The organism is bacterium (assembly GCA_019695305.1).
Taxonomy (GTDB): Bacteria; UBA10199; UBA10199; order UBA10199; family JAIBAG01; genus JAIBAG01.
Window position 1 is genome coordinate 1 of sequence record JAIBAG010000016.1, and the last position, 57,671, is coordinate 57,671.

The 57,671-nt window shown below is 42.5% G+C and carries 57 protein-coding genes (1 of these 57 running past the window's edge); 38 read left to right on the top strand and 19 right to left on the bottom strand.

What is annotated here, in order from left to right:
• The first annotated feature begins 36 nt into the window (after window positions 1-36).
• Window positions 37-7,839 carry a hypothetical protein gene (locus K1X76_08245; protein ID MBX7149063.1) on the top strand — a complete coding sequence of 2,601 codons (7,803 nt, stop codon included), beginning with the start codon at window positions 37-39 and terminating at the stop codon, window positions 7,837-7,839.
• Between the two features lie 41 nt (window positions 7,840-7,880).
• Here the strand turns inward: K1X76_08245 and K1X76_08250 are convergent, their stop codons facing one another.
• Together K1X76_08250 and K1X76_08255 are read right to left on the bottom strand one after the other, a co-directional pair.
• A complete protein-coding gene (locus tag K1X76_08250; GenBank protein ID MBX7149064.1) occupies window positions 7,881-8,144 on the bottom strand; it encodes a type II toxin-antitoxin system RelE/ParE family toxin in 264 nt (87 codons plus the stop codon).
• Window positions 8,131-8,367, bottom strand: a complete 237-nt coding sequence (locus K1X76_08255; protein ID MBX7149065.1) for a CopG family transcriptional regulator — start codon at window positions 8,365-8,367, stop codon at window positions 8,131-8,133. The genes K1X76_08250 and K1X76_08255 overlap by 14 nt, the downstream gene beginning before the upstream one ends.
• 359 nt (window positions 8,368-8,726) lie before the next feature.
• Between K1X76_08255 and K1X76_08260 the strand changes: the two genes are divergently transcribed.
• The 8 genes from K1X76_08260 (at window position 8,727) to K1X76_08295 (ending at window position 15,853) form a co-directional block, all read left to right on the top strand.
• Window positions 8,727-9,701: a transposase gene (locus tag K1X76_08260; protein ID MBX7149066.1), complete on the top strand. Its 975-nt coding sequence runs from the start codon at window positions 8,727-8,729 to the stop codon at window positions 9,699-9,701.
• A 121-nt stretch (window positions 9,702-9,822) separates the two neighbouring features.
• Window positions 9,823-10,311, top strand: coding sequence for a hypothetical protein (locus K1X76_08265; GenBank protein ID MBX7149067.1), 489 nt, complete (start codon window positions 9,823-9,825; stop codon window positions 10,309-10,311).
• Window positions 10,312-10,386: 75 nt separating this feature from the next.
• Window positions 10,387-11,049, top strand: coding sequence for an HAD family phosphatase (locus tag K1X76_08270; GenBank protein MBX7149068.1), 663 nt, complete (start codon window positions 10,387-10,389; stop codon window positions 11,047-11,049).
• A 58-nt stretch (window positions 11,050-11,107) separates the two neighbouring features.
• Window positions 11,108-11,554: a transcriptional repressor gene (locus K1X76_08275; protein ID MBX7149069.1), complete on the top strand. Its 447-nt coding sequence runs from the start codon at window positions 11,108-11,110 to the stop codon at window positions 11,552-11,554.
• A 308-nt stretch (window positions 11,555-11,862) separates the two neighbouring features.
• A complete protein-coding gene (locus K1X76_08280) occupies window positions 11,863-12,858 on the top strand; it encodes a sulfate ABC transporter substrate-binding protein (protein MBX7149070.1) in 996 nt (331 codons plus the stop codon).
• Between the two features lie 76 nt (window positions 12,859-12,934).
• Window positions 12,935-13,750 carry a sulfate ABC transporter permease subunit CysT gene (cysT, locus tag K1X76_08285; GenBank protein MBX7149071.1) on the top strand — a complete coding sequence of 272 codons (816 nt, stop codon included), beginning with the start codon at window positions 12,935-12,937 and terminating at the stop codon, window positions 13,748-13,750.
• Between the two features lie 4 nt (window positions 13,751-13,754).
• Window positions 13,755-14,570 (top strand): sulfate ABC transporter permease subunit CysW, encoded by an 816-nt coding sequence (gene cysW / locus K1X76_08290; GenBank protein MBX7149072.1) that lies wholly within the window; start codon window positions 13,755-13,757, stop codon window positions 14,568-14,570.
• 242 nt (window positions 14,571-14,812) lie between these two features.
• Window positions 14,813-15,853 carry an ABC transporter ATP-binding protein gene (locus K1X76_08295; protein MBX7149073.1) on the top strand — a complete coding sequence of 347 codons (1,041 nt, stop codon included), beginning with the start codon at window positions 14,813-14,815 and terminating at the stop codon, window positions 15,851-15,853.
• Between the two features lie 5 nt (window positions 15,854-15,858).
• Here K1X76_08295 and K1X76_08300 read toward each other — a convergent pair whose 3' ends face one another.
• On the bottom strand, window positions 15,859-16,938 hold the full coding sequence (locus K1X76_08300; protein ID MBX7149074.1) for a hypothetical protein: 1,080 nt from the start codon (window positions 16,936-16,938) through the stop codon (window positions 15,859-15,861).
• Window positions 16,939-17,009: 71 nt separating this feature from the next.
• Between K1X76_08300 and K1X76_08305 the strand changes: the two genes are divergently transcribed.
• The 15 genes from K1X76_08305 (at window position 17,010) to K1X76_08375 (ending at window position 30,708) form a co-directional block, all read left to right on the top strand.
• On the top strand, window positions 17,010-19,334 hold the full coding sequence (locus tag K1X76_08305) for a PEGA domain-containing protein (protein ID MBX7149075.1): 2,325 nt from the start codon (window positions 17,010-17,012) through the stop codon (window positions 19,332-19,334).
• 46 nt (window positions 19,335-19,380) lie between these two features.
• The gene (pyk, locus tag K1X76_08310; protein ID MBX7149076.1) at window positions 19,381-20,787 is read left to right on the top strand and encodes a pyruvate kinase; all 1,407 of its coding nucleotides are present in this window, start codon (window positions 19,381-19,383) and stop codon (window positions 20,785-20,787) included.
• A gap of 7 nt (window positions 20,788-20,794) precedes the next feature.
• Entirely contained in the window at window positions 20,795-21,094 is a 300-nt protein-coding gene (locus K1X76_08315; GenBank protein ID MBX7149077.1) for a hypothetical protein, read from the top strand.
• A 160-nt stretch (window positions 21,095-21,254) separates the two neighbouring features.
• On the top strand, window positions 21,255-21,791 hold the full coding sequence (locus K1X76_08320) for a hypothetical protein (protein MBX7149078.1): 537 nt from the start codon (window positions 21,255-21,257) through the stop codon (window positions 21,789-21,791).
• Between the two features lie 126 nt (window positions 21,792-21,917).
• Window positions 21,918-22,352 carry a tetratricopeptide repeat protein gene (locus K1X76_08325; GenBank protein MBX7149079.1) on the top strand — a complete coding sequence of 145 codons (435 nt, stop codon included), beginning with the start codon at window positions 21,918-21,920 and terminating at the stop codon, window positions 22,350-22,352.
• Window positions 22,349-23,239, top strand: a complete 891-nt coding sequence (locus tag K1X76_08330; protein ID MBX7149080.1) for a hypothetical protein — start codon at window positions 22,349-22,351, stop codon at window positions 23,237-23,239. The genes K1X76_08325 and K1X76_08330 overlap by 4 nt, the downstream gene beginning before the upstream one ends.
• A gap of 99 nt (window positions 23,240-23,338) precedes the next feature.
• Entirely contained in the window at window positions 23,339-23,791 is a 453-nt protein-coding gene (locus K1X76_08335) for a hypothetical protein (GenBank protein MBX7149081.1), read from the top strand.
• Between the two features lie 368 nt (window positions 23,792-24,159).
• Window positions 24,160-24,990, top strand: a complete 831-nt coding sequence (locus K1X76_08340) for a sigma-70 family RNA polymerase sigma factor (protein MBX7149082.1) — start codon at window positions 24,160-24,162, stop codon at window positions 24,988-24,990.
• A gap of 6 nt (window positions 24,991-24,996) precedes the next feature.
• Window positions 24,997-25,467: a hypothetical protein gene (locus K1X76_08345; protein MBX7149083.1), complete on the top strand. Its 471-nt coding sequence runs from the start codon at window positions 24,997-24,999 to the stop codon at window positions 25,465-25,467.
• A gap of 59 nt (window positions 25,468-25,526) precedes the next feature.
• A complete protein-coding gene (locus K1X76_08350) occupies window positions 25,527-26,459 on the top strand; it encodes a hypothetical protein (protein MBX7149084.1) in 933 nt (310 codons plus the stop codon).
• 37 nt (window positions 26,460-26,496) lie between these two features.
• Window positions 26,497-27,186 (top strand): hypothetical protein, encoded by a 690-nt coding sequence (locus K1X76_08355; protein ID MBX7149085.1) that lies wholly within the window; start codon window positions 26,497-26,499, stop codon window positions 27,184-27,186.
• Window positions 27,183-28,517, top strand: coding sequence for a flagellar protein export ATPase FliI (gene fliI, locus K1X76_08360; GenBank protein ID MBX7149086.1), 1,335 nt, complete (start codon window positions 27,183-27,185; stop codon window positions 28,515-28,517). Before K1X76_08355 ends, fliI begins: the two co-directional genes overlap by 4 nt.
• Before the next feature lie 113 nt (window positions 28,518-28,630).
• Window positions 28,631-29,143 carry a hypothetical protein gene (locus K1X76_08365; GenBank protein MBX7149087.1) on the top strand — a complete coding sequence of 171 codons (513 nt, stop codon included), beginning with the start codon at window positions 28,631-28,633 and terminating at the stop codon, window positions 29,141-29,143.
• A 16-nt stretch (window positions 29,144-29,159) separates the two neighbouring features.
• Window positions 29,160-30,038, top strand: coding sequence for a hypothetical protein (locus tag K1X76_08370; GenBank protein ID MBX7149088.1), 879 nt, complete (start codon window positions 29,160-29,162; stop codon window positions 30,036-30,038).
• A gap of 1 nt (window position 30,039) precedes the next feature.
• Window positions 30,040-30,708, top strand: a complete 669-nt coding sequence (locus tag K1X76_08375) for a phosphatase PAP2 family protein (protein MBX7149089.1) — start codon at window positions 30,040-30,042, stop codon at window positions 30,706-30,708.
• On the opposite strand, the gene K1X76_08380 is transcribed toward K1X76_08375, so the two are convergent.
• Together K1X76_08380 and K1X76_08385 are read right to left on the bottom strand one after the other, a co-directional pair.
• Window positions 30,703-31,191 carry a hypothetical protein gene (locus K1X76_08380; GenBank protein MBX7149090.1) on the bottom strand — a complete coding sequence of 163 codons (489 nt, stop codon included), beginning with the start codon at window positions 31,189-31,191 and terminating at the stop codon, window positions 30,703-30,705. The genes K1X76_08375 and K1X76_08380 overlap by 6 nt on opposite strands.
• Window positions 31,188-32,411: an MFS transporter gene (locus K1X76_08385; GenBank protein MBX7149091.1), complete on the bottom strand. Its 1,224-nt coding sequence runs from the start codon at window positions 32,409-32,411 to the stop codon at window positions 31,188-31,190. The genes K1X76_08380 and K1X76_08385 overlap by 4 nt, the downstream gene beginning before the upstream one ends.
• Before the next feature lie 88 nt (window positions 32,412-32,499).
• On the opposite strand from K1X76_08385, the gene K1X76_08390 reads away from it, so the two are divergent.
• The 10 genes from K1X76_08390 (at window position 32,500) to K1X76_08435 (ending at window position 39,297) form a co-directional block, all read left to right on the top strand.
• Complete coding sequence (locus tag K1X76_08390) at window positions 32,500-33,438, top strand: hypothetical protein (GenBank protein MBX7149092.1); 939 nt, start codon at window positions 32,500-32,502, stop codon at window positions 33,436-33,438.
• A 2-nt stretch (window positions 33,439-33,440) separates the two neighbouring features.
• Window positions 33,441-33,902, top strand: a complete 462-nt coding sequence (locus K1X76_08395) for a FliM/FliN family flagellar motor switch protein (GenBank protein ID MBX7149093.1) — start codon at window positions 33,441-33,443, stop codon at window positions 33,900-33,902.
• A 23-nt stretch (window positions 33,903-33,925) separates the two neighbouring features.
• Window positions 33,926-34,243: a flagellar biosynthetic protein FliO gene (locus tag K1X76_08400; GenBank protein MBX7149094.1), complete on the top strand. Its 318-nt coding sequence runs from the start codon at window positions 33,926-33,928 to the stop codon at window positions 34,241-34,243.
• Window positions 34,244-34,275: 32 nt separating this feature from the next.
• Window positions 34,276-34,986 carry a type III secretion system export apparatus subunit SctR gene (sctR, locus tag K1X76_08405; GenBank protein MBX7149095.1) on the top strand — a complete coding sequence of 237 codons (711 nt, stop codon included), beginning with the start codon at window positions 34,276-34,278 and terminating at the stop codon, window positions 34,984-34,986.
• A 1-nt stretch (window position 34,987) separates the two neighbouring features.
• On the top strand, window positions 34,988-35,254 hold the full coding sequence (gene sctS / locus K1X76_08410) for a type III secretion system export apparatus subunit SctS (protein MBX7149096.1): 267 nt from the start codon (window positions 34,988-34,990) through the stop codon (window positions 35,252-35,254).
• 19 nt (window positions 35,255-35,273) lie between these two features.
• The gene (locus K1X76_08415; protein MBX7149097.1) at window positions 35,274-36,098 is read left to right on the top strand and encodes a flagellar biosynthetic protein FliR; all 825 of its coding nucleotides are present in this window, start codon (window positions 35,274-35,276) and stop codon (window positions 36,096-36,098) included.
• A gap of 208 nt (window positions 36,099-36,306) precedes the next feature.
• Window positions 36,307-37,146, top strand: coding sequence for a hypothetical protein (locus tag K1X76_08420; protein MBX7149098.1), 840 nt, complete (start codon window positions 36,307-36,309; stop codon window positions 37,144-37,146).
• Window positions 37,147-37,255: 109 nt separating this feature from the next.
• The gene (locus tag K1X76_08425) at window positions 37,256-37,801 is read left to right on the top strand and encodes a hypothetical protein (GenBank protein MBX7149099.1); all 546 of its coding nucleotides are present in this window, start codon (window positions 37,256-37,258) and stop codon (window positions 37,799-37,801) included.
• Window positions 37,802-37,813: 12 nt separating this feature from the next.
• A complete protein-coding gene (locus tag K1X76_08430; protein ID MBX7149100.1) occupies window positions 37,814-38,638 on the top strand; it encodes a hypothetical protein in 825 nt (274 codons plus the stop codon).
• A gap of 20 nt (window positions 38,639-38,658) precedes the next feature.
• On the top strand, window positions 38,659-39,297 hold the full coding sequence (locus tag K1X76_08435; GenBank protein MBX7149101.1) for a hypothetical protein: 639 nt from the start codon (window positions 38,659-38,661) through the stop codon (window positions 39,295-39,297).
• A gap of 80 nt (window positions 39,298-39,377) precedes the next feature.
• On the opposite strand, the gene K1X76_08440 is transcribed toward K1X76_08435, so the two are convergent.
• The 5 genes from K1X76_08440 to proC form a co-directional block, all read right to left on the bottom strand.
• Window positions 39,378-40,799, bottom strand: coding sequence for a sigma 54-interacting transcriptional regulator (locus tag K1X76_08440; protein MBX7149102.1), 1,422 nt, complete (start codon window positions 40,797-40,799; stop codon window positions 39,378-39,380).
• 1 nt (window position 40,800) lies between these two features.
• Window positions 40,801-42,906, bottom strand: coding sequence for a protein kinase (locus tag K1X76_08445; protein MBX7149103.1), 2,106 nt, complete (start codon window positions 42,904-42,906; stop codon window positions 40,801-40,803).
• Window positions 42,907-43,011: 105 nt separating this feature from the next.
• On the bottom strand, window positions 43,012-43,668 hold the full coding sequence (locus K1X76_08450) for a hypothetical protein (GenBank protein MBX7149104.1): 657 nt from the start codon (window positions 43,666-43,668) through the stop codon (window positions 43,012-43,014).
• Between the two features lie 128 nt (window positions 43,669-43,796).
• Window positions 43,797-44,117 (bottom strand): YggT family protein, encoded by a 321-nt coding sequence (locus K1X76_08455; GenBank protein MBX7149105.1) that lies wholly within the window; start codon window positions 44,115-44,117, stop codon window positions 43,797-43,799.
• Complete coding sequence (gene proC, locus K1X76_08460; protein ID MBX7149106.1) at window positions 44,117-44,932, bottom strand: pyrroline-5-carboxylate reductase; 816 nt, start codon at window positions 44,930-44,932, stop codon at window positions 44,117-44,119. The genes K1X76_08455 and proC overlap by 1 nt, the downstream gene beginning before the upstream one ends.
• Window positions 44,933-45,011: 79 nt before the next feature.
• Here proC and K1X76_08465 point away from each other — a divergent pair, with 79 nt between their 5' ends.
• Window positions 45,012-45,569 (top strand): lysophospholipid acyltransferase family protein, encoded by a 558-nt coding sequence (locus K1X76_08465; protein ID MBX7149107.1) that lies wholly within the window; start codon window positions 45,012-45,014, stop codon window positions 45,567-45,569.
• On the opposite strand, the gene K1X76_08470 is transcribed toward K1X76_08465, so the two are convergent.
• From K1X76_08470 to K1X76_08480, 3 genes are all read right to left on the bottom strand, one after another.
• Window positions 45,566-46,216 (bottom strand): YggS family pyridoxal phosphate-dependent enzyme, encoded by a 651-nt coding sequence (locus tag K1X76_08470; GenBank protein ID MBX7149108.1) that lies wholly within the window; start codon window positions 46,214-46,216, stop codon window positions 45,566-45,568. The genes K1X76_08465 and K1X76_08470 overlap by 4 nt on opposite strands.
• Window positions 46,216-46,593, bottom strand: coding sequence for a hypothetical protein (locus K1X76_08475; protein ID MBX7149109.1), 378 nt, complete (start codon window positions 46,591-46,593; stop codon window positions 46,216-46,218). Before K1X76_08475 ends, K1X76_08470 begins: the two co-directional genes overlap by 1 nt.
• A 112-nt stretch (window positions 46,594-46,705) precedes the next feature.
• The gene (locus K1X76_08480) at window positions 46,706-48,817 is read right to left on the bottom strand and encodes an LTA synthase family protein (protein MBX7149110.1); all 2,112 of its coding nucleotides are present in this window, start codon (window positions 48,815-48,817) and stop codon (window positions 46,706-46,708) included.
• A gap of 191 nt (window positions 48,818-49,008) precedes the next feature.
• On the opposite strand from K1X76_08480, the gene K1X76_08485 reads away from it, so the two are divergent.
• Window positions 49,009-50,607, top strand: a complete 1,599-nt coding sequence (locus tag K1X76_08485; GenBank protein MBX7149111.1) for a phosphoenolpyruvate carboxykinase — start codon at window positions 49,009-49,011, stop codon at window positions 50,605-50,607.
• 229 nt (window positions 50,608-50,836) lie between these two features.
• Here K1X76_08485 and hisC read toward each other — a convergent pair whose 3' ends face one another.
• The 5 genes from hisC to K1X76_08510 all read right to left on the bottom strand — a co-directional run bounded on the left by hisC (window position 50,837) and on the right by K1X76_08510 (window position 55,619).
• Window positions 50,837-51,955, bottom strand: a complete 1,119-nt coding sequence (gene hisC / locus K1X76_08490) for a histidinol-phosphate transaminase (GenBank protein MBX7149112.1) — start codon at window positions 51,953-51,955, stop codon at window positions 50,837-50,839.
• A gap of 293 nt (window positions 51,956-52,248) precedes the next feature.
• Window positions 52,249-53,658 carry a glutamate--tRNA ligase gene (gene gltX / locus K1X76_08495; GenBank protein MBX7149113.1) on the bottom strand — a complete coding sequence of 470 codons (1,410 nt, stop codon included), beginning with the start codon at window positions 53,656-53,658 and terminating at the stop codon, window positions 52,249-52,251.
• A 2-nt stretch (window positions 53,659-53,660) separates the two neighbouring features.
• On the bottom strand, window positions 53,661-53,825 hold the full coding sequence (locus K1X76_08500; protein ID MBX7149114.1) for a hypothetical protein: 165 nt from the start codon (window positions 53,823-53,825) through the stop codon (window positions 53,661-53,663).
• Window positions 53,826-53,830: 5 nt separating this feature from the next.
• Window positions 53,831-54,886, bottom strand: coding sequence for a ketol-acid reductoisomerase (ilvC, locus tag K1X76_08505; protein ID MBX7149115.1), 1,056 nt, complete (start codon window positions 54,884-54,886; stop codon window positions 53,831-53,833).
• Between the two features lie 73 nt (window positions 54,887-54,959).
• On the bottom strand, window positions 54,960-55,619 hold the full coding sequence (locus K1X76_08510) for a hemolysin III family protein (protein ID MBX7149116.1): 660 nt from the start codon (window positions 55,617-55,619) through the stop codon (window positions 54,960-54,962).
• 75 nt (window positions 55,620-55,694) lie between these two features.
• On the opposite strand from K1X76_08510, the gene K1X76_08515 reads away from it, so the two are divergent.
• Both K1X76_08515 and K1X76_08520 read left to right on the top strand, forming a co-directional pair.
• On the top strand, window positions 55,695-56,537 hold the full coding sequence (locus K1X76_08515) for a hypothetical protein (GenBank protein ID MBX7149117.1): 843 nt from the start codon (window positions 55,695-55,697) through the stop codon (window positions 56,535-56,537).
• Between the two features lie 12 nt (window positions 56,538-56,549).
• The gene (locus K1X76_08520) at window positions 56,550-57,209 is read left to right on the top strand and encodes a hypothetical protein (protein MBX7149118.1); all 660 of its coding nucleotides are present in this window, start codon (window positions 56,550-56,552) and stop codon (window positions 57,207-57,209) included.
• 68 nt (window positions 57,210-57,277) lie between these two features.
• Here K1X76_08520 and acs read toward each other — a convergent pair whose 3' ends face one another.
• Window positions 57,278-57,671, bottom strand: the end of a protein-coding gene (acs, locus tag K1X76_08525; GenBank protein MBX7149119.1) for an acetate--CoA ligase. 1,580 nt of this gene lie beyond the right edge of the window; only the last 394 of its 1,974 coding nucleotides appear in the window; its start codon lies beyond the right edge, outside the window; it ends in the stop codon at window positions 57,278-57,280.

The following is a 57,671-nucleotide window of genomic DNA, read 5'->3' on the forward strand; positions in this document are numbered from 1 at the left end:
TCCCCCACCGCCTACGCTGAAGTTCAAGGCACTATTGTGTCGCTAATTCTTGCCAACGAGTTAAACGTGCATCGCCAATACGGCAGTTTAACGAGTGAAGGGTTTAAAGAACGTTACACCGCTAATCCCAATGGCATCCGCCAAACCATTCATAACGAGGTGCATACGTATGCGCGGCTGGATAATACGGATGGGACGCTCAATGTGGCGAGTGAATTATTAACAGCAGCAGAAATAGCGGTGTCATTAAGAACCGATAGCCCCTATCGATACAGGCGTGATGCTGCTGCAATACCGGATAATATTCAGGCCGCTGAAAGGGAATGGAGAGAAACTTTAGGAAAAGACCAATTAGCGCGTTATACCGCTTGGGTGCGTGGATTGTCTCAAGAAGCAAAAAAACAACACGCTTTGGCTCGACTTGGTGTACCGGGTGATACCACTATAGAATCAGATTTTGCCATGGTTGCTGTTCTCAGGTTTTTGCAGGGACTACCTGCGGATGTGAATACTAGACCTTTTCAAACACTCATTGTGGGAGGTGGGCTGGTTAATACAGCGAACATAACAGATAAGCAAAGGCACTGCGTAAACCTTACAATATTAAACCTATTAACTAACCATGGTACTCTTGAAGCGTCATCAATGTGTCCTATGGCATTTGATGTATGGGCTTTGGCTGCAGGGAATGCTAGTTCGGGTGTGCATGTGAGCGATTTTGATGACCGAGTGATTGCTGCTGTTCATAACCCTGGAATAATCCCTTTGTGTAATGTGAACAGAGCCGGTGATTATTTGGGAGATACAAGATATGAAGCGCTTGGGATTAATGCGTATGCAGTTAGAAGAGCTGCTGCCGTATCTAATAGGGCTACCCCTGTAGGGACAATAGTCCGCGATGTAAACATAGGTGATCGAAGAAATGTAAGCGTAACAGTTAATACCTATAATCTTAAATCTGATGAAAGACAAAAAATAAAAGGTTACTTGCAAGACGTTGCAGCCGAATTATTGGATAGTGCCATTCCTCAATGTGATCGTGTGATATACGCTGGTACAGCTTATATGCTCGATCCCATTTTGGCGAGAGCTGCATTTATAAAAATTGTGCATCGTACGGCAAAAGATGGGCAGATAGTTTCGGATTATTTGTTGACCGACGCCGAAGCAAAAATACTTGGTTTAACAATAATAGAAAAACACTATATTGGCAAAGATCGTAACAGTAAGGATTTATACTGCTACACATACCAACGTATCAATATCAATGCCCCCTTTGTTGCCGAAATGATGGCAATCATCACCGAAGTGCAAGGACGTGGAGAAAAACTGCTTGCTGCTGCCTCTCCTTCATCTAAACCCCCGGCCCCGCCAGCCGCTCCAAAAACTTCAGTTACTCAGTTACAGGCTGCTTTAACTGAAGCCGCCATCCGCACCGCAACAGAAGAAGCACGGGCTACACCCGTTACCGGCCGTGTTGTTGGTTTGGATTATGTGGAGGCATGGCTTAAGAGTAATGATTCACCTGACGCACGAGGAAGAACTAAACCTGTAGCCGTAGCTGTTTATGGCGATGGCGCCGATGTGAATACCGTTGCTCAAGTACAAGCCGCTCACACAAAAAAATATGGTGACAATGCAAAGTTTGAACAACATCCCCAAGCCGCCACCACACCTTTGCCTGCTGCCGTACAAGCACCCGTTCATTTAAGTGTTGTAGGCACAAGAGGCAATGACACTTTGGATGCCGTGATGTTGGTGAAGGCGCTATCGGTTGCGGGTGGTAACACGCAAGTGGCGGTGGGTAGGGCAATATCAAGGGAAGATCAGAGCAAACTTGGTTTAGATGACGAGGTAAGAAGAGGTGACTATTATGTTTATACGTATGAGGGGGATAATGGTTTTGTACGTGAGCTAATGGCAGTTATTAATAGGGTGCAGGGAGAACCACCCTCAACCCCTCCGGCAAATAACGATAGCCCCCGCAATGCGAGAGCCATGCAGCATCCGGTACTTGCTTATCGTGCGCAGTTACAGCAACTTGGTTATGAGGTACCTGATGATATTACCGCAGCCGATGACTTAACTTTAATAGCGGCGGAATTGTTGTTGAAAAATATTACCCCACCCACCCGGCAGCAATTTGAAGCTATACAAACAGAAAACCCCCATGCCGATTGGGATGACTTGATGCAATTGGCGCAAGCAGCTCCATCCCCCGCAGGCCGGGTAACGGTTCTCATGCCCGGGCAAGCTCCAAAACATTTTGATGCAGATCAAGAGCCATTTTCTGAGGTCTTGACTTTTCCCGACACCGCCGTAGTAGACGACACCGTAGGTCCTCCTATTATTAACGCTGACCATACAAAAGCTGCTGCCACTCCTCATCCACAATTTCCCTCCCACAAGCGGGTGAGCCTCAATAACGTTGCGTTTGATACTTGTCTGACAGAACTCAATCCCACTGCACCACAAGCCGTTAATTTGACAAAAATATATGAAGTAGCCGCCGAGTGGCTTAAAGACCCCTCTACTTATTGTTTGCAGGTGCACCAGGGAGAAAACTTGTTGGGTTATGGTTTGGTGCTGGCTGGCGATGATTTTGACGCGCTTATCCGTGAAGAGACAGTAGCCATTTTTGGCGACGATGTGCTGGTTTTTGTGACCCATGCAGGAGAGCCTCCACGCCCCGTACGTTTTGTGGCCATTAAAGAGGGCAGTATTCTTGATAGAGACATCACAAGAGTTGGTGCCGTGGATGTGAATGGTGTTTTAATTTTTGATCCTTTGCAAAATTATGTCCCTCCCGGTGGTGGAGGGGGTGATATGGAAGGGGAAGGAGAGGGATTTCAAGATGTTGCTCCCAGTGTAAGTGTGCCGGAGGAGAATAATGGGGGCGTTAGTATGGGTGGAGTAAGTGTTTTAATTCTTACCGATCCCACCATCTGTTCACTTTTTAACCCCTTTGCCGCTGTGCTGCAGGGAGCCTGGGCGTATGTAACTGGCCTGGCGCACAAGATGATGCTGCTGATGGCCTTGGCTGGTGGGATGGAGGGTGGGGAAGAAGCTAGAGAAGAAGTGGATAGTGGGTGGATGATGGATGGGGAAGATGCCGGAATGCCTGAAGAATCTCCTGTGGCTTTGGCCCCTGCACAAGCTCGTTCTTTTGGGCCCCGTGGTTCACGCAGATTAACTGAGACAAACCAAATGTTTGAGGGCTATCAAAAAAATTTAGGTAGGACCCCCATTCGTATTGATGACCAGAAAATAAGCGGCACACAATATCGGCCCTTAGATACAAACACAACCAGCCCGTTTAAAAATATTTTTGTGCCTCACGATGCGTCAATAGCTGATGGCCCCGTGTATGTGTATTTGGCCGAAGGTTATAAAATACCGCCGCAAACCGGGTATAAAGTGGTTAAGGATAATAGATCAGGAAATTGGGATGTTTTTATAATTAATTTAGAAGGCAGAGGGCATAAGGCTGTTGTGGAAACGGTTTCTTGTGGAAGTATAGCAGCAGATGGTAATTTGGTAACAGAGCTTGAAAACTTTGCCCGGGCGCCGGGTAGAAATGATGAACTTTGTAACGGCTTGCTGGTTTTGAATTTTAAAAAATTTCAATATGTTGTGGAAACACAGGGGAGAACAGCTGCTAAACAACAAGTCGTTAAAAACAGAGTGGAAGGTTTATTTGATGAAGAACAAAAACTTTTGGCCATTTACAATGCCGAAATAAGAAAAGAGAAGCCCAATTGGCAAAATGTTTACGATGCCCTGTGTTTGCTTGAGCAGTGTTACACAAAATTAAAAGCTGAAAGAGATAATGAAAATAAAAAAGGACGCTTGGTTGACAGGCTGGCCAGAGTCAACCAGCAGCGTGTTAGAATTAACGGTTGGGAAAAAATGAGCCTAACGAGAGGGGTTAGTGTTGAAGGGCTTGAAGGGGGACTCTCCTTAGCTTTGCGCGCCAGAATGGATCAACCTGCACGCTCTGATAGTCGTGGTGGAGGAAACACTCATTTGAGTTCCCCTTCCACGTACGGGCCAAAGGCTACCGCCATCGACCCCTTCAGCTTCTCTTTTCTTGTTTCCTCTTTAGCAGGCATTGCAGCACAAATTTTTGATACTGTTCAGGAAGTAGGGCGCGAGGTCATATTAGCCGCACAATTACTGGGTGGCGCGATGATGACGGGAGAGGAAGGGGATGGAGACTTGGGACCAGCAGCTGAGCTGCAGGAAGCTAGAGAAGAAGTGGATAGTAGCTTGTTGATGGTGGATGGTAAAGAGGATGCCCCCCAGCCCCCAGCGCCCAATGTATCTCCTGATGAGGTAGCCGTATTTTACGAAGAACGCCACCGTAGCAAGAAGGGACGTGCGGCATTTCAATCGAAACATCAAATTGTTAATGAGGTGTATACCCAACTTGGACAAAGCACTAATTTACCGCCAACCCGCCGCCGCGCGGTGGCTAAGGCATTGGCGGCGGAGAATGTAAATTCGGAGAATGTAAATATTAATACATGGAACGAGGCTTACAGTAGGGCTAAAAATGCGATTAGGAACTTTCGCTGGCTGCAATATTTAAAAGATCATTTTGCCACACACATAGCCAATTTGGTGGTTACACAAAAACTAACGAGCGATAACCAAGCCTATACAGATAAATGCAGCCGTCTTTATGGGCAGGTTTTATCTTATGTGGATGATGGTTGTTCTGGTTTAACTAATGTTGCACCTGGCACCAGAGTTTATCTGGTGGGTCTGGTGATGGAGAAGTTGTTAGATTCAGTGAATAATGACACTGAAAGTGATCTTTTTAGTAAGGCTACCACGCTAGTAAATCAATGGAAAACGATGGACCAAAAGGCAAAGGATTTGGGAAGGCGATGGGATAGGTGTGCAGTGAAAGGTAATCTACGTGATTTTGTGCAATCGACAGCGGTGGAGAGGGCTTTTAAGAAAGATGCAGATGCTGAGGTGGAGCGCTACATGAACGCCTGGAAAGGGGCGTATGATGAGGTTGTTGGCGCAATCCTTGAGAATGTTAGTTATATAACTAATCAAGAAAAACAATTTTTGGCCTCAATAATAGCCGATGTTGTGGCGGCCGATGCTACGGGCCAGACTAGGGCAGCGAATAAAATAAGGGTATTTACCAATTGCGTGGGGAAATACACAAACGTTTTAAACAAGGCCAGAAATGGTGTTTTTATCATCCGTTTGGCCACCAATTTATTGCGGGATGGATTTGAAGCAGAGTTTGACGATGCCGCCATAGAGCAAGCGGCCCACAATGATGGAGTGATTATAAAAGCGGTGTTAGACCAGGCCATACCTGTAGCCAATAGAGAATTTGTAACAAATCCCGAAGAATTATTGTTAGCAATAGCCTGCGAGGCCTTTGATGGCACTACAGATGTGCAAGCTTTTGCCAATCAATTTTCTAACACATTTAAGGAACATGTAGCCGCAGCCACAAAACTTTTGGCTGAGGACACGGCACAGGTACATGAAAAAGCCCGCCGTCCCATTGCCTTAACCCTGGCGCGTGTTTTTATGGGGGGGTATAGGGTTGATGGCCGTACCATAGAGGAGATGACGCGGGAATGGATAAGACGCGCCAACACTGCTGCGCAAATTATTCAAGGGGCTAATATTCCTGATGCCCGTTTTTTGGCAGGGCGTTTGGCCAGTGCGCGTTATCAATGGCAAGCCCATTGGAAGGGAATAGATGCGGAGGCAAAGAAATTGCAGTGTCAGTGGCTGACTTTGAAAAGGAAAGTTGAAGAAGGGTTAAGAAGACGGGGTGGCGATACAGCGGAGGCTACTCAAATAACACAAGATGCTTTTAAACAAGCGCGTGGAAACCCGTATGATGCAGACATAAATGCGCGGAGGATGGTGAGTGGGGCTGATTACTCTGCTTACGCCAACCCCTTTATTGTAGCGGCGTTGGCATTGGTGGGTAGTTATACGCTACCTTCGCCGAGCGCACTTTTAATGGGTGCTGCTGCGGGTGTTGTGTTGAGTGCTGTGTTGGGTGTTGCTGCCCTTTTTGCTTGGAACGCACGGAGAACCAGCGTTGACGAAAGTATGGAGGACGATACTGATCCTGCTACTGATCCTGCTGCTCCGCTTGTATATAAAGGGATAGGTAAACAACCCGGTGTGCATATCATTGAAAGGAACGCACATGGTTGCGCAGGTACTGTGCTGGATGGCAACACCGGCACGGCAACACTTGAAAGTGACGTTGTTACCATTACTGCCGTTACCGATATTGGCGTGTCTAAAACACCGGATAATCCAAAAGCACATAACGAAGACGGTTGTGCTGTTTTTGAATTTGAACAGGACGGCAAAACAATAAGCGGCCAAATATCGGTGGATGCCATTGGTAGTAGCAATAACGCTCATTTAGCCATGCAATTTGCTTTGGCCCATTTACCGAAACTGATTGTAGAAAAAGCTGGTGACGTAAACCAGGCGTTGACAGAGTTGCAACAGATGATGGCGGGAAATGGTGGCGTGGAGGGTAAAATATGTATAGGCGTTGATTTATTTGAGCCGCAAGGTGACGGCAAAGTAAAACTAAAAACCTGGACAGTGGGCGATGTGCGCGGCGTGGCGTATCGAAATGGGCAGGAGTTTTTTAGAACGGTTGATATAACAATAGTAAGATTAATAAGAGATGCCAATGATAATGGGCATACAAGTAAGAGTGCCATAATAAATTATGTTACACTTTGGGTTGATGTTGTTTTTGGGAGTATGTTCGAAGAAGCAAGAGCAACACTTACATCGGATTTAAAGGCGGCATTAACAGCAGCAGCTTTGCCAGATAATGACTTCACAATAGCCAACGATTGGGATCAGGGGCATCATCCTTTAGCCAATGTAGTGCTTACAAGCTTGGGTAAAAGGGAAGAGGGGACAATTTGGCATTATCAAGAAAAAACACTTGAACCGGGCGATGTGTATGTGCGCGCCAGCGATGGCTTGTGGAATAATGTTAAGGGAGATGAAGCGAATAATAAAACAGCCGATCAATTAGTAACAGATGCCAAAAGCAGGATGCGTGATCGTGATAACGGCCGCCCCGATAATATTAACGTGCTGGTGGCGAAGATAAACGTGCCATCTACAGATGGCACAGTTGTTGCGGGGGGGGGTAGGCAGGTAGACGCAAAAGAAAAATTTTATTCTCATCCTGTAGTCGCTCATTTGAAACAGAGACCTCCTTTTCACACTGTTTATGCTCAGGTCAGGGGACTTGATTCTTATGCCGGACAAATGGGTACCGAAGTATCCCAAGCAATTCGTGCCCATCAAAATAAAACACTGATTCGGATTAATTTAGATAATCCTCTGGAAAGTCTTGAAGGATTGGCGGAAAATTTTCCAAAAAATCAAGAAGGCATTGCTGTTGTTTACTTTGGGGATATTCCAGTGGGATATAGACTTTTTAAATTTTCTTCTGCTTATACTCTTGTTCTTGTAGATGTTTTTGTTGATGCTCATTATCGTGGACAAGGTCTTAGGGATTTGATGGATCTGGTTTTGGTGTCTTCCTTTTTTAGAGAAGCTGCTCAAACGGGAGACGATTTAACGGTTATCTACCAACAGGTTAAAAATCCTAATAATAGGCAACGGTATAGAGAAGCCGGGATGCAACTTGTAGTTGATGATGAAAATGTTGATGATGAAAATAATGACGACGAGTGGGATGAAAATGGGTCTTGGTATTCTCCCGTACGTGAAATAGATATTGTGGCTCTTCAATCTTACCCCAGTTATGGAATTACTTATCGGGTGACTGATTATCGCCCGTAGGGTAGGGACGCTCTCGACTAATAAGACAAACTTCTCTAAATTCAATGTCGGTACACATCCTTGCGGTGCGATATTTTAATAACAAGTACGGTGAGAATATCATCCTGTATAGAATATACGATGCGGTAATTGCCTTGACGAACTCTGTATTTACCGTCTCCGCCTGCCAATTTTTCACATCCCATGCCCCGCGGATTGGTTGCTAAATTTTCAATTTGTTTGAGTATCTTTTTGATATCGGTCGTAGGAAGAGTGCCCAATTCCTTTTTGGCGGAACGAGTGAATTCTATCTTATATTTTTCCATTTTTTTTAAGCTCTTTTAACACCGATTCGTAACTATAGCGAGGTTCGTTGGCTCGTTCTTTAAAAGCTCTTAAATCTTCTTCGTCTTCAGCTAGGCTGTTTTGAACGGCTAGAGCGATAAGTTCTGAAATGGTTTTGGAGGTTTCAGTTGCCTTTAGCTTCAAGGTTTTATGAAGATGAGGATCTAAGTAAATGGTAGTTCGTTTGGCTTGGGAATTGAGCATGCAAACATCATAACATTTTAATGTTTTAATTCAACGGCTTTTTTAAGGACGAACGAACGAAGAGGGGACGTTCTTGACTAACCGGACTAACTTTTTTCATTTTAAACATTCTCAAAATTACCATCTTAAAAATATTAAAAAATAAGTTGAGAGTCCCAATATGAGTCTCACTTGAGACTCATTAGTTTGATTTTTGAGACTGTATTGAGAGTTCGTCAAAAAAAATCTTTTATTTTCAATATTTAATTAAAGTCAATTTTTGGCATCGCATTTGCTTGGTTTTCTTCTGATTGGCCGGCGTAGGATGAGGGACGTTTTTGACTAACCGGACTAACCTTTAAGTTTTTTAAGGAGAAAATATGCCACGTAAAGCACGTTTAGATATTCCCGGTACCTTGCATCACGTTATGGTGCGAGGGATAGAAAAAAGAAAAGTTTTTGATGACGAAAGTGATTGTTTGAATTTTGTAAAACGAATGGGCGACAATGCGTTAAAAACAAAAACGATATTGTATGCTTGGGCTTTAATGCCTAATCATATTCACATCCTGTTGCGAAGTGGTCCAGAGGGCTTGCCGGCCTATATGCGTCGAGTACTGACTGGCTATGCTGTAACTTATAACAAGCGTCACAACAGGCACGGACATTTATTTCAGAATCGGTACAAATCAATTGTGTGTGATGAAGATGCATATTTTATGGAATTGGTACGCTATATTCATTTAAATCCTTTAAGGGCTGGTTTGGTAAAAGATTTGTTGGCGCTTCAATTTTATCCTTGGTGTGGGCATGGTGTATTATTGGGTCGTGCTAAAAAAGAGTGGCAAGATTGCGAAGAAGTATTGTTGTGGTTTGGAAAAAAGAAAAAAGAGGCTCAAAAAAATTACGTTAGATATGTTCACGAGGGCATAGAACAAGGATATAGGCCAGATTTGGTAGGTGGTGGCCTGGTAAGATCGCATGGGAGATGGTCGCAAGTTGTTTCTATGAATAAACGAGGTAGTCGTGAACTTGCAGATGATAGAATTTTGGGAAAAGGAATATTTGTAGAAAATATTTTAAAAGAAGCGAGCAATTGCATACAAAAACAGTTTTTTAAACCCTTAAATAGAGAAATGATAAAAAAACTTTTGGCAGAAGAATGTAACAAACATGGAATTGGAATGTCTACGTTGCAATGTGGAAATCGTAGTGTAGATACAGCTAAATTACGTTCTAAATTAGTTTTCAAATTAACCCGCGATTATGGCGTTTCGTTATCAGAAGCTGCAAGACAGCTGGGAATAACCACATCGGGTGTTGCTAAAGCATTGAAGAGAGGTGTAAAAAGTTAGTCCGGTTAGTCAAGAACGTCCCCTGTGCTGCGATGAAAATTCAACAGAGTCACCTCTTGTGAACAAATCACTTCACTTTTAAGATAGTTTGTCTGCATGATAGGCCATAGGAAGGATTATTATGAGACAAACTTTATTGGGGTTGATTTTTTTAGTTGTCAGTAGTTCCGTTTGGGCAGAAGGCCCTGTTGAAAAAGTGGCATGTGATCCTGCTAAAGATGACTCAGGTTATCATCTCGAATTTAAACTCTCCAAAGATTACGAATACGGTAGTCTCACTATTAAACGTACCGGTGATGGGAAAAAAGAGGCTAATTATATGAAAGATTTAAGCGCTTTTAAGGGCGGTATGTATGTACTGGATGTTGCGGCTAAGGGAAATGTAAGCGGATATGCGCTGGAAAATAAAGAAAATGGTTCTAGTTTTTTAAAGCGTACCGAGGCTACAATTACTTGCGGCAAGTTACCGGTAGCAAAAACGCCGGCTTCGTCTAAACCCAACAGTAAAAGTAAAGCCGAAGTAACGCCACCGGCCAATGCCAAGCCAGCACCGACTCAAGCTAAAAATTCTCCCCCTCATGACGATAACTTTGAGATAAAAGATTTTTAGCGTTTTTTCCTGTTGGAATGTACACGCTTTATTTTTTAAATTGTTTTTTCCCTAATTCCTTGTTACCCACATCCCATGCCTTTTAATGCCATCATATTCGATTTTAACGGCCTCATTGTGGACGACGAGGGCGTGCATTGCTCTTTGTTTATCAAAGTTTTGGCGGATGAAGAAATTACGCTTACTGAAGAACAATACTGGAATGATTATTTAGGCTTTGACGATAAAGGCCTCATTGAAGCTGTTTATAAGAGGGATGGTAAAAAGATTACGCCTAAAAAAGAAAAAGATTTAATCGCTAAAAAGAACGATTTGTATTTTCCGGAATTAAAAAAGAGTCTTAAATTTTTTCCCGGTGTGTTGGATTTTATTAAAATCGTTCACCAAAAATATCCCATTGCCATTGTATCGGGCGCGCTTAAATCGGAAATTGAATTTGTATTAACGGAAGGCGGTGTACGCAATTTATTCGAGATTATCATCGCCGCCGATGACACCAAACACGGCAAGCCTGATCCTGAAGGTTTTGTGATGGGACTGGCCCAACTTAAAAAGAAACATCCGCAAATTCGCCCTGAAACTTGTCTTGTTTTAGAAGACTCCAAAGCTGGCATTGAAGCCGCTTTGCGCGCAGGCATGAAAGTGGTGGCATTGCCGCATACCTATCCCAAAGAAGAATTAACCGCCGCTAGCTATATAAAAGATACCTTTAAAGACGTGGAAGCGCTCCTTTTCTAATTGCAAGTTACTTTCAATAAGCCTTGACATTATACGCCCTCACTTTTACAAGTGAGGCATGAGTAAGAAGGATGAAGGATTTTTTGAAAAGCTCTATAGCCATTTAGCGAGCCACGGCTTAAAGCGTACACATCAGCGTGATGTGATTGCCCAACTTTTTTTTAGTGGTCCCCACAAGCATTACCGTATTGAAGAAATTTTGGAAGAAGCCCGTAAAAAAGATGCCACCATCAGCTATGCCACTGTGTATCGCACGCTGATGATGTTTGTAGAAGCGGGCTTGGCGCATCAACGTCATTTTGGCAAAGGGCAATCGCGCTTTGAAGCCGTTTCCTCCCACCATCACGATCATTTGATTTGCACCAAATGTAATAAAATTGTGGAATTTGAAAACGAAGAAATTGAAGCCATGCAAGAAGCCATTGCCAAAAGCCACAACTTTACGCTCACCCATCATAAAATGGAACTCTACGGCCTGTGTAAGAAATGTGCCGGGAAATCATAACCCCCCTGTTGGCCCCCCTTACCTTAAGGGGGGGAGGAAAATAAAATATTGACACTGACTCTCTTTTTCTTATACGGTAGCAAAATATGTTTTTAACCGCAGAACAGCAAGTGCAAGTATCTCAAGGTCTCCAGGTCCTTTGCATGTGTTGTTGTACCCAGCCGATGCTGGGTTTGTGCGGTGCTTCTTTGTAACTCCTCAGTTACTTAACTCCCCAAAGCAAACATCAGACGATCGGCAGAGTCAACTTCTGATGGACTTTTTGTTAGTCCATTGTCATTCTCACTTTATTTAATTTTGGAGATTTTATGTTTTATAAAAAAATTGTTGTTCTTATTTTGATTCTCATTTCTCAAGCCGCTTTAGCCGATACTGCTTTGCTTAATGCCTCATACGATCCAACACGTGAGTTGTATAAAGATATTAACCAAAAATTTTCTGCCGACTGGAAAGAAAAAAAGGGTGAAACTATTGCTATTAACCAGTCGCACGGTGGATCGGGCAAACAGGCCCGCGCTGTTATTGATGGTTTAGAAGCCGATGTGGTGACATTAGCTTTGGCCTACGATATTGATGCTATTAGCCTGATGAGTAGTTTGTTGCCATCTAACTGGCAAACATTGTTGCCCCATAATTCTACTCCCTATACCTCCACCATTGTATTTTTGGTGCGTAAGGGTAATCCCAAACAAATTAAAGATTGGGACGATTTGGTAAACCCTGGCGTTGGTGTTATTACACCCAATCCCAAAACCTCCGGCGGGGCTCGCTGGAATTATTTGGCGGCGTGGGGTTATGCGCTTAAAAAATTGGGCGCCGACGATGCCAAAGCTAAAGAGTTTGTGGGAAAACTTTATAAAAATGTTCCTGTACTCGATTCGGGCGCACGCGGTTCTACTACCACTTTTGTGGAACGTGGCATTGGTGATGTTCTTATCACCTGGGAAAACGAAGCTCTGTTATCGGTAAAAGAATTGGGTGCCGATAAATTTGAAATTGTTTATCCGTCTATGAGCATTTTGGCCGAACCACCGGTAGCACTTGTAGAAAAAAATGCCGCCAAGCATAAAACAACCGAGCTCGCCAATGCATATCTTAATTTTTTGTACACACCCGAAGGTCAGGAGATTGGGGCAAAAAATTACTATAGGCCGCGCTTGGCGGCGGTGGCCCAAAAGTATGCAGCTCAGTTTAAAGCACTGTCTCTTTTTACAATCGACGAAGTTTTTGGCGGTTGGCAAAAAGCCCAAAAAATTCATTTTAACGATAGTGGTACTTTTGACCAAATCTATATGGCACAGTAACCCTCTATGACAGGAATTTTTTGATTCCAAAACAAACCTTTCCCCTCTATAAAGAGGGGAGAGGTTTTTCTAGTTTATGAATAATAAAAATGTTCTTCCCGGTTTTGGCCTTACCATGGGCGTTACCCTGTTTTTACTGGGTTTGGTGGTTATTTTGCCGCTATCGGCCCTTTTTTTAAAAACAGCGGGCATGGGATGGACAGCCTTTATAGAGGCCATCTCATCACCACGTGTTCTGTTTGCCTATCGTTTAAGTCTTTTCTGTTCCTTGGCTGCCGCTCTCATCAATTTATTTGTTGGACTTTTGGTAGCCTGGGTGTTGGCGCGTTATCAATTTCCAGGTAAGCGTATTTTGAATATGCTTATTGATTTACCCTTTGCGCTGCCCACAGCCGTGGCTGGCATTACGCTTACAGCGTTGTATGCACCCGATGGTGCCATAGGAAAAATTTTTAACGCGGTTGGTATTCCCATTGTTTTTTCCCCTCTTGGAATCACGCTGGCTCTTGTATTTATTGGTTTTCCATTTGTGGTGCGTACAGTAGAACCGGTATTGGCCGATTTGGATACCGATATGGAAGAAGCCAGTGCTTGCTTGGGCGCCGGACGTTTAAAAACATTTTGGAGCATTATTTTACCACCTTTAAAACCGGCGCTATTAACCGGTTTTTCGCTCGCTTTTGCACGCGGGCTTGGCGAGTACGGCTCGGTGGTTTTTATTTCGGGCAATTTACCTCTTAAAACCGAAATTGCGCCGCTGATGATTATTTCTAAACTGGAACAATACGATTATACAGGAGCCACCGCCATTGCCTGTGTGATGCTGGTAGCCGCATTTTTAATTTTGCTCACAATCAATATTTTGCAATGGAAATACATTAAACAAAAGTAAGCATATGCATTCTGCTGTTACCGAAAAACCTGTTGTGCGCCGTGTGCTCATTGGCCTTGCATTTGCCGTAGCCACTTTCTTTTTGTTGCTGCCGTTGGGAGCTGTGTTTAGTTACGCGCTTTCTAAAGGCTGGGCTGTGTATCGTGATTCTATTATTGATCCTACGGCACTTTCGGCCATTAAACTAACTCTTACGGTGGCGGCCATCACAATTCCTGTCAACGTTGTGTTTGGTGTGATGGCGGCGTGGGCTATTGCCAAGTTTGAGTTTCGTGGTAAAAAAATTCTTACCACGCTTATTGATTTACCTTTTAGCGTATCTCCTGTGATAGCCGGACTTATTTTTGTGTTGTTGTTTGGTCGCATGGGCTGGTTTGGTCCGTTTTTACTTGATCACGATATTAAAATTATTTTTGCCATTCCCGGGATTGTGCTTTCCACCATTTTTATCACCTTTCCGTTTGTGGCTCGTGAACTCATTCCGCTCATGCAATCGCAAGGTACCGATGAAGAAGAGGCCGCGTTAACCTTGGGGGCCAACGGATGGCAAACGTTTTGGCAAGTGACCTTTCCCAATATTAAGTGGGGGCTCTTGTACGGAGTTATTCTTTTAAATGCGCGTGCTATGGGAGAATTTGGAGCTGTGTCTGTAGTATCGGGTCATATTAGGGGATTAACCAACACCATCCCGCTGCATGTAGAAATTTTGTATAACGAATATAATTTTACCGCGGCGTTTGCTGTGGCGTCTATTTTGGCGCTTTTAGCGATTGTAACATTGATTGCGCAAACTTTTTTGGAGCGGAAGAAGAGTGAGTGAGTGGGTGGTTCTTTTCAGGATCTTTAAAATTTTTTTCTAAAAAACCTGAAGGCCTCCATAAAATAACGGCCTCACCATTGCAGGTTGAAAGAGTCTTTTGGGTGGAAGGGTGAGGCCTTTAGAGTGGGCCACATGTTTTTTAGAAAAAAATTTTAAAGATCCTGAAAAGAACATCTGTTTTATGTGGGTGATAAAGCGCTATTTTTTTGAGATATGTTGAAGAGTTTTATTGAGGAGTAATTATGAGTATTGTTTTAAAAAAATTATCCAAATCCTTTGATGGTCATCATGCGGTGGATGATGTGTCGTTTCAGGTTAATGATGGTGAGTTTGTAACATTGCTTGGGCCGTCGGGCTCTGGCAAATCTACCATTTTGCGTTGTATTGCAGGTCTTGAAGAAGCCGATACCGGAACCATTGAATTGGGCGGGCAGGATGTAACTCATTTATCGGTGCAAGAACGTAAAGTGGGTTTTGTGTTTCAGCATTATGCTCTTTTTCGTCATATGCGCCTGTGGGAAAACGTGGCTTTTGGTTTAAAGGTGCGCGGCATGTCTAAGGCTAATCGTAAATTAAAAGCGTTTGAACTTTTAGAATTGGTTGGTCTTAAAGGGTACGAAAACCGCATGCCCAATCAGTTGTCTGGCGGGCAGCGTCAGCGTGTGGCTTTGGCACGTGCACTGGCGCCAGAACCTTCTCTTCTTTTACTTGATGAACCCTTTGGTGCGTTGGATACACGTTTGCGTAAAGAATTGCGCGCGTGGCTTAAACAATTGCACGATCGTATTGGTCTTACATCCGTTTTAGTTACCCACGATCAGGAAGAAGCTTTTGAATTATCCGATCGTATTCTTGTTGTTAATAAAGGACGTATTGAACAAGAAGCGCCACCTCCTGCGGTATTTAATACGCCGGCTACCGAATTTGTGGCCAGCTTTGTGGGCGAAACCAACCGTATTGAAGGTGTTGTAGACGAGGGTACGGTGCGATGGGGACCGTTTCATTTTAAAGCCATTCATTTGCCCGAAAAATCGAAAGCGGTTGTTTTGTTTAGGCCCAACGATGTGTATGTAACCACCAAACGTGAAGACGGTGGTTGGCCTGGGATAATTCAATCGGTTCAATTTATGGGGATGTTTGAAGCGCTTACTATTGATATGGGCCAGGGGCAAATGCTAACGGCTACCATTCCTATGGGGGTGGCCAGTCTTTCCAAATTTGAAGCCGGAAAAACCGTGCATGTGATGGTGACCTCGGCACATGTTTATAAAAGTCCTAATTAAATAATTTAAAAACAGGAACTCAACTCGCGAGCTTTGGCAAGAGCGTTGCCGTCGCCCACTTTAGATAAATTGTACCAGGCCATGGCATCTTCGGGTACTAGGGTGGCGGCTTTGGTAAACGAGGTTTTGGCTTCGGCAGGGGCGTTTGATTGCATCATGGTTAATCCCGATACATAGGCTTCACCCGATTCGGTCCAACGCTTGGGAGACAAATGATACGAGGCTTTTACATTTTTACCGGTATTGGGAATAAGCGTGACGCCTTCGCCATATAGTTGGGCAAAATTTTTGCCCGATACTTTGATGATGAGGGCCTGCATTAACAGGGTACGGGCGCGTTCTTCAAAACCACGAGTAAATTGGTACGAGAGACTGGTTGCTTTTTCAAACCATACTTTGGCAATTTCTAAACTGGTGTCGTTATAGTGGCTGCTGGCTTCCATGCCCTTGGCAAAAAATCGGAAGGCTTCAAAGCTGACATGTTGTGTAAGGAAAAAATCAAAACCCTTGGGGCGTGTTTTTTCTTTAAATACCAAACGGGCAATGTCGCTTGCGGCATCGGCAATAATAGAAAAATAACGATCTCCTATATCGCCGGCATATTCTAACGGAGGCGTTAAGCTTTGATTTTTTTCAACGTCTTTAATTTTAATAAAAAAGCGCATCGTGTTTTGAGGCTGTTTTTGAAACATCCCGTATACCACATGCGTGGCCCCCAGTTTTTTGGCGGCCTCCAGCATTTTATCATCGTCAAATAAATCGTTATTGGTAAGTGTTTTATCGCCTACGGTTAAAAAGGGATGATATACGCCCGTTTCCTTGTAATCGGTTAAAAATTCGTAGAGCGAGAGGGGAAACATGGAGGCCAGTGTAGGGTCATCTCCTATAAACCCCCCGTCCTGAAAGGGAAATACGGCAATTCTGATTTTTTCCGATTTGGTCCGATTGATCAAATTGTCGTAAAAAACCCTATCCATGGCCTGGGTATTGGGTGGCGTGGTACAGGGGGTTTGGGCTAAAACGGCCCTAATAGGCCCTAAAAGCAGTAAAAAAAAGACTATTTTAACAGGAAAAGCTTGATTCATAAGACTGTTCGGCTATCTTACCCCTTGGGTCGGTTTTCGTAAATGGAAAGTTACTTTTTTGTCGATTATCTATGGATGCTACGGAAGCTATTAATAAGGGAGAAGAAGCCTATCCTTCCTTGACCATTTTATCCGGCCCGGATGAGGGCTTGTTTATTGCCCTCACTGGAAAAGAACAAGTTATTGGCCGTTCACGCCGTTCGGCATCCATCCTTTTAGAAGATACGTCTGTTTCCCGGGTTCATGCTCGCATTACCAGTAAAGACGGCAATTTTTTTGTGACCGATATGGAAAGTCGCAATGGAGTTGCGCTCAATGGTAACCGCATTAAACCTAACAGCGAAACTCCTTTAAAACATCTCGATCAAATTAAAGTGGGCTTGTATATTTTGCGTTTTAATGAGCGCAAACCCACTAGCGAAGAAGCTGCCAAATCTACCGTTTATTCAGATATTCCATTGCCCAAAAAGAAAGAGAACCCAAGCGCTTTTGACGATATTACCATTTCCGATAAAGTGCCTGAAGAACCTAAACCTATTGCTCCCGTGCCAGAGGTGGCACCAGAAAGCGTAAAAAAAGAGGAAGAGGTTTTACCGCCCCAAACTGAGGCTGCTACCGAAGCTAAAGAAGCCGAAGAAATTTTAAATTCATTACCGATTGAAGAAGGCGTTGTAGCCAGTGAAGATGCCGTTAGTTTAGAAGAAGAAAGTTACGGCAAGGGCATTCGCAATGTTTTTATTATTATCAGTGTTATTTGTGCGCTTACCGGGTTGGTTTATTTTTTATCACATGGATTTTCACAGAAAAAGAAAGAAAATGTAGAAGCGCTTGAGACTCCTCCAGAGGTGACTGCCATCAATACGGAGGATGTAGAAAAACATCTAGAAGTGCCGGAGGCTGTGAAACCCGAAGAGCTAAAGGCGCCTGAAGAAACACAGCCTGCTGCTCAAGAAGCTAATGCTCCTGCGCCCACTATCCAAACGCCACCCGATGTTGTAACGCCGCCAGCAAATACTATTGAAAACGTTCCTGTAGTTAATTCTCAGCCGCAAGTATTACCTCCCAGTAGCGCCGATGAGCGTACCATGAATTTTATTTTAGATTTACAAACGCAACCCATGCCTGCGCGCGTTTATTTTAACGATCAAGATTTAGGACAATCGCCCGTAAAGGCGCCGCTTCAATTAAAACCCGGTGTGTCTTACAGTGTGGTTGCTAATTTTGATTTGCCAGACTTAAACGATCAGTATCAATATCGTGCTTCTTTTACTCCCGATGCGTCAAAAGAAGTGATTACATTAAATGTATCGCCCGATATTGGTTTGATGAAAGTGATGCTCTTGCCGCGTGATGTAGATTTTTACATGGAAGGATATTACGCCTACGACAAAGAAAAAGCGCATCCGGTAAAACTCACCAACATTATTTATGGTAAACCTGTTTATGTTCCGTTTGGACATTATGTGATTGAACTAAAAGAACGCGTTAAAGTAGGTGACACCGATACATATGTAAGTGAAGTGCGCTATCACAGAGAAATAGATATTAATGCCGATAACCGTACGGTGGAGTTATCGGTGAAGGAACGCGATATCCAGTTTTTTCCGGCACGTATTACATCAGAACCGAGTGGTGCTCAGGTATTTTTAGATGGGAAACAAGTTGGGAAAACGCCCTATGCAGGAGAATTGCCCTTAGGGCGCCACGATTTAAAATTAACGCTTGATGGCTATTTTGATAACGACAGCACGCTGGATATGCGTGTGAATAGTCCGTATGAAGCTAAAATTGTGATGAAGACTTCCAAGGTAGGCCAAATGATTGCCAAGGCCAAGGAAGAAAAACAAAATGGACAATATCAGGATGCTATCAATAATTTAATTGAGGCTTTAAAAATTGGAGGCAGTGATAAAGAAAAAGCGGATATCCGCATTTTACTAGGCGACTCGTATTATTTAATGGGGGATTACGATAGGGCTTTTAGTTTTTATGAAGAAATGGCTGCCGAAACCCCTTACCGTTACCGGGCTCTTTTGGGAAAAGCCCGTATTCTTAATATTAGAGGGGATAAACAAGGAAGTTTACGTTTACTTTCCGAAATATTTTTAAATTTAACGCCCCAAGATCCACTTTTAAATGAGGCAGCTAGCCTTTTTAAACAACTCTCTCCTCTTAAATCGGTGATGTATATCACTACCGAACCCAAAGGCGCTACTGTGATGGTAAACGGACGCGATATGGGTCAAAAAAGCCCTGTTCTCTTATTTGACCTGGGTTTTGGTAATTACCGTATTGAGCTCTCTAAACCCGGTTTTCAAAGTGCCCAGGTACAAAAAAACCTCAAGGTGAGTGAGTTTGTGCCGGTAGTGGTAAAACTTAAACCCGATAGTTTGTAAGGGATTCTTCCTTTACGAAGTTTCAAAAAACCTTCATAATATTGCGATGATTCGCACAAAAATTATTTGTACCTCTGGTCCTAGTGTTGACTCCCCTGATAAAATGCAGGCGCTGGTAGAGGCGGGCATGTCATTAATTCGCATTAACTGTTCACATGGTGCTATTGCCGACAGGCAAAAACAACTGGCTATTATTCGTGGCGTTGAAAAAAAAATGAACATCCCCATTGGTATTATGGCCGATTTGCAAGGGCCTAAACTGCGTGTGGCTAAACTTGCGCAGCATCTCGATTTACACCGTGACGAAGTATGGAAATTATCACCAAGCGAAAAACAAGATCAGGTTAAAAAAGTAATTCCTGTAGATTACAAGCGCATTGCGCAGGCTGTAGTTCCGGGTGATATGCTGTATATGGATGATGGTCTTATTCAAACGGTTGTAGTTAAAAAAAATAAGGCCGATGTGTGGGTTAAAATTATTCACGGTGGAATTTTGGAAAGCCGCAAAGGCATTAATATCCCCAACTTTAAAGCGCATAATCCTATTCTTAACAGTAAAGACAAAGAAGATTTGAAATGGGCCTTAGCGCAAAAACTCGATTTTATTGCTGTGTCGTTTGTGCGTACGGTAAAAGATATAAAAGACGTGCGCAAATTTATAGCGCAACATTCAAGCGAACATGTACCTCTTGTAATTGCTAAAATTGAAAAGCCCGAAGCTGTAGATAATTTGGACGGTATTATTAAAGAAAGCGATGGTATTTTGGTGGCCAGAGGAGATTTGGGAATTGAGTTGTCGCCCGAGCGTGTGCCGGTAGTGCAAAAGCAAATTATTGAACAGTGCCGTTTGCTGCAAAAGCCTGTTATTGTGGCAACACAAATGCTGGATAGCATGCGCTACAATCCACGTCCTACACGTGCCGAGGTGAGTGATGTAGCAAGTTCTATTTATGCCGGTGCCGATGCGGTGATGCTAACCGGCGAAACCTCCAGTGGTAAATATCCTATTAAAGCTACCCAAATGATTTCTAAAATTGTTTCCGAGGTAGAAACACACATGGAGCTTAAGAGTTTTTTTAAACGCGCCAGTGATTTTGGTGTTTCTCAATATTGGGATGCCTTTGTATTTAATGTGATGACCATGGCGTCGGATATTAAAGCCAAGGCTATAGTTGTGCTGGTAAAAAACGGGCATATCACCAAAATATTATCTAAAATGCATCCCAAGCAGCCCGTTTATTCTATTGCTCCCAATCCGGCCAGCCATCGCAAGCTTACTTTATTTTGGGGCGTGTATCCGTTAGAGGTATTTCATAGCCATCTTGAAAAACGTATTGATGGCGGGCTTGCCATTTTGCGTAAAAAGAAAGTGGTTAAAAAAGGCGAGAAACTTATTTTTGTGTACCGCGATTATAAAACCGATAATCTTAATTTAAAAGTGATGGAGTGTTAAAAATATTATGAAAAATCAAAATCAACAATCACCCCAAATTCCGGCCATGCGTTATCCTGCTATTGAAAAGCTTATTGAAACCGAAGCCTTTGAGCCGGTTAACCGGTCGTTTACTACCACTTATGAAATGTTGGAGCGTTTTTTAAAGGATAAGTCGGGGGGGTTAAAAAAGCAGGGGCAAATCAGACAAGCCCTAAAAGCCTACGATTTAACCACCGATCTTATCAAAGAACTGCTGAAAGTTAAGCAAGAACTTCTTAAAAATCAAAAGGATAGCCCTGATAAAAAAAGTCCTCAAAAAAAATGAGTAAAAAAACAACTTAAGGGGGAGCTCTTTCCGATAATTATCCTGAGAGGAAACAGTTCCTCTGAAATTAATCCCCTGCGCTAATGCTTCGGGGATAAGACCCTGATAAAGCCGCCCTGAACTTTGTTCAGGCCGACTAACAGGCTCTAAAGGAGTTATTATGGCAAATACTCAACCGATTGAAACCAACTATGTAGATATGACGGGTGCTACAACTACGGCCCAGCAACGTGCGGTTTCGGGAACCAATTTTTACGATACCATGAACCAGCTGATGTACTACGCCGGTCCTACAGCCGCTCAAACGGCTGCTTATACGGGTCATGATGTAGTGTCGGCTGCCATCACGGCTTCGGCCGGTGGCTACGGCGGTGGTTATGCCGGTTACCCCGGGATGTCTACCGGCGGTATGGGTTATACGGGTTATCCTTCGGCTTCGGTAGGCTTTAACTCGGGCGGTGTGGGTGCCAGTGTTTCGTACGGTGGGTCATCTAGTGCTGTTTCACGCAGTACGGGCACTTCTGATACCATGAGCTTAGTGAGTGATCAATTATACCAAGGCCAAGTACAAAACATGGAGATGTTGGTACTTCAAAACCAGGTAGCCGATGTAAACCGTACCTGGCAAATTGCCTCTACCGTAAGCGCCAATAGCGAACAAACCAAAATGGCGATGGTAAGAAATATGAGAGGTTAAGATTAGCCTCTAAAAGCAGAAGTCACAAGATCGCGGTCCCGCCCCAGGCGGGACCGCGATTTTTGCTTTGGGGCTTATTAAACTTGTGTCATACTCCTAAAAGTATCTGATTTAAGAGGGAGAATTATGATTGATGTTCCGCGTGATGATTTGGTGTTGATGATGGAAGCCGGTTATATTTATCTGGCCATGGGCAAGCTTTCTGAAGCGCGCCAGGTATTTGAAGGCATTTCAGTATTAGCGCCTCAAAACGAAATTCCACTTGTGGCTATTTCCAACGTTTATTTTGCTCAAAAAAAATATTTGCAGGCTATCCGTACCTTAAAAGAAGCTGTGGAACTTAATCCCAAAAGTGCCTTTGCCAAATCGCATTTGGGTGAAGCCTATTTGTTTTACGGTAAAAAAGATGAAGCTATTGAAACATTAAATGAGGCTTCCAAGCTAGACCCCAGTGGCAAGCCGGGTGATTTTGCCCGCTCGCTTTTAGAACTGATCAAAACGGGTTATGACCCTGTGGCGCTTACCAAGCAAGCCAAAGAAATGAAAAAAGGTGCCAAATGACAACACGTCTTCTCTCTTGCTTAGCTGTTCTTCTTTTTATAGCTGCTTGTAACGAGCAGGTTACCTTAGTGCAGGATCTCGATCAAAAAAATACCAATGCTATTTTGTTTGTGCTGGCTAAAAATGGCATTAGCGCCCAAAAACAAGTGGTAGAAAAACAGCAGGAAAAAAGTTGGGTGGTAACGGTTGCCTCTGGCGATGAAGTGCGTGCACGTGAAATTTTGATGATGAACCAGCTTCCCAAGGAGCGCCAGCTGGGGCTTTCCGGGGTTTGTAAGGATGCGGGTTTAATTCCTACTCCTAAAACCGAAAAGTGTCGCGAGTTGCTGGCATTAAAAGGTGAAATTATTAACTCACTTGAATCTATTCAGGGAGTGGTGAGTGCCGATGTAGTATTAAACGTTCCCGAAAAAGAAGATTTCCCTGACGAAAATGCGCCACCTAAAAGGCCTACAGCTTCAGTGGTGATAGAGGTATCGGCGGAGTTTGGCAAAAATATTACCGAATCGAAGGTGCAGCAATTTGTGGCCAATGCGGTAACTGGCATGGATGTAAGAGATGTGGCTGTTATCATCAGTATGCCCGGGCAAAAGAAAGATACACCCACTGACACAACGGCTCAAATTGAAACTGGTGATAAAGTATCTCCCGAAAATGAAGATGTAGTTCAAAGCGCCGATATGACTTCGGTGGGGGGCTTATCCATGGATGAAGCTTCGGCCAAAAAATTTAAAATTATTGCTGTTTTCTTTTTGTTTGTGTTTGTCCTGCTTTCCGCAGGCCTCATTGCTGTTCTTTTCCAAATGGCTCGTTTAAGACAAAAAAATGAAAAGCCTATGAATACCTTGCCCGAGCCGGTGGCTAACAGGGATGTGGTAAATACATAAGATATTGATTTTATTAATAATTTTTTTATTAATAAAAAAAGAGTTTTTTCACAACTTTGGCCTCTCATTTTGTCGATAATACTAGTGAGAGGTTTTTTTATGAGTTCTTCACCACAAATTACAGGCCCTTCGTACTTAAGAATGGATTATTCGCGTGCGGATAAATACGTTTATCCCGAACCGCCCAAACTTACTTTTTGGCAAAAATTGGGTCGTGGTGTGGGTAAGTTTATGTCGTGGGCTGGCCCTATTGGCGCTGCTGTTACTGCGGTAGCCTTGCCAGGTGTAGGTTTACCGTTAGCTGCTGGTATTTATGGTTTATCGCGCTATTCGCAAGATAAAGTGGCCCAGTCTTATCAAAAAGATCAAATTGCCATGGCTAACCAGCCCATGCCTCAAAATATCACCATGCCCGGTTTATTTGCGTCTACGCCTCCCAGTGCGGGAAGTATCACTACCGATTTTATTGCCCCCCGTTCATTTGATGCTAATATTTCGGATGTGATTATGAACCGTAACGAAACCGAAGTTCAAATGCGCTCTGGTTTTTAAAATATGTTTTTTGACATAATGCGTCAAAAAAATTGATTTTATCCTGATTCTATCTTGGTTTTACCTTGCCATTCTGAAATAATCATTTTAAGGCCTAGTGTTTTAGATTAGCGCTTGGTTAAGTATTTATCCGTTCTTTTTAATGTTCTTAGAAGAGTCCGATACCAGTCTCAAAATCGGACTCCAGTCTCACAAAGTGGGGGGTATAAACCCATTGATTGGGATACAAGATAGAAAAGGACTGAGCTTTTTTGTGGTAAGTTATTGAAATAATTTAATTTTATTTTTTATTCAAAACTTTTAAAAGATACTCTTATTTGGCATGTGAAATGCTCTAAGTAATAAAGTAACTTTTAAAAGGGGTTCACATGGTCATGCAAAAGCAAAAGAAGGTGGAAAAAGTGGCGAAAGAGGCAAAACAGCCTGTAGCACCAGCTCCTCAAAAAGCACCTGCTGTTAAAGGGCCGGCTGAGGACTTAATTGAAAAGTACATTCCTTTTGCGTCTTCTATTGCTAATAAAATTGCGCGCTCGCTTTCATCGGATGCTGATTACGATGATATTTTGTGTAATGCCCGTTTGGGCTTACTGGAAGCTGCCCGCCGTTTTGATGACCGTTTCAATGTAGATTTTAAAACATTTGCCTACTACCGTATTAAAGGCGCTATTTATGACGGTTTGCGTAAAACGGGCTGGATTCCTCGTTCCATCTATACCAAATTTAAAATGGAACAAGCCGCCAATGAATATTTTAAAGGTGTTACCGAACGCATTATGGATTCGGCCGATTCCATTAAAAGTGATTTGGACATGTTAAGTGATAAAGTAAGCCAGATGGCTTCTGTGTATGTGATGTCGCTTGATAACATGGAAGAATATGAAGTGGAAGATAAGTCGGCTAAGCGCGATATTGAGCATAAGGCCGAGTTCCAGAAAATTAAGGAAAAAATGCGGGATGCTATTGAAGGCTTGCCCGAGAAAGAACGTAAGCTTGTAAAAATGTATTATTTCCAAAACAAGACTTTGCAGGAAATTGGAGAACGTTTAAACTTATCTAAGTCGTGGACCTCGCGTTTGCACGCCCGCTCGCTGGATTTGCTGATGAAAAAGCTGTCTGGCATTGGTGGCGATATGACGCTGGGTGAAGATTTTACGTTTGATGAAGCCGATGTTTCGGCTGATTTAGGAGTAAGAGCGTAAAAAATTATGGATCCTATTGTTGCCAAACTGAATGATGCCTTAAATAAAAAGGTTCAAGAGTCGATTAAGCCTCAGGGCGAAGGTGTATCGTTTCAAAACACCCTAGACGACAAAATCACCTCCCGTTTTATCGATCGTTTAAAAGACGATGCCAAAATTGATGTTGGTCAAAACATGTCTATTGTGTCGGCTGATGATATTAAAATTGAAACAACCAACCCAGAGCTGGATACCAATAAAATCTTTTCGGCATCCGATCAGATGGAAAATATGTTCAAAGAAATGAACAACGGCTTGTTGGGTATGGATTCGGCCCTTGAAACTATTGCTGCTCCCAATACTAAACTTTCTTATCAAGACTGCTTAAAGCTTCAAATGTTTACTGCCCATACGGGTTTAATGGCTGAAGCTTTTTCTAAATTTACAGACGGTTTAACTCGCGGTATAACAACCATTCTACAAACTCAGGCTGGTTAATCTCGTGATGCGCCTTTTGTAACAAGCCGCAAACGTTTCACGAGGGATACGCGACGCTTATGGCTCTTAGTCTTCGAAAAAAATCATTCATCATAATTTCAATGCTGCTTGACGCCGAGGGGACCGAAGCTCTTTTTACTTGTTTTCCTCCTGATCAACAAAATTCTCTTAAAGAAGGTTTATCGTTCTTAAAACAAAGTACCAAAAATGGTGATCCCAAGGCTTTGGCTTTAGAGCTTAAAAAAGTACAGGCTTTAAGCCAAAAATCGGTACTGGGTGAAGTTCATCCCGATTGGATTATGGAATTGCTCATGAAAGAACCGCCACGTTTGGTGGCGACAGTGCTAAGATATCTTTCCGGTGAGCAGGTTCGGTATATATTAGAGCATTTACCCGAAAGTGTGATGGCCAGCCTTCCGCCGTTAGATCAAACCTTTTCTATTCGCACCGAGGTTATTGATATTTTAAAACGAAAATTTGAAAGCTATTTTGATTCTTTTATAGAGCGCGAATTGCCAGCCGGTCTAGACCGTTTTGAAACCTTATGTGTGCATTCGTTTCACGACTTGGAGCTTCTTTTTAAAGATATTGGTTTTAAGGAAATGGCCATGGCCTTTGCTACTCTTAATGAAAAAGCTATCCAGGCCATATTGTCGCGCCTTCCCTTAGAAGATTCCGAAAATCTTAAAATTCATATTGCCCAGCGTGGCGATGTAGTATTGGATCGCTTGAAACGGGCACAAAATAATTTGCTGGCCTCCGAAATGAAGCGCTCGGAGTACCTTATTTTAGAACTGGGTTTATATGTGTACTCCAAGGCCGTTATGCCCCACCAGGCCGAATACGCAAAAAGGATTGTTTATAAATTTCCGCGTGAAGTGGGAAAGCAGCTTAAAAAGTATCTGGATCGTAACATGCCGCACAACCAAGATATGGGGGTAAAGCGCTATCAGGGTGAGATTGTTGATAGCTTAAAACGCCTCCAAAATTAGCATGGTTTTGAGGCTTTAAAGAAGGTATCCTATAGGTATGACCGGAAAAATAGTAAAACGCCAAGATGTGAACGAAAAACTCGATATTACCGATCAGGTGCATATGGATACGGCCGCAGCTTCTGTATCGGCGGGGCGCAATGTAATTCGCAAGGATGATTTGGAGTCGGTAGGGAAAGCTAATGCTATTATTGATAAAGCCGTTGCAGAGGCCGCTATTATTAAAAGGCAAGCTAACGATTTATTGGCCAAAGTAGAAGAAGAAATAAAAATTAAAAAAGAACAAGGCTATGAAGAAGGTAAAAAGGCGGGAGCACGTGAAGTAAGTGAGTTTTTAATAAAAGCCAAACGACATAAAGAAAAAATGTTCCAAGATTTGGAGCCAGATCTCATTAAATTAGTTTATGACATTTCCGAAAAAATTATTGGTAAAGATTTAAGCGAACGTGAAGGTGCCATCGTCGATTTAATCCGCCAAGCGCTGTCAACTTCACTGGGCCAAAAAATTGTAGTGGTGGTGCATCCCGCCGATTTACAAGTTGTAAAAGCTAATCAACCGCAGTTGTTGCAGGCTCTTGATGCGACCTGTACCTTACAAATTCGTGCCGACGAACGCGTAAAACCAAAAGGTTGTTTTATTGAAACTGAAATTGGAACCATTGACGCCGAGCTTGAAACGCAACTCACCATTATTCGTCAAGCCTTAGGATTGGAACCCAATGCATGACAAGCCCCGACGACATCATCATTGATCTTAAAAAATACCGTACCCGTATTGCCAATTTAAATCCGTATCGTGTGAAGGGTAAAGTGGTAGAGCTTACCGGACTTGTGGTCAAAGCCATTGTGCCCAATGTGCGCGTAGGAGAGTTATGTCTTATTGAATCACGTCACAAAAATAAACCTATTAAAGCCGAAGTGGTAGGATTTAAAGACAACACCGTGCTGCTGATGCCGCTGGGTGAGTTGGAAGGTATTGGCCCTGGCAACGATGTTATTCCTACCGGTAATTGTCTGATGGTACCTGTGGGTAACGAACTGTTAGGACGTATTTTAGACGGTTTGGGCGAACCCATCGATACGGCCCAAAAAGGACCTCTTAAATGCCGCGAGTATTATCCTGTACACAATAGCCCCCCTGATCCTCTCACACGTAAACGTGTGCTCAAGCCTATTTCGGTAGGAGTAAAAGCTATCGATTCTATGCTGACAGCTGGTGAAGGTCAGAGAATGGGTTTATTTGCGGCGGCCGGTGTGGGTAAATCAGTTCTAATGGGTATGATTGCGCGCAACACAGAAGCCGACATTAACGTGATTTGTTTGGTGGGGGAGCGGGGACGAGAATTGCGAGATTTTTTGGAACAAGATTTAGGTGAGGAAGGCTTAAAGCGCTCTATTGTGGTGTGCTCTACATCCGATCAGCCTTCCCTGGTGCGTTCTAAAGCGGCCTATGTGGCAACGGCTATTGCCGAGTATTATCGCGACCAAGGTAAAAAAGTTTTATTAATGATGGATTCTGTAACGCGCTTTGCCCGCGCGCTTCGTGAAATTGGTTTGGCTGTGGGGGAACCCCCTGCGCGTCAGGGTTTTACGCCTTCCGTTTTTTCCACTCTTCCAAAATTGCTCGAACGAGCCGGTAATTCCGATAAAGGATCTATCACCGCTTTTTATACTGTGCTGGTAGAAGGCGACGATATGAACGAACCTGTAGCCGATGAAGTGCGTTCTATTTTGGATGGGCACATTATTCTCTCACGTGATTTAGCCAATCGCGGTCAATATCCCGCTATTAACGTTTCGGAATCCATCAGTCGTGTGATGAGTAATATTGTGGATCAAGAACATTTGGATGCGTCGCGGAAATTAAAAGAAGTGGTAGCGAATTACGAAAAAGAACGTGATCTCATTTTAATTGGCGCGTACGAGGCGGGTTCTAACCCGCAGGTGGATTATGCGATTGAGAAGATTGATGAGGTTAATAATTTTTTGAAGCAGGGGATGTATGATGAGATTGGTTTAGTGGAGGCGGTTGATCTTTTGAAATCTATTTTTGTTTGAGGGGAAGAGTAACCCCCTCCCGCTCCCCCTTAGTTTAAGGGGGAGAGAAAAGAAAGCCCCCTCCCTTAGGCTAAGGGAGGGTTGGGGTGGGTTACTCTTAAATGTTTTTTACGATGCCGAAGAAAGAAAAATACAGATTAGAGCCTCTTTTGAAAGTGAAGGAGAGAGCCAGACGAACCGCAGAGATTGCCTTGGCTAAGGCTATTAAACTTTTAAAGCAAGAACAGGAAAAGCTGGAATTACTTAAAGGAAAAAAGACAGAGATTGAAGAAAAGAAAGAGAATACAAAAAGGGACTTACGCTCTAAAGTTTCGGAAGGCGGTTTAAAAATTAGACAAAGTGAGTTTCATTTTAATTTTATCCGTAAATTAGATGAAGATATTGAAAGCGTGAGCAGAGAAATTAAAGATCAGGAAGATGTGGTGGCAGAGGCGGATAAAAAATTAAAAAGAGCGAAACGTGATTACATTGATGCGGCTACAGAGCTAGATGTTATGAAGAAACACAAAGAGTTATGGACCAAGAAATTAACCAAGAAATTATCGGATAAAGAAAATAAAGAAATGGGTGAGCTTGGCAATGTTTTGTTTCAAATAACCAAAGGTCGCGAGGGTGCGGCTGGTTAAGTAAAAATTAAAACTTATGTCAATTGATTCAATAGATAATAACTCCGGCGATGATGACCGCCGGGCCGACCGCAAAAAAAGTGAAAATAAGTCGGCCGAAGAACGAAAATCGCTGGAGCGGGCTGGTCGTGATTTTAAAACGCGTCTTGAAAGCCAGTCGAAATCCCGTGAGATTTTTGAAAAGCAGCAAACTGAAAAATTTGTACAAAAAAATCAGGAAAATCTTTTAAATAAAATTTTAGAAACCCAACGTAAAAAAGAAGAAAACGCCAAGCAAGACCAGCATGAGCTTGATAAAAAGGAAGATAATAGAAAAGACGCTAAAAAAGATGCTCGCCAAGCCTCGCAAAAGAAAAATGCTGACGGTGAAACGCATAAAAGAGTGGAGTCACATACGTCACACCATGGCCAAAGCGATGACCAGGAGAGCTCTTCTTTTTCACAGGGCTCTGGTAGTGGCGGTAGTGGTGGCGGAGGGCAGCAGAAAGAATTTTCGGGAGATAAAGATAATAACAAAGGTGGCCAAGAACAGTTGATGTCGAATGATGAAAAGGGAACCTGGATTGGTCAAAAACAAAAGGTTCAAAAGGCTGAATTTAAATTTGGGGCGGGAAAGAATACACGTAATTTTTTAAAGGATGAGGAGATTAGTGAAATTGTACACCAAGTAGTAATTGCCACCTATAGTGATGGTAACAAGGAAGTGGAAATTGTTTTAAAGGATGATGTGTTTTATGGACTAAAAATGAAATTTGCTCAAGGCGATGACGGTGTAGATGTAACCTTTATTTGCCCTAATTTAACGGTAAAAGGACTTTTTATTTTAAATAAGGCCAAAATATTTTTTAAACTCCAAGAAAAGGGAATTAAGCTCGGTAAATTTGAAATCATGTAACATGCGTTTTCCTTTACTCTCATCTTTTAAAAACTTCACCCCCGCTACCTTGCGTTTTTTTTCACTTTTATCTCTTGTTTTTTTAGCACTTGGTTTTTTTATTATTATTACCTGGCAACTTAAAAACGGTACCTGGCTTAGAGACTGGGACGAAGTGTTTATCAATTATTTGGTTTCATTAAGACGTGATTCATGGAATGGACCTATGGTTGATATCACGGCTTTGGGCTCTGTTACCATTGAAGTTGTACTTTGTACGGTTTCTTTTATTTTTTTGTGGCTTGTAAAACGTGAAACGGAAGCCCTGTTTTTGGTTGTCGCTGTGAGTGGAGCGGGTTTGTTATCACGTTTTTTAAAATTAATGGTAGGTCGAGAACGGCCCTCGGTGCCTCACTTGGTAGAAGTAGTTAATTTTTCTTATCCCAGCGGCCATGCGCTAACCACAACCGCTCTTTTTTTAGCGCTTGCGCTTCTTGCCTCTCGACATGTTCAAAATACAAGCTCGCGTGTTGTTTTATTTGTTATGGCTTTTATTTTAATGGGTTTAGTTTCTTTTTCGCGTCTTTATTTGGGAGTTCATTATTTAAGCGATGTATTAAGCGGGGTTTTTTTGGGAATTTCCTGGACTTTGTTTCTTACTCTTCTCTTTTTTAAAAAAAGAACACTATGAATGGGGAAGCCTTGATTCATCAATCATGGCGGGATAGCCTGTGATGCCATAGAGAGTGGTTTGATAGCCGCTTTTGTTTAATTTTTTGGTAAAGCGTTCTATATCTACAACAGCATTAAATTTTTTTTGTGCTGCTAAAAAAGCTAGTTTTAAAACCGCGTTTTGTTTGTCTTCGCAATTTTCAATAGTAATTTTACCGTTAGAGCGTTTGATGAGGGGTACTTGTTTATCACCTTTATCAAATAGAAAAAGATTTTCTGCCTTTTTAAGAGTAATATTATAAGTTTCTTGAGCCGGTGCCACTGTGCTATCGTAACAAGATCCGCAATAAGTGCTGTGTTTTAAATTGTCGGGAATAATTTCTAAAAAGGAAAAAGAAGTATTGTCTAAAAACTGCGTGCAGTTTTTGCATAATATATGGTGGCACAAGCTACAGGTGTAGCTTTGTTTTAAATTAGATTTTAAACAGGAAGAACAAGTCATTGTATTCTTTCGTAAGTTTTAAGTTCTGGGAAAAAACGAGACCAGGCCCAAACAATGCCCATGGTGGCAAATCCTCCCAGAACCACCGTAGGAACAGTACCTATAAGACTAGCAACGGCTCCCGATTCAAACTCACCCAATTCGTTAGAGGCACCAATAAACACCAAATTAACAGCGCTCACGCGTCCGCGCATTTCTTCTGGAGTTTCCATTTGCACCATAATTCCGCGGATAACTACACTAATCATATCGGCTGCTCCTAAAATAAAAAGAGCTGAAAGCGACAGGAAGAAATTTTTGGATAAACCAAACACAACTGTAAAGACCCCAAAAATAAATACAGCCTTTAGCATGGTAAGGCCGGTTTTATTTTTGATGGGATAATGAGCTAAATAGATAGCCATGAGAGCCGCGCCCACAGACGGAGAAGCGCGTAAAATTCCTAAGCCTTTGGCTCCGACATGTAAAATATCGTTCGCATATACGGGTAATAACGCTACGGCTCCTCCAAAAAGAACGGCAAAAAGATCTAAAGAGATAGTCCCCAAGATAATTTTTTTATGAAATACAAATCTCACGCCGGCAAGTAATTCATGCCAGCTATGCACTTCTTTGCGTAGCGGGGTTGGGCGTTTGGCAATAGGGTTTATGAGTAAATACGAGAGAAAGCGCATAGCAGTCACAATAATGAGAACTTCACGTGGACTGGAGGAAAAAGCGTAAATAAAGCCTGCTAAAGCAGGGCCTGCAATAAACGCAAGCTGCATGTTAGAAGAATTCCAGGCAACAGCATTTCCAAAATGATTTTTGGGAATCATATCGGGTAAAAATGAAAAACTAGCAGGCCCATCAAAAGCATATGCCGCTCCCAATATAAAGAGAAGAGGGTATACTAGCATGATGGGGAGTTTGCCGGTAAAATATAAAGCGGTCATCAACACCATCACAAAAAACTGAGCCAGGCGAGAGAGTAAAATGAGCAATCTACGGTCATAAATGTCGGCCAAGTGGCCTGCAGGAACCGTAAAAATAAATTTAGGTAAAAAGAGAGAAAGTCCAAGCCAACCTAAGTGGAGAGGGTTTTTGGTGACTTGGTAAAGATATTGCGCCATGGCAACAGCCAGCATTTGGTGTGAAGCTAAAGCCAAAAAACGTGCTGCCGAGTAATAGCGAAAATCGGGATGGCTAAAGGCTATAAAGGGGGATTCATTTCTTTCCATAAAGGCAGTTGTTGTAACAGGGGTAATAAGGGCCTTTTAAGCCTATTTTTCTTGAGAACTCACAGTTCCTGATATACACTCTCAACCCATGGCGCTCAAGGCCCAAGTTGAAACATTTCCATTTGATAAATTACCCCGATTCACGCGTGCAGAATGCGAAGTGGTTTCGTTTATGGCCAAATATTTTCCAGTGTCGTTTGCCGATTCTGCCCTCCTAGATCAGCTGGGGCGTTCTCTTAAAAAATATTTTGGTGATGCATTTTCAATTAATTTTGAAAATATGGAAGAAATTGCACTCGATAATTTAAACGCAAAAATTGCTGGCAAGTGTGTTGTGGCTGCCGTTTCCTTGACTCCCTATACCAAAAAGCTTATCATCACCTCCGATTTAGACTTAACAACAGCTATTATCGACAAAGCACTGGGTGGTGGCGGTGAAGTTCCTGAGGTTCCGGGCGAGTTGACTGCATTAGAAGAGGGCGTTCTCGAATTTGTGGCAGCCAAGGTGTTAAAAGCGCTCAATGGTGTTACGGCTAGTCCTTCACATCGTTTTATTTTAGAATCGCTTGAAACGCGGCGTTTTAAGTCGGAAGTACTTTATGTGTCTACCGAACGTTTTTATGTTCTGCGATTTTTGGCTGCTGTAAACAACGTGTCGGGAATTATTGCTGTTCATATTCCGTTGTCGCTTTTGTTTGAAATGAAAGGACGTAGCGATATTTTTGCAGCTAACGAAAATATGCGCTATCAAACGCAACGTCTAAAAGATTTTGATAATTTAAGAACGGTGTTGTGGGGTGAGTTGGGGCATGTTTTGTTACACCCTCAAGATTTAAACATTTTAGACCGTGGTGATGTTGTTTTATTTGATGAAACTGATGCAAGTTTGATGGATGGAAAAGTAAAAGGAACTATTAAACTGCGTTTTGGTGATGGACGTGGAGCCGGTTTTGAGGCTTTTGTTGAAGCAGATCATACGTCCGATTATCAGGTAAAATTGGGTTCGATGTTATCTAAAGAGGAGTGAGCGTGGCAAATAAAGATCCTTTTGATGAAGAATTAATGGCAGAGCTGGGTTTAGAGCCTGGGAAAGCGGCACCTGCTAAAGCTGCGGCTCCCAAGCCACCGGTTACACAACAACGTGCTCCCATAACTCCTCCTGCCAGTCAGCCTAAAACAGCTGATCCGGTAACGGGTAAAACACAAATTGTAGAACGTCCCAAGCCAAGTGCGCCTCCTGCATCTCAAGTAAGCCCTGCCGATAACGAACAAGTGGCTTTGGATATGCCCGTACAGGTAGTGGCAGTATTGGGTAAAAAAACAATTACCTTAAAAGAAATTTTATCTCTTAAACAGGGCGAGCTTTTTGAACTAAAAAAATTACCTCAAGAACAAATTGATCTTGTTGCTAATGGTAAATTAGTAGCTCGCGGTGATTTGGTGTTAATAGACGGTAAAATGGGATTGCAGATTAAACAAATTATTAAATAATTGTCGGTGATATTTTTTACTCCATGATATATTTTTTAGCACAAATTGATTCTGCTGCCGCTACAACCGAAATGTCGTTTGGGTGGCTACTTGTTAAAACACTCTTGGCTTTGGCTTTTATTTTGGCATTGGCCTTTGTGTTTATTCGTTTTTTGCTTCCCAAACTTAACTTTGCCCAAAACATTAAGCAAAATGTGCCGGTTAAAATTTTATCGCGCACGGGTTTAGAAGCCCGCAAGGCTTTGTATGTGATTGAAGTAGGAAAAAAGAAAGCGCTTATTGCTGCTACCGATCACAATGTTACTAAAATTTTTGATTTAAACGACGACGACCTCAAGTAAGGGGGATGTTCATGATGAGTTTTGTTCCTTTTATGGCGCAGTTAGCACCGGCAGGTCAGCCCATTGCGCAGCCTGTAGTGATCCTCATCTTTTTAGTTATCTTGTCACTGGCACCTTTTTTGGTGATGATGATGACTTCCTTTGTTAAAATCACCGTTGTTTTTTCGCTCATCCGTACGGCTTTGGGTACGCAACAAATTCCTCCTAATCAAATTATTACGGGACTAGCACTCATTCTTACTATTTATGTAATGATCCCGGTTGGTGCCGATATTTACGACAATGTAAAAAGTACCATTCATGATACGGGCAGTAATCAACCCATTATGTCGATGGCTTCAATTGATGTTTTAAAGCAAGCATTTGATAAGGGTAAAGAACCCATGCGCGCTTTTTTAACCAAGCATGCTTCTACCAAAGACAGAAGCCTCTTTTTTAACATGGCTAAAAAATTGCGCGCTAACAGTACCAGCACATCCATTGCCGAAATTGGGGAAAACGATTTTATTGTACTGGTTCCGGCCTTTATGATTACTGAGCTTGCCGAGGCCTTTCAAATTGGTTTTATTTTGTTTTTACCCTTTTTAGTAATCGATATGGTGGTATCCAATATTCTCCTCGCTATGGGTATGTTCATGGTGTCGCCTGTGACCATTTCGCTTCCGTTTAAACTACTCTTGTTTGTACTGGTAGATGGATGGTATCTTATCACGCAGGGGCTTGTGATGGGGTATGTGAACTAATATGGAATCGTATACAATTGCTATTAGTAAACAGTCGCTTTATTTGGTGCTCTTGCTTTCGGCGCCTCCTGTGTTGGCTGCCATGGTGGTGGGGCTACTTGTTAGTTTGGTGCAGGCTACTACGCAAATTCAGGAGCAAACTCTTACTTTTGTTCCTAAAATGGCAACAGTTATTGTGGTATTGGCGCTTTTGGGGCCCTTGGGCATGGCCTACATGATTTCATTTACCAAAACTTTGCTAGAAACATTTCCAACGTATATTCATTAACAAACTCTTTGCCTTGATCATGTCGGTACTAGAAAAAATTTTTGGAATTAATGTTGATTATTTTGCAGCCTTTATTACCTGGGCGTTGCTGCTTACCCGTATTTTGGTGGTATTGCTGCTTATTCCTTTTATGGGAGGAAAACTAGTGCCCGCCCGTTCGCGCCTGGCTACGGCTGCTTTAATGGCTACCTATTTATTTGTGGTTTTATACCCTTCACTAAAAACACAGTTCCCCGACGATAAAGCCATTTTATTTGCACTTTTTTTTAAAGAGATTTTTTTTGGGATGACTATTGGTTTTGTGACCATGATGACTTTTTATGCCTTGGAAGGTGCAGGACGTATTGTGGATATGCAGCGTGGTACGGCCAATGCCATGCTTTTTATGCCGCAACTGGGCCAGGTATCTATTTTTGGTTTGTTTAATTACTGGTTAGCGGTGGCTTTCTTTTTATCCATTGGTGGTCATCGGTATTTTTTTGAGGCATTTTTTTCGGCCTATAAAATATTACCTCTTTTAACCTTGCCGCAAATAGCACCGGGATTTTCTCCATTTTTGGAATTTTTTATTAAACTTTCGGCCAACGTTTTGATTATTGCCATTCAATTATCGGCACCCGTGCTTATTGCCATTTTACTGGTAGATGTGGTGTTGGGGATTGCCAATAAAATGGCCCCGCAAATTAACGTGTTTGAGTTAGGTTTTGCCGTAAAAGGATTTGTAGGGCCTCTTATGATATATGTATCACTTTTGGTTTTGGTATCTCAAATGGATGTGGTGATGAAAACCATGATCACCTCCATTGATATGCTGGCCAAACTGTTAGCCCATAATAGCCCCTAAGGGCTATAAGCCTGGGGTGCAGGCTCCTCTTTTTCAATGTTTTCGAGGGTTTTGGCCCTCCCTCGCTTTGACCTCCTTCCGGTTTCATGCTTATAAGTATTTGAAATTATTATATATTATTTATTGTCTTTGGGCGCAATTTGGCATGGAGGTTGCTTTATACCCTGTAGAGACCTGTCTAACTTTAAACAGGCTTTAAGGAGATTATATGTCAGACGTCATTATTCCCGGTAACACCACAAACGAAGAACTCTACCAGATTTACAACGAAGTTTTTGGTGGCGATTTAAGTGCTATGGAAGCGGCTTTTACGGCCGGAGATGCTCCCGAAGGTTACGATTTAGTGGATTTGTTTAATGCCATTGTTCACTTTAGCGGAAGTTTGCCTGATGCCGTGGTAGCCTACGATTCCACTTTTCCTGAAGATATTAGTGAGGAAGATGCCGAACAAATTGCGGTGGCTATGCAGTACTGGATGACACAAAACCCTAACATGGAAGCCATGGGCACAGAATTTTTAAACTGGTTGGGTACAGAGTTTAGTTTTGACCCTGCTAGTTTAGAATCTCAAGTTGAAGATTTTATTAATAGCTACAAAGATAGCGGTGGTACTTTAGGCCCTTATCCTTCTCCTGAAGAGGGAGAAACCGTATTTAGTTTGCTAGATGTAGATGACTTGACCGATCTCATTCATTACGCGTTAACCGCCTATTCGTCTCCCGCGGCCGTAATGAATCTTTTAATTTTAGGTTTTCAAACCCGCGTGCGTGACATGACCGATGCCGTGGTGGGTGCGTTTGATGATGTGTCCAGAGAATTGGAAGACATTACTGCAAATTTTCCTGATGATCCTCTTGCCGATGGTTATCAATATGATGTGTTTCAAGCGCAAACCAAAGTGGAAAACTTGCGCAATGCCATGCAAACGCTTACCAACATTGTAAAAACCATTCAGGACATGATGCAGAACATGATTCAAACCCAGGCCGCTACCAACGAAAGTTCGCAAAACACTTTGGAACGGCTCAATAGCTATATTGCGTCATAAGGGTAGTTTTTGAAATTATTACAAAAGGGCGGCGGGTTAGCCGCCCTTTTTTGTTTATTGGCTGAGGTAACGATAAATGATATCCTTAAGTACTAATAATGAGGGAATCATGCAGAAGCGTGTAGGGGTTAAATTACCGTCTTTTTTAGATAAAAAGCCCGATCTTAAAAAGAAGATTGCCGAAGTGGTTGGTCAAACTCCACTCGCCAAGCGTAAACAAGATATTGAAAAGCTTAAACAGTTTTTTACAGGCGAGTTAAGCTGGGTAGAGGTAAAGCAACTGCCCCGCCGTTATATTAATGAAATGGCTAAAATTGCCACCATGGAATTTAAACTGGGTCATTTAAAGAGAGCCGAAGCTATTTTTAAGGGTTTGTGTGTGATTGATCATAAAACAGCCTATCATCACCGTGCGTTAGGTGCTGTTTATCAAAAACAGAAAAATTTTGAGAGTGCAGTAGAGAAATACAATATGGCGTTAGTAGCTAAAGAAAACGACATTTCCACACTGGTAAACCGTGGCGAATGTTATTTGCACTTAAACAATAAAGTACAAGCTTTGGCCGATTTAAATGCAGCCATCAATTTAGATAAAAATGGGAAAAATCCATGGGCTAACCGAGCCCGTGTTTTGGTGAAGGGTTTAAAACAATAAAACAGGAATTTTATGTCATCACCTATTACTTACAGCACATCCGATCTTGAGACAATCCACCAGCTAGAAACTTATTTGGCGCAAAGCGGGGTAAGCGAAGCCGATATTGACGTTATTATGGCGGGTATCGACAATAATAGCGATGTTGATATCCCCGATGAGTTGAAAAATGCCTACCTCAATTTGACCATGCTTAAATTGTGGCAGCTTATTTCGCCCGATACTTATCAGTCGGCTTATGGGCAAATTGGCCCTGATGTAAATCGTGGCGATGCCGATGATTTATTTGCCGCCATGGACGATTATATGAGTCCAGAGTTGGCCCAGCTTTTAGAAAAACTTATTAACGATTCTCCCGAACTAATGGCTTTGGCAGCCGATACCGATGGTGATCCCGAGACTACAGCTCAATCTGTTTTTGATGCTATTGCCAAAGCGCGCGAGACTACTGAAGAAGGGGAAGATTTGGAAAATGTGTGGAGCGATCATGCAGGTCACGATGTTGTAGAAGATTTGGGGCTGCAGGGTACTTTTTATGAATCGGTGTTAGATCAAGCCGATACCTTTCAAAATATTCAGGGCATTGCCATGCAAGAAATTGCCAAGTACCAAGATTTTTTAACCAACCTTTTTAGCGAAGGTGTTAAAAGTGGTGATGTGACGGTTGAAGAAGCCCAGGCCCAGGCCGGGCAGGTAAGTGCCATGATGGAAATGTGGACGGGTATTTACAACCAGGCTCAAGATCAGGTAAATAATTTGTATCAGTTTGTGGGAGCTGTTACCAAAGAACATGCCGACTTGTTAGATAATTTGGCTCGTAACTTGGCTATGCGTTAGTAGTGTGGGGTAATTTGGGTATGGAAAAGGAATTGGAAAATATTGCGTCCACCAAAAAGAAGGACAATAAAAAAGGCGAAAATCGTCTTATTTCGCCCGATCCCGTTCGTAAAAAGTTTATTACCGAATTACTGCACGCTTTTGCTGCCCGTAAAATTAGTTTTGCCGAATTAACAAGGTTGCATCCCAAAAAAATAAAACAGATTGCCGAAATTGGTTTTGTTAAACTGCGCCATGGCCGTTACAAAGACGCCCGCCGAATTTTTGAAGCTCTAACTTTTTTAGACCACAAAAATTCGTTTCACCATTTGGCTTTGGCCGGTGCATATCAAAAACTGGAATTGTTTGTGGATGCCATTTATCAATACACCGAAGCGTTGCGGATAGAGCCCGATAATATCAACGCTATGGTTAATCGTGGTGAATTGTATTTGCGCCGCAAAAGTTATCGCAAGGCTGCCGAAGATTTTAGAAACGCTATTTTAAAAGATGAAACCGGCAAAGACCGTTTTGCCAACCGCGCTAGGTCGCTGGTGATTGCTATAAAACGTTCGCTTGCTCAAGATAAAGAAGAAGCGTTAAAACCCAAGAAAATCCCTACCTCACCGGCTAACAAAGCCACTCTCTCGCCTTTTAAGTTTAATATGAAGAAGAAGTGAATGGTGGATAGTGGATAGTTAATAGTAAAGAGGGAAATACTATTTCCATCCACCATAAACCATCCACTATCCACTTCTTCTTACTCATCATCATCTTCTCCCACCGACGAATCGATAATTCCGTATTTAATGAGAAGATTACGCAGATGCTTGCGGTCAATCTGGGCTTCGCGGCTGGCTTTAGAAACATTGTTTTTATTGCGTTTCAAAAGATCTTCTAAATAATCTTTTTCAAACACTTCTACAATCTTTTGTTTGGCTTCTTTAAACGGCAGTGAGTTATCAACCAAGTCTTTTGCGGATGATTTTACCTCACCAGCACCTTGAATTTCGCTAAAAATAAACTGCAGGGTGTTGCCATCAATAACACCGTTATTAGCAAACGATACAGCACGTTCCAAAATATTGTTCAGTTCGCGCACGTTGCCGGGCCAAGGATAGCGTTGTAAAATTTTAAGCGCATCATCTTCTACTTTGCTGGCATAAAATGACCCATCCGGCTTTTTGTTGTAGCGCGCATTAGAGAGTACACGTTCTACAATAAGTGGAATATCATCAGTGCGTTCACGTAATGGAGGGAGTTGGATCTTAACCACCGAAAAGCGGTAGTACAGATCTTCACGAAAAGTTCCTTTTTTTACTTCTTCTTTTAAATCACGATTGGTTGCGCACAACACACGGACATCCAGTTGGATGGACTGTGTAGAGCCTACGCGTTTAATTTCGCGTTGTTCTAGCGCCCGTAAAAGTTTGGGTTGTAAATCGAGCGTTAACTCGCCAATTTCGTCCAAAAATATGGTGCCGCCATTAGCCGATTCAAAAGCACCTTTTCTATCTTTTAAAGCACCAGTGAACGATCCTTTCATGTGTCCAAAGAGTTCCGATTCAATTAAATTGGGAGCTACGGCCGAGCAATCAAACACAATAAAAGGTTTGTCTTTTCTTACGGAGTTTTCATGAATGGCACGAGCTACCAGTTCTTTTCCGGTACCAGTTTCACCCTGAATGATGACGGTAGCCATGGTGGGCGAGATACGTTCTAAAATACCAAAAATCTGGCGCATTTTTAAACTTTTACCCACCATAGAGCCAAACTCATTATTTTTGGACGGCTCCATTTGTACTTTTTCGTTAAATGCCTGGTATTCAATTTTAGTGCCGCCAATAGTAATCACATCGCCCGGCGACAAAAAGGCTTCTTTTACCTTCATGCCATTAATAAAAGTACCGTTGGTGGATCCTAAATCGCGCAACAGATACGAATCGGATGTGGCCTCAATTTTCATGTGGTTGCGCGACACGGTTTTATCGTTAATCACAATATCGTTATCGCTTTTTTTACCGATGGTGAGTTCTTTCTTTTTACCTAGTTCGTGTTTTACTTTGGGACTTGGGCCATCAATAACAACCAACATGCATTTACGTAAAGAAACAACATCTTTAAAATCTTCTGCCGATAAAATTTCGGTTTTATTGCCAATTTCGTTTTCTGTATCCGACATATTATTCCCTTTGTAACGGAGCTGTAATTTCAAGTCCTTTAGCTCCCATGGTAATGGTTTTTGTCCAGGTTCTATAGCCAGGCATGGTAATAACAATAGTATGGCTTGTGCCGGCTGCCAAATTGGTGGTGATAACAGGTGTCACACCAGCTTTGCGCCCATCAATTGTGACAGCACCTCCGCGTGGGTTGGAATCCACACGCAATTTGCCGCTACCACTTTTTTCCACAACGGTATCGGGAGAGGGAGTGACAGGGGGTTTATTGGGTGTGGGCTTAGGTGTTGGAGGCGGAGTCACAGGTTCTGGCTTTTTGTCCAAAGTAAAACTGAGTGTTTTTACTTCTCCTCCAGCAATGGTGAGTGTGTTTGATTGTGGCAAATAGCCATTTTTTGAAACCTGAATAATATAGGTGCCCGGTTTTAATGTAATACCACTAAGATTTTCCTGTTTTTTATCGTTAATGGTAACACTTGCTCCATCAACATTGGTACTGATTGTGAGCGTTGCCTCTACAAACTGTGGGTCGGGAATAAAAATAAAAGTATAGGGTTTTAAACTGCTGGCTGCTGTGATGGCCTGTTCAATGGGTAGGTATTGGGGTAACACTAGTTTTAGCGTAAAAGTTTTTCCTTCAGGAATATCGTTGAGCTGTGCCGGTGTTTTAAGCCCGGTATCGGCATTATCTACCATAATCATGGCCCCTGGTGGGGTAGAGGCTATTTTAATATCCACTAAAACAGGAGCAGGGGGTGTTTCATCAACAGGTGGAGGAGTGACTGGAGGTAGTGGAGGTTCTTCTACAACAAGAGGTGGCTCTTCTACAACAGGAGGCTTTTCTACAACCGGGGTTTTGTTTCTTAGATAGAAAAAATATGAAAGTAGCCCGCCTAAAACAATAAAGACCACCATCCACAATACTAAACGAATGGCAGAAGAAGACGAGTTTTGAATGTGGGCATCGGTGGAGGTGTTTTCTTTAATGGGCATGATCCCGTCGCCATGATCTAAATCTTCGGGCTTAATATCGCTTTCGGGTTTGGTGGTATCTTGTAAAATAGGCAATTCCACGCTTTCGTTATGAGCCAAAATTTCTTCCTGGCTTTTCATTTTATTTATCAGCATGGAGCGTGTTTGATTTTCAGTTTCACGATCTATTTTGGTTTGCTGCTTGCGAATTTTAAGTTCGGTTTGAAATGTTTTTTGAATAAAGCTACCCAACTGCTTGGGAGAAAAATCGTCGTATTTAGAATAAAGTAATTTGGTTAAAGCAATTTGCAAATCACCAGCGCTCTCAAAACGGTTTTCGGGGTTTTTGGCCAAAGCTTTAATAAGCAACGGGCGCACTTCCTTGGGGATTTTAGAATTTAAATTTTCATCGGAAAAAACAGAGTCTCTAATTTTGGCCAAAATATCAAACTGACTTTCTCCAGTAAAAAGGCGCTCGCCTGTAATCATTTCGTACAACAAGATGCCGGTGGAATAAATATCGGTTCTGCCGTCAATAGAATTACCCGAAGCCTGCTCAGGAGACATATAGGTAACCTTGCCTTTTAATATACCGGCTGTGGTGTGAGATACATTCATGGCCGCTTTGGCAATACCAAAGTCCACAATTTTGGTTTCACCTTCAAAAGAAATTAAAATATTTTGAGGTGAAATATCCCGGTGTACAATTTCAAGAGGCTGACCATGGTCGTCACGTTTGCTGTGGGCGTAATCAAGCCCGCTGGCTATTTCGGAAGCCATAAACAAAGCGAGAGGTAGAGGGATTGATTGGTTAAGTTCTTTAGAACGATTAATAACTTCGCGTAAATTCACACCATCAATATATTCCATGGAAATGTAATAATCGTCACCCACCTTGCCCAAATCGTAAATTTGCACGATGTTGGTATGCGAAAGCTTAACAACAAGCTTGGCTTCGTCGGTGAGCATGGCAATAAATTCTTTATCGGCGGAATAATTGGGGAGAATTTTTTTGATAGCGAGCAGCTTTTCAAAACCGTCTACGCCAAAGGTTTTGGCCTTGTAAATTTCGGCCATGCCGCCAACGGCGATGCGCTCCATCAAGAAATATTTGCCAAATGGTTTAGGTTCAAAAGCCATATCTATTGTAGGGGCTTACGTAGCCCCCTCCATCGGCAATCCCACAGAGACAAATTTGTGAGCCGGATGGAGTCTCCCCGTCAACGCCCCGTTGGGGCTGGTTATCTAAAAGAAAAATAAAATCACACCAATAACAAGCACCACCACCAAGGCAATAAGACCATAAATGATGAGCATTTCAGGGCTTTTGTTAGGCCCTTTATTTCCAACAATTTTATTTACGTTTACCACATGCTGGGTAACGGTTATCTCGCCATCGGTAGTTTCTTTTTTATCGTCAACAGGTTTAGCCTCGTCTTTAAACAGAGCTGGGTTTAAAGGGATGGTAACCTGTAAAATGTTGTCTCGCGTTAAATTGGCCACCTTTAAGGGGTCGCCACTTTTTAAATCTTTTATTTGTAGTGCGGCCATTCGCGAAATAGCCAAAAACGCCGGAGCAATTTTTTCTCCATTTTTAAGCGTTAAATCAATTCTTAAGAGGGAAGGATCGGTTTTTAAATTGACCTTCCGGTAATAAATGACCTCAATATCATCCACCGGGATTTGGATATTTTTTTTCCATAGTTTGCTTTTATCAAGCAAGAGCTTCCAGTCGGTTTTATCGCTTAAACCCTGAAAATTATCCTGTTGGCCACCATCTTCCTGTTCCCGGTCTTTTTGAGACTCGGCAGAGGCGTCCACACGCAGATAATCGGTTTCCCTTAATTTATCGATACGCTCAACCACAAGCCTCCCAACAGAAATAATCCCGCTAAATGGCACAAGTTTCTTATCGAAAAATGGTTATATTCTAACGGAAAATTTTTCGTAAGAGATTAAAATTGTACGGTTAGTTTGGTAAAACCGCAAGGAAAAACATTGGGTTGTAAATCTGTGGGGAGTCGATTCCCCTAAGGCTGGTTACCATATTTAAGTTTGATGCCAATATCCATCAAACTACCGGAAATGAAGGTATCGATGAAAACCAGTGTTATGACAACAAGCATAGGGGTAAAATCGATGCCGCTACTGTAGAAAAAGCGGGGTAAAACGCGGCGGAGTTTGGAAAATACGGGCTGGGTAGCACCATATAAAAAGCGCACAATAGGGTTATAGGGATCGGGGCGCACCCAGCTGATGATAATGGCACCCACAATAACAAAGGTGTACATGTTGATGAGCATGCTTAAGACTTTGGCTAGAGCGATGAGTAGATTTCCTAAAATGGGCATTAGCGTAACTCCTTGGCGCGTTGGGTAGCCCGTTTAACGCAGGCCACAACTGTTTCTTTAAACCCTTTTTCGGCCAGTTTTGCCAGGCCGGCTTCGGTGGTGCCCCCTTTGGAGGCTACTTTGGCAATGAGGTTTTCGGCCGTGTCTTTAGAACGAATAAAAAGTTCGGTAGCTCCTTGTATTGTTTTTATGGCCAAATTCTTTGCTGTATCAGGACTAAGCCCGGCTTCGATACCTCCGCTAATCAGCGCATCGATAAAACTATAAACATAAGCAGGGCCACTGCCCGAAAGGCCGGTGACGGCATCGAGCAAATTCTCGTCTTTTACTTCCAGCACATCGCCTACCGATGCAAAAATCTTTTTCGTTATTTGTTTGTCGGCGGGCTTGCAGTTGTGGTTGGCATAAAAGGCTGTGGCACCCAAGCCAATTAAAGCCGGGGTATTGGGCATGAGGCGCACCACGCGGCAATGGCCGCCAAAATGAGTCTCAAAAGCGCCAGTCGTTTTACCCGCTAAAATAGAGAGGATAAGGTGTTTGGGAGTTACAGAGGAACGTACTGCTGCAGACAATTCATCCAAATTCTGTGGTTTTACAGCAATAAGAACAGCAGCAGTTCCTTTAAAAACATCGGTTATCTGAGAAGCGAGTGTAATCTTATATTTTTTCTTTAATTTTTTAGCTTTGGTTTGGTCTACATCAAAACCAATAATATCACTCCCTTTAAAAAGAGCTTTTTTCGATTTTGTTTTGGTGGTGATGCCCGAAAGAATGGCCTCGGCCATGTTTCCTAATCCAATGATGCCTAATTTCATGGCTCGTAATATAGTCGGCTTCTTAAAGAAAACAATTGTTATTTCCCGCCATAACCAATAAACCGGCGCTGGATATTTTATGAACAAAACAATTTATACCACACCCATTATTCGCCATTGTTTATATGCAATCGGTTGGCTTTTTTTAAAAATTGCCGGTTGGAAAACTGAGGGGAAACCTCCAATTCTTGATCAATACGTTTTGATAGCCGCGCCTCACAAATCAAATTGGGATTTCCCTTTTGCATTGGCCATCGCCTTTGTATCGGGCATTGAAGTGAAATGGATGGGCAAGATAGAAATGTTCCGCTGGCCTTTTGGTGGTTTTTTTAAATGGCTGGGTGGTATTCCTGTTGATCGCAGCAAAAAATTAAATTTGGTTGAGCAAACCGTAGCCTCGTTCAAAAAATATAGTAAATTAATTGTAATGATTCCTCCCGAGGGTACTCGCCAAGCCGTAGAAAAATGGAAAACGGGTTTTTATTATATTGCGCATGGTGCCGGCGTTCCTATTTGCGCAGCCTTTGTAAACTATAAGCAAAAAGTGGGTGGCTTTGGCCCGCTGTTTTATACATCAGGCAATATTGAAGCTGATATGAAAGAGATGCAGGGTTTTTATGGTCGGTTTATTTCTTAATTACGCTTCCCAAAAATAGCCGTACCTACACGAATCATTGTAGCTCCTTCTTCTATCGCTACTTTAAAATCGTGGCTCATGCCCATGGATAGCTCGCTTATCTGGTTTTTATCCGCCAGTTGTTTCATTGTTTTAAAATACGGTCGTGATTTTTCGGGATCTTGTTCTGGCGGCGGGATACACATGAGACCCGTAATTTTAATGTGGGAGAGAGCCGAGCATTCTTTTAAAAGAATGGGAAGATCATCTGGATTTATGCCCGATTTTGTTTTTTCTTCTTCTACCATCACCTGAATCAAACATTCCTGAACAATATTCAGTTTAGCAGCCTGCTTGTTAATTTCTTTTGCCAGCTTTAAAGAATCAAGCGTGTGGATTAAAACAGTTTTGCCTATAACGTCTTTTACTTTGCGACTTTGCAGATGGCCTATAAAGTGAAAGCGAATATCGGGTTGGTATTTTTCTATCAATTCGTGTGTGTAATTCTCTCCAAAATCGTTTTGACCGGCTTGTTTTGCTTCTAAAATAGCAGTGATGGGTTTTGTTTTGGATACGGCAATGAGTGTAATGCTTTCCGGGTTGCGGCTGCACGCGGCACAAGCTTCTTTTATTTCTTTTTTAATTTTTTCTAGATTCTGGGCAATCATTACCGCGGCATTTGCTTAAGCGTTCTAAACATGAGTGTTTTTTCGGCGTTGTATAAAATGAGATTATGGTTTTTGCGGGTTACATTATAGGTTCCCAAAAAAAACTCGCACGGGTCGGCATCTTTTTTAATGCGGATAGTTTGCTTTTTCTTGTCAAATTTGTAGCTTGCCGTGCAGGTGCGGGCGTAGTCGCGGTTGGTAGAATCGGGAAAATAAATAAATGCGCCATCGGGCTGAAAATCGGCCGTGCCATGGTCGCCGCCTTCAAAAAATATCTGGTAATGATTGGTGATGGTTTCAAGCATTAAGGGTTCGGCTTTAGCGCTTAACGATAAAAAGATTAAAATGAGAAAAAAGGATATTTTGTGAATATTCATAGGGGTTGATTTTAGAAAATCAAAAGTCAAAAAGCCAGCTAAAGTTTTTTGTATATTATTGCAATGACATCAAAATTACGTTTGATCTTTTATGCAGTCCTCCTGGCTTATTTTACAGGTCCTTGGATACGGTAACCAGAAAATCGGATATCTCAACAACTCCCGGAGCCTCTGCCAGTAAATGAAAAGAAAAAGAACTGCGTGCTTCCCTGCTGGTTATTTCAAATGTAACATCCCCCGATTCTCCTTCGTGCAGGGTTTCAAGCTTTGGAATTTTTTCATTAATTTCCTGCTCGGCCTGTTTAAGAAACAGGCTCAGGCCCAGCCCCTCGGGAGGCGCTTTGTGAACGGTCCATTTAATGTGTACTTTCGTTTTCGATTTTTCCGGAAAATCAAGATAAAGGGCTCCTGTTAAATTGTCGGCCCATTGGTCTTTCCAGGCTCTTTTGATGATTTGTTTTTTGCCGGTTGAAAACTGGTACGATACTTCGTTTGTAAGTCGTGAAAGATTGTTATCCAGCCACTGGGCCTGTTCAATCCATATTTTTGAATTTACAAATTCCTGACCGCTACAATAGGAAGGGCCAATAATTGAATGGCTATCACATTTCTGGCATTTCCCCATATAGGTGCATTCAATACGTTGGCCATTTTCATCCAGCCAGCGCAGACGATCGGCTGTAAAAGATACCAGAATTCTGGGCTTGGTATAATTTCTAAAAATGCTTCTGCCCTTAAGCGATGGTAAAATTTCCAATTTCAGATAATCGAGCACCGATAAAGTAATATCTAACAAACCGTAATTGCCACTTTTAAGCTTGGGCAGTTTTGTATTCTCTGGTGCAAACACAATTAAAGGAACCCAGCTGCTCGACCAATCGCCAAGCTCTGTTCCATGCGATTCGTCTGCGGTAAGAATAACCAGAGTATTTTCTAAAAATCCCTTCTTTTTTAGATTATCCATAAAATGGCTGATAGCCATGTCGAGAAAAGCGATAGAAGCCTGTTTTCTATCCCAGTAGTTTTTGGCAAACTCATCACTTACTTCGTAGGGATGATGGGTTCCCACGGTTAATAATGTCAGTAACCACGGTTTTCTGGAGTTTTTTATGGTGTCCAGATAGGTGAGGGCCCCGTCAAAAAAAGTTTGATCATCAACTCCCCATTGGCGATTTTCGGATTTGTTACTGTCAAACCATTCCAGTCCATGTACTTCGTCAAAGCCAATGAGCGGCATGAACTTATCCTTACCCATAAACGATAATCCGGATGCTTGCAGATAGTGCGTAGTATAGCTATTTTTTTTAAGTTGGTTAGGTAGGCATAACGATGCCTGTTGCGGGACATTTTGTAACTGGGTAGCTTTAGGTGTGCTCCACGAGAGCTTGCTTACATCCGAGCACAGCATGGCATATAATCCACGGATAGTTTGATGGCTGTGTGCTACAAAATCGGGAACCACCATGGCTTGTTTTGACAAATTACTTAACAAGGGCATTTCATTTTGAGGTTGAGGCAGGTTAAAAAAATGTCGGGATTGTGTAATATAGCTTCCCGGAATACCCTCCATGGCGATGATAAGTACATTTTTTGCCTTACCTTTTTTAAAGTAGCGTGTTCCATTTAAATCACGATGCAGAATATCTTCGCTAATTGTGGCCGGACTGTTTTGTTTGCTGGCCAGAGGATGAATAAACAGCCAGTGCAAAGGATTGTATTGGGCATAAATATTAGAATTGAAGTTTTTTGAAAAAAGATAGGTATGGCATGCAAGAAGTACAAAAATAGAGGCGCAAACTATCATTAAATGATGTTTGATTTTTCGGACGGTATTCAGTTGTGGCATGAGGATTAGCGCAAAAAAACCGAGTCCAAAGAGCAAAAGATGATTTTCTGTAACAAGCCTTAGCGTAAAAAGACTGTTGTTAATAAAAACAGCGTCATCCAAATACAGCAGGTCGGGCCATGATGGTAGCCGTAGCATGGCTTTAAATAATTCAAACCCCGCTGCATTTGCACAAAACCATAACAGTAAAATAGGCCACTTAAACCGACGTTTTAAAGATATAAGCGGATAAAAGAAAATAAATGCAATGAGTGCATCCGAAAAAAAGCCGGCCAGGTTACCATACCCCAATTGATACCGTATATAGGCGGGTAAGCCCGCCAGAATTAAAAGCGTGGCAAGGGCAATTCCAAAATAAAAGATGCTTTTTTTATGCACAGAAGGGGACTACATTTTTTTAAACAGGACATCAATGAAAGGATTTGGAAAAGCGGCGGTTTAGAAGCGGTAATTGTGACTAAAAAAACCCCTTTTCAACTAAAAAAAAGCATGTTAGCGCACTAGGCTTTCTTGCTAGGGCTGTGTGTTTACAGTCTTATGGCTATAAAAATTTTAAGGAGAATAAAGCAATGGGTACGGCAAACAAGCGTTTTAAACTGGAAGATCAAGGTATTACAGGTGTTAAAAAGGTATATTGGGATTTAAATGCAGCAGAATTATATGAAGAATCCCTCAAAAGAGGCGAAGCTTGGGTAACCGAAGATGGTGCCTTACTGGCCGAAACCGGCAAATACACTGGCCGTTCCCCTAACGATAAATTTACCGTAAAAGAACCCAGCTCCGAAGCCAATGTATGGTGGGGTAAAGTAAACAAGCCCTTTGATGCCGCTAAATTTGATGCCTTGGAAGCCCGCGTTTTAGAGCACCTCAAGGGAAAAGAAGTTTTTGTACAAGATTGTTATGGTGGTTGCGATAAAACGCACCGTTTGCCCATTCGTATTATTAACGAATTTGCCTGGCACAATCTTTTTGCTCGCAACATGTTTGTGCGTATCGACGACAAAGCCGAACTTGAAAATCATAAACCTGAATATACCGTGATTTACGCTCCGACTTTTAAAGCCGACCCTGCCCGTGACGGTACCAATTCGGAAGCTTTCATTATTCCTCACTTTGGCAAAAAGCGTATTATCATCGGCGGTACCAGCTATGCCGGTGAATGTAAAAAATCAGTTTTTGCTCTTCTCAACTACATCTTGCCTCTTAAAGGTGTGTTGTCCATGCACTGCTCGGCCAATATTGGTCGCGATGGTGATACAGCCGTTTTCTTTGGTTTATCGGGTACCGGTAAAACCACTCTCTCGGCCGATCCTGATCGTGCTTTAATTGGTGATGATGAACACGGCTGGAGCGATGAAGGTGTGTTTAACTTTGAAGGCGGTTGTTATGCAAAAGCCATCAAGCTTAACAGAGAAGCTGAACCCGAAATTTATGATTGCGTAGAACGCTTTGGAACTATTTTGGAAAACGTGGTGATGGATAAAAACACCCGTAAAATTGATTTAGATGATGCGACCTTGGCTGAAAACACCCGCGCTTCGTATCCTATTAATTTTATTCCTAACGCCGTTCCTAGTGGCCGTGGTGGAATTCCCAAAACCATCATCATGCTTACTGCCGATGCTTTTGGTGTTTTACCTCCTGTAGCTAAACTTACTTCGGCTCAGGCTATGTACCACTTCCTTTCTGGCTATACCGCAAAAGTAGCTGGTACTGAACGTGGTGTAAAAGAACCTCAAGCTACTTTTAGCCCCTGTTTTGGTGGACCGTTCATGACTTTGCACCCTGGTGTTTATGCCAAATTGTTGGGCGAAAAAATTGCTCAAAATAAAGTGGAATGTTATTTGGTGAACACCGGCTGGAGTGGTGGACCTTATGGTGTTGGTAATCGCGTTCCTATTAAAGTATCGCGCGCTATCGTTAAGGCTGCTCTCTCGGGCGCTCTTAAAAATGTTAAAACTGTAAAAGATCCTGTGATGGGGCTCGAAGTTCCCACCGAATGTCCTGGTGTAGCTGATACTTCTATTTTAAATCCTCGTAACACATGGGCTGATAAAGCTGCTTACGACGATAAAGCCAAGCACTTGGCTGGATTATTCAGAGAAAACTTTAAGCAGTATGCTGAAGGGGTATCTGAAGAAATCCGTAACGCCGGTCCTATTGGATAAGCGGCGGTGATAAACAAACCAGTTTGCCTTTTTATTTTTTTCTAAAACATGGAGTCCATCTATAAGATGACGCCCTCACAGTTCATATAAAAATTGTACTGGGTGGAAGGGTGAGGGCTTTTAGGGTTGGCCGCACGTTTTAGAAAAAAATAAAAAGGCAAACTGGTTTGTTTAAAGAAAAAAAGAGAAAAAAACGAGAGTACGAACGTACGAAGTCACGAACGCACGATCAATTATAATTGATATTAGCCGGTTTCTGTTCAAACAGATAATGAGCCGGAACTTTTTCGAATACCTTCCAAAAGCGTTCCATAATGAACATGTGGCCAATTGTGATGCGCAGGAAACCGTTTAATTGCGGGATCATGCTGCGGTCGCGGACGAAGACGTTGTTTTTTGCTAAAAAGTCTACAACACCTTGAGGGTTGGCTACTTTAAGTAAGATAAAGTTAGCGGGGGTTTCGTGAACAAATAATCCCATGTTCCGCATTTTGCCAGAGAGCCACGAGCGGGCGCTATTTACTTCGGATACGTAGCGTTCCATATGTTCAACGTCATCTAAAGCTGCACTAGCAGCAACTTGAGCCAGCGAGTTGATATTTTTACCCACGCGAATTTTGTTGATGGCTTCCAAGTTATTAGCCTGAGTTAATACATAGCCGCAACGAAGACCGGCCAAGCCAAATGCTTTGGAAAAAGAACGGGTAACAATAAGATTGGAATAAAACGGTACTAAATGAGCCATGCTATGGTTACAAAATTCGAAATATGCTTCGTCTACAATAACAAGTGCCTGACCTTTAGCTTTATCTAAAATATTTTTGATTTCACGTTCATTATACAAGAGGCCTGTGGGGTTATTGGGGTTAACAATATAAACAATTTTTGTTTTATCGGTAATGGCATTTAAGAGGGCATCTACTTTGGTTACAAAAGGAGATGGCCCAAAAACAGGAACAAGCGTGGCATCACACGATTCGGCATACAAACGGAAATGATCGTAAGCGGGCATGCACAGGGCAACTTCATCGCCATGAGTTAAATAAGTTTTACAGATGGTTTCTAAAGCATTGTCCGATCCATTAAAAGTTTGGATCATTTCAGTAGGAAGACCGGTGTATTTGGATAATTTTTCAATCAGCGTGGTAGAGTTGATATCTGGGTACCAGTTAAGCTGAGATTTTTGAACGAATTCGATGAGACTACCGGTTACATGAGGAGACGGGGTAGAGGTGGATTCGTTAGAATCCAGCTTCATAATACGAGCGCCTTTTTCAAAAAGTTCGCCTGTATGCCGGCCGTTGATATAGGGTTTTAACCTGCCAATAGATTCTTTTGATGAAATCATAAATTGAATTTCTGCCCCTTACGTACCGCTTAGACCGACCCCTTGTTTTCGGCTCATCTTTAAAAATGTTGCTAAGGTTTTTCCCTGTTTTTTTAAGTGAACAACAAGGAAGTTATTTGTACAAATAAGTGCGCCGAGTGTACTTATCCGCAAAATATTTTCAAGGCCAAAAAGTGGCATTTTTGTGAAAAATAAAGCATTTATAAGTAATATCAATAGTTTATTTAGCCTATTTTTTATGCGACGTATAAAAAAGGGCAGGGATTTTATGACGGAATGCGTCAAAATAGCTTTTAAAGATAAGGAGTGATACGTTTTAAGCTTTCGTCACGTCCTAAAATGCGCAGCATATCGTAAATACCGGGGCTAATTTTTTTACCGCTTAAAGCCACACGGACAGGAGAGGCTAGTTTACCAAGGCCTAGCCCGGTATCGGCCACGAGCTTCTCAAAAAGGGCATGGATACCGTTACTCGTCCAATCCGTTAACCCTTGCAGGGCTTGTGAGACAAGGCCAAGTGCCTTTTTAGCATCCGGGCTAAAGGTTTTATCCAATAACGCCTGGTCCGGTGTAATTTTAATAAAGAAGAAATCGATCAATTCGGCCATTTCGGTGAGTGTTTTTACTTTTTCCTGAGAGGCTTTAATCGTTTGAAGGAGCAAATTTTTGTCTACACTCGTAATGCCTTTAAGCGAGAGTTGGTATTCTACTTCTGATAAAAGATCTTCAGCTTTAGCTTCACGGATATAGAGCCCATTAAGCCACAACAATTTTTCGGGGTTAAATACACCTGCCGAACCGGATACCGATTCGAGCGAAAATTTTTCAATCAGTTCTTCGCGTGTGAAGACTTCCTGATCTTTGTACGACCAACCGAGCCGCACTAAATAATTGAGAAGTGCATGCGGCAAATATCCCATTTCACGATAAGCCATCACGGAGGTAGCCCCGTGACGTTTGCTTAAACGCTTTTTATCAGCACCCAAAATCATGGGTACGTGCGCAAAGAGAGGAACAGGAAAACCAAGAGCCTCATACATTTGCAGCTGACGGGGTGTGTTGTTTAAATGATCATCGCCTCTTATAACATGCGTAATGCCCATGGTTACGTCATCCACTACCACGGTAAAATTATAGGTGGGGCTGCCATCGGTGCGCGCGATTACTAAATCATCCAATTCTTTATTAGCTACAACCACGCGTCCTTTAATTACGTCGTTAATCACGGTTTCGCCATCATCGGGCGATTTAAAACGGATGCAGTATTTAAGGCCCGCGTCTTTTTTAGCTGCTACTTCAGCATCGGAAAGTTTTAAACACGTACGGTCGTACATGGGCTTTTGCTTATTATCCTGAGCAATTTTTCTTTTGGCATCCAATTCTTCTGGGGTGCAAAAGCAGGGGTAAGCTTTTTTAGCATCCACTAATTTTTGAATGTATTCCTTATACAGGTCGAAGCGCTTGGTTTGATAAAACGGGCCTTCATCCCATTTGAGATCGAGCCAGTTCATGCCGTCCATAATGGCCTGGATGGATTCGGGGGTACTTCTCTCCAAATCGGTATCCTCAATACGCAAAATAAAAACACCGCCGTGTTTTTTAGCTAACAAGTAATTATAGAGAGCTGTACGCGCACCACCTACGTGCAAATAACCGGTAGGGCTGGGAGCGAAGCGGACGCGGAGTTTTTGGGAGTTTTCCATGATTATGGATTATTATCTTTTTTCTTTCTCTTAAACAAGAGCCAGTACATGCCAAGGCCAACTAAAATCATGGTGGCAATCTTAAAGAAATCCACCCAACCGCCCTCCGGTAAAGGAGGTAATCCTGTTGGAGACGGAACTTTTGGTTCAAACGGCAGCCAGCTCATGCGAACTATTTCTTCTTAAAAGCACGTTCGGGGCGGAATTCGCGGAGCACGCGGCCAGCTTGCCACATTTCTTGATTGGCAATGGCTTCGAGCTCTTTGTTTAAACCAGCACGATAGTTAGGATCGGAATTGGCTTTAATAGAAATGCGGGCTTCGTTGCCGGTTTCTACGCTGTTGTAACAAGCTTCAATAACCGGTTTGATGGCCGCTTCGTATTTAGGAGCCCAATCCAGAGCACCGCGTTGAGCGGTGGTGGAACAGTTCGCATACATCCAGTCCATGCCGTTTTCGGCAATTAAGGGATACAAGCTTTGAAAAGCTTCTTCGATGGATTCGTTATACGCTTCAGAGGGCGAATGACCATGAGCACGGAGTACATCGTACTGTGCTTTAATAGCACCCTGGATTAAACCCATGAGCACCGAGCGTTCGCCGGTAAGATCGCTGCGTACTTCTTTTTCAAAAGTGGTTTCAAACAAGTGGCCACTGCCAATAGCAATACCTACAGCCTGAACACGTTCTTTAGCGCGGCCGGTTGCATCTTGGAATACAGCGTAGGATGAATTGATACCACGGCCATCTAAGTAATGAGTACGTACGGTTAAACCGCTGCCTTTGGGAGCACATAAAACTACGTCTACATTTTTGGGAGGAACAATTTTGGTGTCTTCTTTAAACACGATACCAAAGCCGTGCGAGAAATAGAGACAATCGCCGTCTTTTAAGTTTTCGCGAACCATGGGCCATGCGGTAATTTGAGCAGCATCGGATAAGAGATATTGGATGATAGTGCCGCGCTTGGTGGCTTCTTCCATGGAGAACAAGTTTTTGCCTTCTACCCATCCTTCGGAAACCGCTTTATCCCAGCTGGCGCCTTTGCGGAGGCCCACAATAACGTTAAATCCCTGGTCGCGCAGGTTTAAGCTTTGGCCACGACCTTGGGGGCCATAACCTAAAATGGTGATCACTTCTTTACCCAGAATTTCCTTTAATTTGGCTTCAGGGTAATCGGTGCGTTCGATGATGGTTTCTTCAAAACCGGCAATATTAATTTTCTTCATAAGTCCTCCAAAAATTGAACTAAGCCCCCTAACATGGTCACTTTGATTAGGTCAATACTTGGTTTAGGTTTTTTTAGGCGACCAAAACAGAATAAATCGAAGCAAAATGACAGGCCGATCCGGCCAGCACAAACACGTGAAAAATACCGTGATTAAAAGGGATTTTTTTAAGCCCGTAAAAAAGAGCGCCCACCGTGTAAGCTGCGCCCCCCAACCATAAGAGGGTGAAAGCATGAGGCGAAAGGGCATAATAGAGAGGTTTTATGGCAAAAAGAGCAATCCAGCCCATTCCCACATAGCTTAAGGTGGAGATAATTTTAAAACGGCCGGTATAAAAAATTTTAAAAATAACGCCCAAAAAGGCAATGCCCCACATGATGCCAAACATGGTCCAACCCAGATTTCCTTTTAAGCCAATTAAGGTAAAGGGTGTGTACGAGCCGGCAATGAGCACATAAATAAAGGCATGATCCACAATTTTAAGAATGCGTTTCACCCGGATATTTTTAGCTTGGTGATAAAAAGTGGAAGAAGCATAGAGCGCTACCAGTGAAATGCCATAAAACAAGCTACTCATCAGGATAAGACCTTGGTTGGATAATACACCAATGATGGTGAGCGCGATCAAGCCGATAATAGCCAAAATAAAACCCGTTCCATGCGTGATGGTGTTGATGAGTTCCTCGGTTGGGGTTTCGCCCGAAACCGGACAGTATGTTTGCTGAGTTTTCATGCCCATAGCGTCTTTAGTGGATTTGTTTATAAATAGCGAGAGGTATTATCTTTACATATGCATGTAACGTGCTAAATGCTCCACATTTTTATGGGCCGATTACTTATAATTGTTATTTGTTTTGCATTTTTCCCCACATTAACATGGGCGCATCATCCGGGGCATGGCTCGAGTGGCGCGCGTCTTACGCAATATCAGGGGTTAAAAACAAAACCGGCATCGCGTGCGTTTTTTTCGTACGATTTGGCCGTGCTCGATGCCTCTATTGGTGAAGTGCATTCTTTTACCGTGGGCGGGGAATGGGCTTTTCATAAACGTTTCAGCGCTCTTATCGGTATCCCTATTACTACTATCCGCCACGATTTTGCAGCGAACCAAACGGGTTTAGGTGATATTGCCGTGGGGGGGCGTTTTCTTATTCATGATAACGAAAAAACTTTCTCATTTGCCTCCCTTGCTTTCGAAATCCCCACAGGCGATGAAAACGATGGGTTAGGACGTGGTTCTCTCGGTACCCGTATCGATTTATTGGGTGGTCTTAATTTAGGAGAGTGGTCGATCTTTGTGTCTCCTGGTATTAATTTTGGCTGGGATAGCCCGCACGAACCAGTAATCAACGTAACAGGGGGCACTTCGACGCCTCGTTTCTTAGAAAAAATTTATTTTTCTTTAGCGTTCTCCAATCAAATTTTTGCAGCGTCTGATGTGTTTAAAAACGGTTCGTTTAAAACGTATTTGGAACCGCAAATCAATTGGGTGGTGGATAAAAATGAAAAGTTAACCCTAAGCGTGCTCACGCGGGTATCTATCATGGACGAATTAGAACGTAAGAGTACCGTGACGCTGACGAGTACCAGCAATAGTCTACTGAATGACATTAAATGGAGTGTGGGCCTTGGAGCCTCATACCAGTTTTAGATAGGACATCTTATGAAATATGTTTTTGTTATTCTCATTTTGTTTAACGTAGCTTGTAGTGGTTCTTCGCTTACCGGTGTGGCGGATACAAATTTAACTGCGGATCAAAAAACAGTGATTGTGAATGTGCTTCACGAAGGCTCATCTACTTTTGATAATGATTTGGGTCTTACCGTAACACTCTCCGAAGCGTCTTTAGACTGGGGACATGTGATTCTTATCTCCGGTGGCGATGATGAAGAATGTGAAGAGGGACACGATGTGACCCTCCATGTGGAAACAGAAGAAGATTTGCTAACGCCTGAGCTTACGATGCTGAATTTAGGAACCGAAACAATTAATGATTATGCCTATTGCGGTTACCGTATTGAACTGGAGGGGTTTCATCTTGCCGGTTCCGTTTTTGACGGCGTGACCACCACTCCCTTTGATATTACCGTTGAAGATGAAATTGCCAAAGAAGCGGATTTTATGGCTAGCCATGAGGGTGTGACTATCCCACATCCTCTGCATTATCACGAAGGCCAAGTAGAGAAAGAAATTGCCTTTGTGAATGAGTATAGTCATTGGTTTGATGGTATCGATTTTTCGGAATCTGCTGATGAATTACAGGTCGAAATTATCGCTAATCTTAAATCTCATCTTGGCCAGTATTTTAGCGATGCGCACTGACGTCATCGCGGCCGAAGAGCCGCGATCGAATCTGAATCGAGATCGCGGGTCAAGCCCGCGATGACGGACTAACGAGCACGCGCCTTCACCAGATCATCTACAACTCCCGGATCGGCCAGTGTTGACGTATCGCCTAAATTATCCAAATCGTTTTCTGCAATTTTACGCAAAATGCGCCGCATGATTTTGCCGCTGCGTGTTTTAGGGAGTGCGTCTGCAAATTGCAAAATTTCGGGTTTGGCAATCGCTCCAATTTCTTTAGAAACATGACCCATTAATTCTTTTTTAAGGGTGTCGGTGGCTTCATTTCCTTTTTCTAAAGTAACAAAGGCATATAAAGCCTGTCCTTTTACCTCGTGCGGCATGGCCACTACGGCCGCTTCGGCCACGGTTTTGTGTGAGACAAGCGCACTTTCTACTTCGGCCGTGCCAATGCGATGGCCTGATACATTAACCACATCA

Coding starts and splice junctions, on each gene's coding strand:
- K1X76_08420 (MBX7149098.1), top strand. CDS start 36,307: ATGTCAGACGTCATTATTCCCGGTAACACCACAAACGAAGAACTCTAC.
- K1X76_08385 (MBX7149091.1), bottom strand. CDS start 32,411: ATGGAAAGAAATGAATCCCCCTTTATAGCCTTTAGCCATCCCGATTTT.
- K1X76_08440 (MBX7149102.1), bottom strand. CDS start 40,799: ATGTCGGATACAGAAAACGAAATTGGCAATAAAACCGAAATTTTATCG.
- K1X76_08475 (MBX7149109.1), bottom strand. CDS start 46,593: ATGAATATTCACAAAATATCCTTTTTTCTCATTTTAATCTTTTTATCG.
- K1X76_08520 (MBX7149118.1), top strand. CDS start 56,550: ATGAAATATGTTTTTGTTATTCTCATTTTGTTTAACGTAGCTTGTAGT.
- K1X76_08485 (MBX7149111.1), top strand. CDS start 49,009: ATGGGTACGGCAAACAAGCGTTTTAAACTGGAAGATCAAGGTATTACA.
- sctS (MBX7149096.1), top strand. CDS start 34,988: ATGGAATCGTATACAATTGCTATTAGTAAACAGTCGCTTTATTTGGTG.
- K1X76_08515 (MBX7149117.1), top strand. CDS start 55,695: ATGCTCCACATTTTTATGGGCCGATTACTTATAATTGTTATTTGTTTT.
- gltX (MBX7149113.1), bottom strand. CDS start 53,658: ATGGAAAACTCCCAAAAACTCCGCGTCCGCTTCGCTCCCAGCCCTACC.
- K1X76_08305 (MBX7149075.1), top strand. CDS start 17,010: ATGGATGCTACGGAAGCTATTAATAAGGGAGAAGAAGCCTATCCTTCC.
- K1X76_08375 (MBX7149089.1), top strand. CDS start 30,040: ATGCGTTTTCCTTTACTCTCATCTTTTAAAAACTTCACCCCCGCTACC.
- K1X76_08295 (MBX7149073.1), top strand. CDS start 14,813: ATGAGTATTGTTTTAAAAAAATTATCCAAATCCTTTGATGGTCATCAT.
- K1X76_08445 (MBX7149103.1), bottom strand. CDS start 42,906: ATGGCTTTTGAACCTAAACCATTTGGCAAATATTTCTTGATGGAGCGC.
- K1X76_08500 (MBX7149114.1), bottom strand. CDS start 53,825: ATGAGCTGGCTGCCGTTTGAACCAAAAGTTCCGTCTCCAACAGGATTA.
- cysW (MBX7149072.1), top strand. CDS start 13,755: ATGCATTCTGCTGTTACCGAAAAACCTGTTGTGCGCCGTGTGCTCATT.
- fliI (MBX7149086.1), top strand. CDS start 27,183: ATGACAAGCCCCGACGACATCATCATTGATCTTAAAAAATACCGTACC.
- K1X76_08390 (MBX7149092.1), top strand. CDS start 32,500: ATGGCGCTCAAGGCCCAAGTTGAAACATTTCCATTTGATAAATTACCC.
- K1X76_08380 (MBX7149090.1), bottom strand. CDS start 31,191: ATGACTTGTTCTTCCTGTTTAAAATCTAATTTAAAACAAAGCTACACC.
- K1X76_08315 (MBX7149077.1), top strand. CDS start 20,795: ATGAAAAATCAAAATCAACAATCACCCCAAATTCCGGCCATGCGTTAT.
- K1X76_08345 (MBX7149083.1), top strand. CDS start 24,997: ATGGATCCTATTGTTGCCAAACTGAATGATGCCTTAAATAAAAAGGTT.
- K1X76_08430 (MBX7149100.1), top strand. CDS start 37,814: ATGTCATCACCTATTACTTACAGCACATCCGATCTTGAGACAATCCAC.
- K1X76_08300 (MBX7149074.1), bottom strand. CDS start 16,938: ATGAATCAAGCTTTTCCTGTTAAAATAGTCTTTTTTTTACTGCTTTTA.
- sctR (MBX7149095.1), top strand. CDS start 34,276: ATGGCGCAGTTAGCACCGGCAGGTCAGCCCATTGCGCAGCCTGTAGTG.
- K1X76_08280 (MBX7149070.1), top strand. CDS start 11,863: ATGTTTTATAAAAAAATTGTTGTTCTTATTTTGATTCTCATTTCTCAA.
- K1X76_08325 (MBX7149079.1), top strand. CDS start 21,918: ATGATTGATGTTCCGCGTGATGATTTGGTGTTGATGATGGAAGCCGGT.
- K1X76_08350 (MBX7149084.1), top strand. CDS start 25,527: ATGGCTCTTAGTCTTCGAAAAAAATCATTCATCATAATTTCAATGCTG.
- K1X76_08330 (MBX7149080.1), top strand. CDS start 22,349: ATGACAACACGTCTTCTCTCTTGCTTAGCTGTTCTTCTTTTTATAGCT.
- K1X76_08265 (MBX7149067.1), top strand. CDS start 9,823: ATGAGACAAACTTTATTGGGGTTGATTTTTTTAGTTGTCAGTAGTTCC.
- K1X76_08255 (MBX7149065.1), bottom strand. CDS start 8,367: ATGCTCAATTCCCAAGCCAAACGAACTACCATTTACTTAGATCCTCAT.
- K1X76_08425 (MBX7149099.1), top strand. CDS start 37,256: ATGCAGAAGCGTGTAGGGGTTAAATTACCGTCTTTTTTAGATAAAAAG.
- K1X76_08415 (MBX7149097.1), top strand. CDS start 35,274: ATGTCGGTACTAGAAAAAATTTTTGGAATTAATGTTGATTATTTTGCA.
- pyk (MBX7149076.1), top strand. CDS start 19,381: ATGATTCGCACAAAAATTATTTGTACCTCTGGTCCTAGTGTTGACTCC.
- K1X76_08355 (MBX7149085.1), top strand. CDS start 26,497: ATGACCGGAAAAATAGTAAAACGCCAAGATGTGAACGAAAAACTCGAT.
- K1X76_08260 (MBX7149066.1), top strand. CDS start 8,727: ATGCCACGTAAAGCACGTTTAGATATTCCCGGTACCTTGCATCACGTT.
- cysT (MBX7149071.1), top strand. CDS start 12,935: ATGAATAATAAAAATGTTCTTCCCGGTTTTGGCCTTACCATGGGCGTT.
- K1X76_08340 (MBX7149082.1), top strand. CDS start 24,160: ATGGTCATGCAAAAGCAAAAGAAGGTGGAAAAAGTGGCGAAAGAGGCA.
- K1X76_08400 (MBX7149094.1), top strand. CDS start 33,926: ATGATATATTTTTTAGCACAAATTGATTCTGCTGCCGCTACAACCGAA.
- ilvC (MBX7149115.1), bottom strand. CDS start 54,886: ATGAAGAAAATTAATATTGCCGGTTTTGAAGAAACCATCATCGAACGC.
- K1X76_08275 (MBX7149069.1), top strand. CDS start 11,108: ATGAGTAAGAAGGATGAAGGATTTTTTGAAAAGCTCTATAGCCATTTA.
- K1X76_08455 (MBX7149105.1), bottom strand. CDS start 44,117: ATGCCCATTTTAGGAAATCTACTCATCGCTCTAGCCAAAGTCTTAAGC.
- K1X76_08470 (MBX7149108.1), bottom strand. CDS start 46,216: ATGATTGCCCAGAATCTAGAAAAAATTAAAAAAGAAATAAAAGAAGCT.
- K1X76_08510 (MBX7149116.1), bottom strand. CDS start 55,619: ATGAAAACTCAGCAAACATACTGTCCGGTTTCGGGCGAAACCCCAACC.
- K1X76_08270 (MBX7149068.1), top strand. CDS start 10,387: ATGCCTTTTAATGCCATCATATTCGATTTTAACGGCCTCATTGTGGAC.
- proC (MBX7149106.1), bottom strand. CDS start 44,932: ATGAAATTAGGCATCATTGGATTAGGAAACATGGCCGAGGCCATTCTT.
- K1X76_08320 (MBX7149078.1), top strand. CDS start 21,255: ATGGCAAATACTCAACCGATTGAAACCAACTATGTAGATATGACGGGT.
- hisC (MBX7149112.1), bottom strand. CDS start 51,955: ATGATTTCATCAAAAGAATCTATTGGCAGGTTAAAACCCTATATCAAC.
- K1X76_08370 (MBX7149088.1), top strand. CDS start 29,160: ATGTCAATTGATTCAATAGATAATAACTCCGGCGATGATGACCGCCGG.
- K1X76_08465 (MBX7149107.1), top strand. CDS start 45,012: ATGAACAAAACAATTTATACCACACCCATTATTCGCCATTGTTTATAT.
- K1X76_08335 (MBX7149081.1), top strand. CDS start 23,339: ATGAGTTCTTCACCACAAATTACAGGCCCTTCGTACTTAAGAATGGAT.
- K1X76_08365 (MBX7149087.1), top strand. CDS start 28,631: ATGCCGAAGAAAGAAAAATACAGATTAGAGCCTCTTTTGAAAGTGAAG.
- K1X76_08435 (MBX7149101.1), top strand. CDS start 38,659: ATGGAAAAGGAATTGGAAAATATTGCGTCCACCAAAAAGAAGGACAAT.
- K1X76_08250 (MBX7149064.1), bottom strand. CDS start 8,144: ATGGAAAAATATAAGATAGAATTCACTCGTTCCGCCAAAAAGGAATTG.